Annotated in this window: 46 protein-coding genes, 1 tRNA gene and 1 riboswitch (1 of these 48 running past the window's edge); of the genes, 29 read left to right on the top strand and 18 right to left on the bottom strand. The window is 71.1% G+C overall.

Going from position 1 to position 57,671, the window contains the following annotated elements:
- Positions 1-1,342 carry the 5' portion of a PIG-L family deacetylase gene (locus ACWGR4_RS29630; RefSeq protein ID WP_452130167.1) on the bottom strand. The gene continues 20 nt to the left of window position 1, outside the view, so only the first 1,342 of its 1,362 coding nucleotides appear in the window; the start codon lies at positions 1,340-1,342; the stop codon falls past the left edge of the window.
- A gap of 690 nt (positions 1,343-2,032) precedes the next feature.
- On the opposite strand from ACWGR4_RS29630, the gene ACWGR4_RS29625 reads away from it, so the two are divergent.
- Entirely contained in the window at positions 2,033-4,066 is a 2,034-nt protein-coding gene (locus tag ACWGR4_RS29625; protein WP_452130166.1) for a hypothetical protein, read from the top strand.
- A gap of 102 nt (positions 4,067-4,168) precedes the next feature.
- Here the strand turns inward: ACWGR4_RS29625 and ACWGR4_RS29620 are convergent, their stop codons facing one another.
- The gene (locus ACWGR4_RS29620) at positions 4,169-4,564 is read right to left on the bottom strand and encodes a GtrA family protein (RefSeq protein ID WP_452133574.1); all 396 of its coding nucleotides are present in this window, start codon (positions 4,562-4,564) and stop codon (positions 4,169-4,171) included.
- Positions 4,565-4,783: 219 nt separating this feature from the next.
- Between ACWGR4_RS29620 and ACWGR4_RS29615 the strand changes: the two genes are divergently transcribed.
- Positions 4,784-6,277, top strand: a complete 1,494-nt coding sequence (locus tag ACWGR4_RS29615; RefSeq protein ID WP_452133575.1) for a DUF2142 domain-containing protein — start codon at positions 4,784-4,786, stop codon at positions 6,275-6,277.
- Positions 6,278-6,308: 31 nt separating this feature from the next.
- Here the strand turns inward: ACWGR4_RS29615 and ACWGR4_RS29610 are convergent, their stop codons facing one another.
- From ACWGR4_RS29610 to rfbB, 6 genes are all read right to left on the bottom strand, one after another.
- Positions 6,309-7,193, bottom strand: coding sequence for a glycosyltransferase family 2 protein (locus ACWGR4_RS29610; RefSeq protein WP_380008735.1), 885 nt, complete (start codon positions 7,191-7,193; stop codon positions 6,309-6,311).
- A gap of 171 nt (positions 7,194-7,364) precedes the next feature.
- Positions 7,365-8,699, bottom strand: a complete 1,335-nt coding sequence (locus ACWGR4_RS29605; RefSeq protein ID WP_380008732.1) for a lipopolysaccharide biosynthesis protein — start codon at positions 8,697-8,699, stop codon at positions 7,365-7,367.
- On the bottom strand, positions 8,696-9,397 hold the full coding sequence (locus ACWGR4_RS29600; protein WP_380008729.1) for a glycosyltransferase family 2 protein: 702 nt from the start codon (positions 9,395-9,397) through the stop codon (positions 8,696-8,698). The genes ACWGR4_RS29605 and ACWGR4_RS29600 overlap by 4 nt, the downstream gene beginning before the upstream one ends.
- Positions 9,390-9,788, bottom strand: coding sequence for a DUF2304 domain-containing protein (locus ACWGR4_RS29595; protein WP_078976024.1), 399 nt, complete (start codon positions 9,786-9,788; stop codon positions 9,390-9,392). The genes ACWGR4_RS29600 and ACWGR4_RS29595 overlap by 8 nt, the downstream gene beginning before the upstream one ends.
- Positions 9,789-9,806: 18 nt before the next feature.
- Positions 9,807-10,709: a dTDP-4-dehydrorhamnose reductase gene (rfbD, locus tag ACWGR4_RS29590; protein ID WP_452133576.1), complete on the bottom strand. Its 903-nt coding sequence runs from the start codon at positions 10,707-10,709 to the stop codon at positions 9,807-9,809.
- Complete coding sequence (gene rfbB, locus ACWGR4_RS29585; protein ID WP_380008722.1) at positions 10,706-11,689, bottom strand: dTDP-glucose 4,6-dehydratase; 984 nt, start codon at positions 11,687-11,689, stop codon at positions 10,706-10,708. Before rfbB ends, rfbD begins: the two co-directional genes overlap by 4 nt.
- Before the next feature lie 50 nt (positions 11,690-11,739).
- Here rfbB and rfbA point away from each other — a divergent pair, with 50 nt between their 5' ends.
- The 5 genes from rfbA to ACWGR4_RS29560 all read left to right on the top strand — a co-directional run bounded on the left by rfbA (position 11,740) and on the right by ACWGR4_RS29560 (position 18,797).
- Positions 11,740-12,636: a glucose-1-phosphate thymidylyltransferase RfbA gene (gene rfbA, locus ACWGR4_RS29580; RefSeq protein WP_380008715.1), complete on the top strand. Its 897-nt coding sequence runs from the start codon at positions 11,740-11,742 to the stop codon at positions 12,634-12,636.
- Positions 12,637-12,756: 120 nt separating this feature from the next.
- On the top strand, positions 12,757-13,365 hold the full coding sequence (gene rfbC, locus ACWGR4_RS29575; RefSeq protein WP_452133577.1) for a dTDP-4-dehydrorhamnose 3,5-epimerase: 609 nt from the start codon (positions 12,757-12,759) through the stop codon (positions 13,363-13,365).
- 269 nt (positions 13,366-13,634) lie between these two features.
- Complete coding sequence (locus ACWGR4_RS29570) at positions 13,635-15,587, top strand: cell wall-binding repeat-containing protein (RefSeq protein WP_380008709.1); 1,953 nt, start codon at positions 13,635-13,637, stop codon at positions 15,585-15,587.
- Between the two features lie 146 nt (positions 15,588-15,733).
- Positions 15,734-16,702, top strand: a complete 969-nt coding sequence (gene galE / locus ACWGR4_RS29565; RefSeq protein ID WP_380008706.1) for a UDP-glucose 4-epimerase GalE — start codon at positions 15,734-15,736, stop codon at positions 16,700-16,702.
- Positions 16,703-17,260: 558 nt separating this feature from the next.
- Positions 17,261-17,445, top strand: a riboswitch (cyclic di-AMP (ydaO/yuaA leader).
- Between the two features lie 2 nt (positions 17,446-17,447).
- Positions 17,448-18,797, top strand: a complete 1,350-nt coding sequence (locus ACWGR4_RS29560; RefSeq protein WP_452133578.1) for a transglycosylase family protein — start codon at positions 17,448-17,450, stop codon at positions 18,795-18,797.
- Between the two features lie 208 nt (positions 18,798-19,005).
- Here ACWGR4_RS29560 and ACWGR4_RS29555 read toward each other — a convergent pair whose 3' ends face one another.
- Together ACWGR4_RS29555 and ACWGR4_RS29550 are read right to left on the bottom strand one after the other, a co-directional pair.
- Complete coding sequence (locus ACWGR4_RS29555) at positions 19,006-21,033, bottom strand: PIG-L family deacetylase (protein ID WP_452132827.1); 2,028 nt, start codon at positions 21,031-21,033, stop codon at positions 19,006-19,008.
- A 153-nt stretch (positions 21,034-21,186) separates the two neighbouring features.
- Positions 21,187-22,377 (bottom strand): C40 family peptidase, encoded by a 1,191-nt coding sequence (locus ACWGR4_RS29550; RefSeq protein WP_380008697.1) that lies wholly within the window; start codon positions 22,375-22,377, stop codon positions 21,187-21,189.
- A gap of 235 nt (positions 22,378-22,612) precedes the next feature.
- Here ACWGR4_RS29550 and ACWGR4_RS29545 point away from each other — a divergent pair, with 235 nt between their 5' ends.
- The 6 genes from ACWGR4_RS29545 to ACWGR4_RS29520 all read left to right on the top strand — a co-directional run bounded on the left by ACWGR4_RS29545 (position 22,613) and on the right by ACWGR4_RS29520 (position 28,838).
- The gene (locus tag ACWGR4_RS29545; RefSeq protein WP_078979333.1) at positions 22,613-22,936 is read left to right on the top strand and encodes a hypothetical protein; all 324 of its coding nucleotides are present in this window, start codon (positions 22,613-22,615) and stop codon (positions 22,934-22,936) included.
- A gap of 316 nt (positions 22,937-23,252) precedes the next feature.
- Positions 23,253-24,065 (top strand): hypothetical protein, encoded by an 813-nt coding sequence (locus ACWGR4_RS29540; RefSeq protein WP_452132828.1) that lies wholly within the window; start codon positions 23,253-23,255, stop codon positions 24,063-24,065.
- Positions 24,055-25,392, top strand: a complete 1,338-nt coding sequence (locus ACWGR4_RS29535) for a hypothetical protein (protein WP_452132829.1) — start codon at positions 24,055-24,057, stop codon at positions 25,390-25,392. Before ACWGR4_RS29540 ends, ACWGR4_RS29535 begins: the two co-directional genes overlap by 11 nt.
- Entirely contained in the window at positions 25,392-26,903 is a 1,512-nt protein-coding gene (locus tag ACWGR4_RS29530) for an SCO6880 family protein (RefSeq protein WP_452132830.1), read from the top strand. Before ACWGR4_RS29535 ends, ACWGR4_RS29530 begins: the two co-directional genes overlap by 1 nt.
- A 66-nt stretch (positions 26,904-26,969) precedes the next feature.
- Positions 26,970-28,325, top strand: a complete 1,356-nt coding sequence (locus tag ACWGR4_RS29525) for an ATP-binding protein (protein ID WP_380008685.1) — start codon at positions 26,970-26,972, stop codon at positions 28,323-28,325.
- The gene (locus ACWGR4_RS29520) at positions 28,326-28,838 is read left to right on the top strand and encodes a hypothetical protein (protein ID WP_452132831.1); all 513 of its coding nucleotides are present in this window, start codon (positions 28,326-28,328) and stop codon (positions 28,836-28,838) included.
- A 963-nt stretch (positions 28,839-29,801) separates the two neighbouring features.
- On the opposite strand, the gene ACWGR4_RS29515 is transcribed toward ACWGR4_RS29520, so the two are convergent.
- The 3 genes from ACWGR4_RS29515 to ACWGR4_RS29505 form a co-directional block, all read right to left on the bottom strand.
- Positions 29,802-30,068, bottom strand: coding sequence for a hypothetical protein (locus tag ACWGR4_RS29515; RefSeq protein ID WP_380008679.1), 267 nt, complete (start codon positions 30,066-30,068; stop codon positions 29,802-29,804).
- A 102-nt stretch (positions 30,069-30,170) separates the two neighbouring features.
- A complete protein-coding gene (locus tag ACWGR4_RS29510) occupies positions 30,171-30,455 on the bottom strand; it encodes a hypothetical protein (RefSeq protein WP_126636505.1) in 285 nt (94 codons plus the stop codon).
- A gap of 48 nt (positions 30,456-30,503) precedes the next feature.
- The gene (locus tag ACWGR4_RS29505) at positions 30,504-31,058 is read right to left on the bottom strand and encodes a MarR family winged helix-turn-helix transcriptional regulator (protein ID WP_078976038.1); all 555 of its coding nucleotides are present in this window, start codon (positions 31,056-31,058) and stop codon (positions 30,504-30,506) included.
- A 428-nt stretch (positions 31,059-31,486) separates the two neighbouring features.
- On the opposite strand from ACWGR4_RS29505, the gene ACWGR4_RS29500 reads away from it, so the two are divergent.
- From ACWGR4_RS29500 to ACWGR4_RS29490, 3 genes are all read left to right on the top strand, one after another.
- A complete protein-coding gene (locus tag ACWGR4_RS29500; RefSeq protein WP_452132832.1) occupies positions 31,487-32,758 on the top strand; it encodes an MFS transporter in 1,272 nt (423 codons plus the stop codon).
- Between the two features lie 115 nt (positions 32,759-32,873).
- Positions 32,874-33,680 carry a DUF5753 domain-containing protein gene (locus ACWGR4_RS29495; RefSeq protein ID WP_452132833.1) on the top strand — a complete coding sequence of 269 codons (807 nt, stop codon included), beginning with the start codon at positions 32,874-32,876 and terminating at the stop codon, positions 33,678-33,680.
- A complete protein-coding gene (locus ACWGR4_RS29490; RefSeq protein WP_380008661.1) occupies positions 33,680-33,904 on the top strand; it encodes a DUF397 domain-containing protein in 225 nt (74 codons plus the stop codon). Before ACWGR4_RS29495 ends, ACWGR4_RS29490 begins: the two co-directional genes overlap by 1 nt.
- Here ACWGR4_RS29490 and cutA read toward each other — a convergent pair.
- Positions 33,892-34,338: a divalent-cation tolerance protein CutA gene (gene cutA, locus ACWGR4_RS29485; protein WP_452132834.1), complete on the bottom strand. Its 447-nt coding sequence runs from the start codon at positions 34,336-34,338 to the stop codon at positions 33,892-33,894. The two genes, ACWGR4_RS29490 and cutA, sit on opposite strands and share 13 nt — an antisense overlap.
- Before the next feature lie 282 nt (positions 34,339-34,620).
- Between cutA and ACWGR4_RS29480 the strand changes: the two genes are divergently transcribed.
- The 3 genes from ACWGR4_RS29480 (at position 34,621) to ACWGR4_RS29470 (ending at position 37,885) form a co-directional block, all read left to right on the top strand.
- Entirely contained in the window at positions 34,621-35,766 is a 1,146-nt protein-coding gene (locus tag ACWGR4_RS29480) for an acyl-CoA dehydrogenase family protein (RefSeq protein ID WP_452132835.1), read from the top strand.
- 69 nt (positions 35,767-35,835) lie between these two features.
- Positions 35,836-36,876, top strand: a complete 1,041-nt coding sequence (locus tag ACWGR4_RS29475; RefSeq protein ID WP_452132836.1) for a phosphotransferase family protein — start codon at positions 35,836-35,838, stop codon at positions 36,874-36,876.
- A 556-nt stretch (positions 36,877-37,432) separates the two neighbouring features.
- Positions 37,433-37,885: a universal stress protein gene (locus tag ACWGR4_RS29470; RefSeq protein WP_380008651.1), complete on the top strand. Its 453-nt coding sequence runs from the start codon at positions 37,433-37,435 to the stop codon at positions 37,883-37,885.
- A 108-nt stretch (positions 37,886-37,993) separates the two neighbouring features.
- Here the strand turns inward: ACWGR4_RS29470 and ACWGR4_RS29465 are convergent, their stop codons facing one another.
- Positions 37,994-38,737 carry a TetR/AcrR family transcriptional regulator gene (locus ACWGR4_RS29465; RefSeq protein WP_235618601.1) on the bottom strand — a complete coding sequence of 248 codons (744 nt, stop codon included), beginning with the start codon at positions 38,735-38,737 and terminating at the stop codon, positions 37,994-37,996.
- Between the two features lie 219 nt (positions 38,738-38,956).
- On the opposite strand from ACWGR4_RS29465, the gene ACWGR4_RS29460 reads away from it, so the two are divergent.
- Both ACWGR4_RS29460 and ACWGR4_RS29455 read left to right on the top strand, forming a co-directional pair.
- Positions 38,957-40,288 carry an NAD(P)/FAD-dependent oxidoreductase gene (locus ACWGR4_RS29460; RefSeq protein ID WP_380008648.1) on the top strand — a complete coding sequence of 444 codons (1,332 nt, stop codon included), beginning with the start codon at positions 38,957-38,959 and terminating at the stop codon, positions 40,286-40,288.
- A 223-nt stretch (positions 40,289-40,511) separates the two neighbouring features.
- A complete protein-coding gene (locus ACWGR4_RS29455) occupies positions 40,512-42,128 on the top strand; it encodes a SpoIIE family protein phosphatase (RefSeq protein WP_078976044.1) in 1,617 nt (538 codons plus the stop codon).
- Between the two features lie 591 nt (positions 42,129-42,719).
- On the opposite strand, the gene ACWGR4_RS29450 is transcribed toward ACWGR4_RS29455, so the two are convergent.
- Entirely contained in the window at positions 42,720-44,651 is a 1,932-nt protein-coding gene (locus ACWGR4_RS29450; RefSeq protein WP_452133563.1) for an asparagine synthase-related protein, read from the bottom strand.
- Positions 44,652-45,277: 626 nt separating this feature from the next.
- Here ACWGR4_RS29450 and ACWGR4_RS29445 point away from each other — a divergent pair.
- Entirely contained in the window at positions 45,278-46,624 is a 1,347-nt protein-coding gene (locus ACWGR4_RS29445; RefSeq protein WP_380009202.1) for an MFS transporter, read from the top strand.
- Between the two features lie 71 nt (positions 46,625-46,695).
- Here ACWGR4_RS29445 and ACWGR4_RS29440 read toward each other — a convergent pair.
- A tRNA-Met gene (locus ACWGR4_RS29440) sits at positions 46,696-46,769 on the bottom strand.
- A gap of 258 nt (positions 46,770-47,027) precedes the next feature.
- Here ACWGR4_RS29440 and ACWGR4_RS29435 point away from each other — a divergent pair.
- From ACWGR4_RS29435 to ACWGR4_RS29410, 6 genes are all read left to right on the top strand, one after another.
- On the top strand, positions 47,028-48,425 hold the full coding sequence (locus ACWGR4_RS29435; protein ID WP_452133564.1) for a cytochrome P450: 1,398 nt from the start codon (positions 47,028-47,030) through the stop codon (positions 48,423-48,425).
- An 87-nt stretch (positions 48,426-48,512) separates the two neighbouring features.
- Positions 48,513-49,730, top strand: coding sequence for an L-2-hydroxyglutarate oxidase (gene lhgO / locus ACWGR4_RS29430; protein ID WP_380003524.1), 1,218 nt, complete (start codon positions 48,513-48,515; stop codon positions 49,728-49,730).
- 52 nt (positions 49,731-49,782) lie between these two features.
- On the top strand, positions 49,783-52,080 hold the full coding sequence (locus ACWGR4_RS29425) for an FGLLP motif-containing membrane protein (protein WP_452133567.1): 2,298 nt from the start codon (positions 49,783-49,785) through the stop codon (positions 52,078-52,080).
- A 12-nt stretch (positions 52,081-52,092) separates the two neighbouring features.
- Entirely contained in the window at positions 52,093-52,836 is a 744-nt protein-coding gene (trmB, locus tag ACWGR4_RS29420; protein ID WP_380003519.1) for a tRNA (guanosine(46)-N7)-methyltransferase TrmB, read from the top strand.
- A gap of 139 nt (positions 52,837-52,975) precedes the next feature.
- Positions 52,976-54,736 (top strand): PrsW family glutamic-type intramembrane protease, encoded by a 1,761-nt coding sequence (locus tag ACWGR4_RS29415; protein ID WP_452133565.1) that lies wholly within the window; start codon positions 52,976-52,978, stop codon positions 54,734-54,736.
- An 88-nt stretch (positions 54,737-54,824) separates the two neighbouring features.
- Positions 54,825-55,313 (top strand): YcxB family protein, encoded by a 489-nt coding sequence (locus ACWGR4_RS29410; protein WP_380003516.1) that lies wholly within the window; start codon positions 54,825-54,827, stop codon positions 55,311-55,313.
- 221 nt (positions 55,314-55,534) lie between these two features.
- Here the strand turns inward: ACWGR4_RS29410 and ACWGR4_RS29405 are convergent, their stop codons facing one another.
- On the bottom strand, positions 55,535-57,172 hold the full coding sequence (locus ACWGR4_RS29405; protein WP_452133566.1) for an MFS transporter: 1,638 nt from the start codon (positions 57,170-57,172) through the stop codon (positions 55,535-55,537).
- Positions 57,173-57,324: 152 nt separating this feature from the next.
- Between ACWGR4_RS29405 and ACWGR4_RS29400 the strand changes: the two genes are divergently transcribed.
- Positions 57,325-57,528: a hypothetical protein gene (locus ACWGR4_RS29400; RefSeq protein ID WP_380003514.1), complete on the top strand. Its 204-nt coding sequence runs from the start codon at positions 57,325-57,327 to the stop codon at positions 57,526-57,528.
- The last annotated feature ends 143 nt before the right edge of the window (positions 57,529-57,671 follow it).

Here is a 57,671-nt window from a genome sequence, read left to right as displayed (position 1 = left end):
ATTTCTGCAACGGACTCTTGTCGCTCGGCGCCTGGACCACGTCCGCGCCGCCCTGTCGGGAAGCGGTCAACGCCATACCGGAATGCGCGAAGAGAAGTTCGAATCCATCGGCGACATCACCGTGTACGCGCAGCGCCTGGGCGGCGTCGAGACTGCGTTCCACCAGGCGCGCCGGGTGATTGGCCTCCTTATCCGAATCGGGCATCCCGACGATCAGCTCCCCGCCGATCGGCGCCAGTCCCCAGCCGAACCTGATACCGAGCAGTTTGAAGACATTGCCCGGGGTCGACTTGGCCGGTGTCAGGGTCAACGGCGCGTTCTTCCCGTCGGCCCGTACGGCGAGTTCGAGCCGGGTCGCACGATTGACGATGCGAAAGCCGGTTCCGACATAGGGTCGACCGGCAACCTTTTCCCGGCGATCGGGCACGGGCAGCGGAATGACGAGATCCCCGCGCCATGCGTCGTTCACCTGGTAGGTCTTTCGCAGCCATGGTCCGTACACTTTGCTGCGCTTGGCGTCCGGGTCGTATTCGGTATACGTCCGAAACGCCTTCGACTTCGCCTCGATCCCGGCCGGCGTGAGGTTCGCGGGCTCCGACTCGATGGTGTAGTCGCGGAAATAGTGGACGGGCGTGGGCACGGTGTCCTGCTCGAGCGCGTACATCACCATCCGCGACACGGCCACGTGGTCCTGGTGGAAGCCGCCCTCGGGCTCGGGCCTGCCGTGCAGGTCGGCGAGCGGGTCCAGGGTGTTGACCCGGTCGGGCCGGACCTCGTCGCGCACCGCGCGCAGGAACGCCACCAGCGCGTCCCGATTGAATTCCTGGACCGGAAACGTGTCCCCGGGACGGGTCTTGATCTGCATGTTCTCGGAATACAGTCCCCACATGCGCTTCGCGCCGAGCGGAGTCTTCATGAAACCGTCCGGGATCCGGGTCTCCAGCATCGAGACCCGGTCGCCGAGCGTCCACAAAGTGGCCTGTACGCCGCCGTGCTCGTAGGGCTGCTTCTTCCACTGCCCCGGCTTCATGCCCAACGCGTCGGCATAGACCCGGCGCAGGCCGGTCTCCCGATCCTGCATGAACTTCGGATAATTCGAATAATCCGAGGCCATGAAATAGATGGTGCGCACCGCGGCGCCGGCCCGCAGGTTGTCCAGGAGTTCGGGGCTCAGGAAAAGCAGGTCGTCGTCGTGATGGGCGACGACATTGAGCACCCGCTCCGCCGAGGAGGCAGGCGGCGGGGACGCCGGATGCGACGCGCCCTCATCGTCGTCCCGAAAGAATTCATAGGCGCCGCCCACACCCACGACGGCGACCAGGCCGCATCCCGAGGCGAGCACCGCCCTGCGCGAAACCGACGGCCGGGAATCCGAGTTTGTTCCCATATGAGAGAATTGTCGACCCTTCTCAATAGATCCCGTCGGGGCGTCGGTGAGTGTTCCTTCGCACACGCAGGCGGATCATGGATACCACGATCCGGCGAAAGGATTCGATTCACGCGACGTGCATCGGATCCATGGGCGCCGGCCACCTTCCGGACAGGCGATCGCGCTATTGTATGTGGCGCCCGACGGCGGCCGACTCCGTCCCCCGATGGTTCGGTTCCCCATGCCTGTCGGCCAAACGGATTTACCGACATCCGGTCGACTTCGAAGATCGCGGATGTCGCGAGAGACCATCCGGGGCGAACCCGACGATTCCGTCCGGTAAACAGGGAGAACAATCCCCATGCCAGGGTCGATCCGCGCGGGCGCACCGGCCCGCACGCGCTCGGGTCCGGGCGATCGCACTCGGGTGCACCACGCCGAATCCGCGCCGGACGCGGACGGCGAAGTCGACGACCTCCTGCGCCGGATTCGTCCAACCGGTCGATTCGCGTGCCCGCTCCCGCCCGTCGGCCGACCGTTCGACTCCTCCGACGATTCCATAGGATCCGCATTGAGCCCAGGTATCGGAAGCCCGCCCTCACGCCCCGGCGCCGGCATGGCGGCGACCGCGACGACGCACGGAATCAGCGAGAGAGAGCCCTCATGAGCAGCACCTTGAAAACGGACACGGAGGAGCGGCCGACCGAGCCCGTGCCGACTCCGCGTGCCGGCCGGCCGCCGAATTCCAAAGCCGTGCCGATGTTCGCGGGGCTCTTCGTGGGCGCCTGGGCACTGCCCGCGCTGTTCCATGTGGCCCGCCTCGACTGGTTGTCGCTGTTGCTGCTGTTCCTGAGCACCGCGTCGCTGGTGCGCGCGGGGGTCGCGCTGTTCGACCGGCTGATGATCGCGGCGCTGTTGCTGATGGGCGAATTCATCGTCGCGGGGCTGCTGTTCTCGGTCTGGCCGTGGGGCCTGAACCCGTTCGCGATGTCGGGCACCCTCCTGTCGGTAACGCTCGTGGTGGCCCTGGTCACCGGCCGCCGGCCGGTGCTGCCGCGCCGCGCGGCCTGGACCGACCTGATCGCCCCCGGCGCGGCCCTGTACGCCATGTACGAGCTGTACAAGCCGCTCTCGGGCAAGTCGCTGACCCAGCGCCTGGCCATCACCGTGATGACCGAGGACAAGCCCAGCCACTTCTCCCTGTTCGACGCGATCCACCGGGTCGGCGGTTACACCTACTTCCACGCCGACAAGGCGAGCACCTCGATGGACCCGGAGATGGCCCGGGTCTACCCGCCGGGAACCCACTTCCTGTACACGGTGCTCGACACGTTCCTGCGCTCGACCACCGACGCCGGCACCGGCCCCGCCGCGTACAACCGGTACTTCCTCTACACCATCCTCGGCTACGGCTTCCTGGTCCTGGCCCTGGTCTGGGCGGCCCGCTGGATCGCCGGACCCAACCTCGCCGGCTGGCGCATCGCACTGGTGTGCTCGACGGTCGGCGGGCTCGCGGCGACCGGGCAGATGATCAGCGTGTTCACCCTCGGCCACGACTCCGCCGCGCTCGGCGTGGCCGTGCTGGTGATGACGGTGGCGGTGTTGGTGCGGCCCGCCGGGAAGGTGCGCGAACAGGTTCTCGTCGCCGCGGCGGGACTGATCACCCTGGCCTTCGTCTACAACCTGTTCGTGGTGCTCGCCGCCTGCGCGGTCCTGGCCGCCGCGGTCGTCTACTGGTCGCGCATCCGCGAGGCCCTGCTGTTCACCTCGATCGTCGCGGCGATCACCGGCGTGATCGTGCTGATCCCGATCATCGGCCCGCAGCTCACCGGCTTCAGCCAGACCAAGCAGCTCCAGGCGGCCGGCGGCATCTACCCGATGAGCCGCAACCTCGTCATCGTGTGTGTCGTGCTCGTGATCGCCTCCCTGCTCACCCGCGCCGGCCGGCGGTCGCCGGTGTGGCGCGCGATGTCGGCGCAGATCGTGCTCGCCGCGGTCGGTGTGGCCGCGTTCGGCGCCTACCAGGTGCACACCCTCGGGGAGACCTCGTACTACTACGAGAAGGCCGTCCAGGGCCTGTACGGCCTCGGTCTGGTCGGCATCGGGGCGATCGGCCTGCTGCTGCGGCCCAACCTCGCGCCGATCCCCGCCCCGCCCCGGCTGCGTCCGCTCGCCCGCATGGTGCCGATCCTCGCCGCGGTCCTGGCCGGCGTCACGCTCGCGGGCGCCGTGCAGTTCGGCAAGATCAACGCCCGGGCCAACGCCACTGCCCCGGACACGCCCTACTCCGCCGCCTGGGCACACGGGGTCTACCGCCACGACATCGGCGTGGTCGCCCGCAAACTGCAGTCCCAGGGACTGCTGGCCAAGGGCCCCTCGACGCTCTACCTGTTCACCGACAGCAGCACCGACAACTGGCGGGTCACCTTCCTCGACTCGATCCTGCGGCGCGAGCTCGGCGGACAGATCAAGACCGTCTTCGGCATCCAGTGGTTGCGCGGACTCGCCTCGTACAACGAACTCAACGCTCGCGAACGCGTGGACACCCTCAAGGAGTTGGAGAAGGTGATCGCCGACAGCCCCAAGCCGCTGCGTGTGGTGGTCACCAGCCCCTGGCTCGCCAGGGATCTGCGCCAGTTCGCCGCGAGCGACCCGAAGCTCGGCCTGCAGGTGGTGCTGATCGAGCCCGTCGAGTAGTCGATTCACGCCGACCGCCACGACCACGAAGCCGGCCACCGACGGATGTCGGTGGCCGGCTTCGGACGCGGACTCGGCCCCCGGACCCGGGGGCGGCGGCGCTCAGGCCACCGGCACGTCCTGCGGCTTGCCGCGGAAGACCCACATGCGGTACGCGAAGTAGTTGACCACGGCGTTGAAGACGACCGTGACCAGCTTCGCCACCATGTAGAACACGCCCATCCAGGCCAACACGCTCACGAAGATCACCGTGATCGCCCAGTTGACCCCGGCCAGGATGAGGTAGCGCACCATCTGGCCGCCGACCGGGGACACCGTGCTGCCGAAGGACCAGAAGCGGTTCATCGTGAAGTTGACCGCGAAGGAGGTCGCGGTGGCCAGGAACGTGGCCGCCGGCAGCCAAAGGCCCCATATCCCGTGCAGGAGATACAGCAGCCCCATGTCGATCACGACACTCGCGGCGCCCGAGACCAGGAACCGAGGAAGACTATGGGTCAACAGAGCGGCCCACCGGCTCTGCGGCTCAGGGATGTTGCCCTCGGTGGAACGCTCGGTAGCTGTCACGAAGCCAGAGTATAGAGACCTCTACGCCCGTCGAAACTCCGCCCGCAGACCAACAGGTAAGGTCTTGCCGTGACAACCGATGCCGCCCCGGTGCACACCCCGGGACCGACGCAGGACCCCCACCACGAACGAAGGTCGACCGTCTCCCGGCGCTTGTCGGGACCCGTCCGGCATTGGCTGCTCGCCTTCGTGGGCTTCCTTCTCCTGGGCAGCGCCTGGGCGCTGGCCGCACCGTACGACGGCACCCCGGACGAGATGCAGCACATCATCCGGGCGGCGGGGGTCGCGCAGGGCGAGTTCGCCCCCACTCCCACCGACGCCGACACCGGCACCGGCGCCTTCCAGAACGTACCGCGCAGCCTGGTCCGCAAGAACTGCTGGGCATTCAAGGAGGAGCAGCCCGCCTCCTGCGCCCGGGAGCCCGGCGGCGACAAGAGCCTGGAGCGCACCGCGACGCGGGCCGGCCGCTACAACCCGGTCTACTACGCCGCGGTCGGCTGGCCGCTGCGGGTGTCGCCGGACTGGACCGGCATCCTGCTCGCCCGACTGATCAGCACCACGATGGTCGCGGCACTGCTGGCCACCGCCGCCTACAGCGTCGTGCACTGGACCCGGCACCGACTGCTGCTCGCGGGCGTGCTGGCGGCCACCACCCCGATGACCCTGCACCTGTCGGGCGCGATCAACCCCAACGCGCTCGAAATCGCGGCGGGCACCGCGCTGTTCTGCGCGCTGGTGCCACTGCTCCTGGAACCGGGCGCGAAGCTGCGGCGATCGGCGCTGGTGGTGGCCGGGATCTCGGGGGTGATCCTGTGCACGCTGCGGTCGGTGGGCCCGCTGTGGCTGGTGGTGGCGCTGGCCGCCCTGGTGATCCCGACCCGCCGCACGCTGCTGAACTCGCTGCGCCGCTCGAAGCCCGCCCTGTGGGCCGGCGGCGCGATCGTACTCGCCGCCGTCGCCGGTGCCGCGTGGACGGTGGGGATGAAGGCGAGCCAGCTCGGCAGCGTGGGCGACCACACCCACATCACCTTCCGCCAGGCGGTGCGCTTCGAGATCGTCGGACGATCGGGCGACTACCTCAAGGAGATGGTGGGCGTCACCTCGTGGCTGGACATGTCCGCGCCGCAACCGGCCTACACGGTGTGGTACATGGTGCTGGGCGTGCTGGTGGTCGCCGGCGTCGCGTTCGGCTCCTGGACCGATCGCTGGCGGATGTTCGTCCTGGTGGCCGTGGTCTTCGGCTTCCCCACGCTGACCGACGCGATGGGCGTGAACAAGTACGGCTTCGTGGCGCAGGGCCGCTACATGCTGCCGATCGCCGTCGGGGTCCCGATCCTGGCCGCGTTCGCGCTCTCGCGCCGCGAGGTGTTCGGGGCCCGGCGCGACGCCACGCTGATCCGGACCTTCGCGATCGTGCTGATGCCGCTCCAGTTGGTGTTCCTGTGGTTCACCATGATCCGGTGGCAGCACGGCTGGACGAGCACCCCGCGCGGGATGACCCTGAACGCGTTCGCGGGCCCGTGGCATCCGCAGGTCGGCTCGGTGGTACCGGTGGTGTTCGCGCTCCTCGGCTGCGCCGCGATGATCGCCTACTGCTGGACGGTCACCCGGGACCGGAACCTGCCCCGCGAGGTCGCGGCCGGCTGAACGGCCGCGACCCGCAAGCGAGTTCGGCCCGTCACGCGGTGTGGCGGGCCGAACCGAAGGTGTGCCGGGCCAACTTGCGCACACCCTCGCGGTTACCGCTGCGCACCATCATCGGCATCATCGTGAGCGCGTGCAGCCGGGACGACATGTGCTTGCGGGCGACCCGGGCCGCCTCGTGCCAGCCGTGCCGCTCCATGCGCTCCGCGACGTCCAGGAAGAAGCCCCGCTCCTCGACGAACCGGCGCCCGTCGAACGCCTGGAGGGCCGACTCGCTGACCGCGTGCCGGCGATACTGGAAGCAGACCGCGTCGGTCGCCACCAGGTCCTCGCCGCGCTGCAACAGGTCCAGGACCAGCGCGAGATCCTGGATCACGTGCAGGTCCTCGCGGAAGTTGATCGCCTTGACCGCCTCGGTGCGCCAGCACACCGACGGGAAGTAGAGCCAGTTGCCGCGCAGCAGGCTGACCGCCAGGCGTTCGCCGCCCAGGCGCCGGCTGCCCTCGATCTTCGGCGCGTACAACCGCCGCTTGGTCTGGTCGACCAGGGTCTTGGTGGGCAACCCCCGGCCGTCGATCACCTGTACGCCGGGCTGGACCATGCCCGCCTCGGGGTAGCGCCGCAGCACGTCACGGATGGTGGCGATGTAGTTCGGCAGGAAGACGTCGTCACAGCCCATCATGACCATGTGGTCCTGCTCGGCGAGCTCCACGCACTTGCGGAAGTTGCCGGTGACGCCGAGGTTCTTCTCGTTGCGCAGGTAGACGATCCGGTCGTCGTCGAGCGCGGCGAACCATTCCGGCACGCCCTTCTCCCGACCGTCGTCCACCACGGTCAGCCGCCAGTTGCGGTCGGTCTGCGCGAGCACGCTGCGCACCGCGTGCTGCATCAGCCCCACGTCGCCGTAGTACGGCATCATCACGTCGATCGTGTGGACCTGCCGTTCGTCGGCCCCTCCCTCGAGTGTCGTCTCGGCGAGACGGACGGTTTCAGAAGGGCCATCGGCGCACTCGCGCACCCTGAACTCCCGGCTATCGATCCCAACGGGCACGAGACGTCCTCGTAGGCCACCCACACGACGCGATCGATCCTACTCACCCCGCGGCGCGCCCCCGACGGGGTTCGCCACCGCCCGCACCGGCGACGCGGTACGCGCCGGCGCCGGAAAGCGCCGAGCGCCGGACCGCAACATCAGCGCCATCAGCAGGGCGGTGGCGGCGGTGGCCGCGGCGAAGGCGATCTCCACCCGGACCCGGATGTCCCCGGGCAGGCAGGTGATCGCCACCAGCACCGCGGTGCCACCGATCCAGGCGACGAGTTGGGCCCGATGGCGGTTCATCGCCATCACGCCCTGGCCCAGCACCATGGCCAGCATGTAACACAGCGTGCCCGCCGAGAACCACGCGAAGTCCAGCGGGCCCAGGACGTCCTTCGGGGCGTTGAAGAACACCCGGATGATCCACGGGCCGAGCACCGTGGCGCCCAGCCCACCGGCCACGCCCAGCGCGCTCACCACGAGGCAGGCCCGGGTGATCAGTCCGCGGAACGCGCCACGATCGCCGTCGGTGAAGGTCCGGGACAGGCCCGGCAACAACGACGCCTGGAGCGAGCCGAAGACGAACAGCGGCACCCGGGCCAGGATCAGCGCGCTGAGCAGCGCGGTGACCAGCGCGGTCTGCTCGGGTTCGAGCAGCTTGACGCTGAGCACCGCGGTGTTGACCATCAGCTGCGCGAGCAGCGTCGAGACGATCAGCAGGCCGAGGCCGCGGTACAACTCCCGCCACGCGAGCACCGCGCCGGGCCGGGCGGCACGCAGCACCGGCCGCAGCGTGGCCAGCGTGGCCAGGATCGGGGCGACGGTCAGGATCAGCGAGAACAGCAGCGGCGAGTGGCTGCCGGCCGCGCCGAGCGCGATCGCGAATACGATCCGCAGCCCGCCGTCCAGGGCCAGCTGCGTGCCGTAGGCGGTGAACGCGCCGTGTCCGGCGAGCACGCCGCGGGTGACCGAGACCACGGCCAGACCGACGAACGCGCCGCCCAGCGCCACCAGCAGCTGCCGGTCGCCGTCGAAGAGCCGGTCGGCCATCGGGCCGGACGCGGCGGCGAGCAGCACCAGCACGGCGAGCAACAGCCCGCCGGCCAGCACGGCGCCGCGCCGCAGTACCGGCGCGGTGCCCGAGCCCTCGGCGGCCCGGGCGGCGACGATCCTGGTGATCTCCTGTTCGACCGGGAAGAACAGGCCGAGCCCGATCGAGAAGATGATGGTCCACAACACCGAGACCCCGGACATGTCGTCCGGGTTCAGCGAGTGGCCCGCGATCGCCAGATGTACATAGGAAGCGCCACCGAGGACGACCATGCCGGCGCCCACGAGGAGGGTGCCCTGGGGCAGCGCGCGGATCGCCCGCAGCAGCAGCGTCTTCATCGGCGGGCGATCGCCAACAGCAGGGTGATGAACGCGCGGCCGAGGTAGATCATCGCCTTGGCGGGGGAATGGCTGGGCGTGCCGGCCTGGCGGGCCCGCATCGCCACCGGGACCTGCATCACCTTGTGCTTGAGGCGGATCACCCGGACCGTGGTCTCGACCGTGTCGCCCAGGTACTCGACCGGATACCACTCGGCGAACAGCCGAATGATGTCGCGGTTGCAGGCGCGAAAGCCCGACGTGGTGTCGGTGAGCTTGGTCTTGGCCATCCGCGACAACACGCCCGAGAGCATGACCATGGTCCACTTGCGCGGGCCGCGTACGGTGTAGTCGCCCTCGCCGGCGAAGCGCGCGCCGATGACCAGCGACGCCTCGTCGAGGTGATCCACCAGCTTGGGGACGTAGCGGGGGTCGTGCTGACCGTCCGCGTCGATCTGGATCGCCACGTCGTAGTCGTTCTCGTACGCGTAGCGGTAGCCCAGCCGCATCGCGCCGCCGACGCCGAGGTTGTACGGCAGTCGGGACACCGTGGCGCCGGCCGCGCGGGCGACCTTCGCGGTGTCGTCGGTCGAGCCGTCGTCGACGACGAGGAGGTCGACCTCGGGCAGCTCGCCGCGGACCTCGCGGATCACGTCCGCGATCGACGCGGACTCGTTCCACGCGGGGATGATGATCAGGACCCGCTTGTTGTTAATCATTTGCGCGTTCCCGCTCGGCCGACTCGGTACGGATGAGGGCGATGGCTGCCGTGCGTTCCTGCTCGGCCAGTTGGGTCCGGATCAGGGCCACCTCTTCGGCGAGCGAACGGGTTTCCTCCTCCAACCGACTCGATTCCCAACTCAGGTGAATACACACGAGGAGCAGGAAGACGAAGCCGAGGAAGAGGACGAGGCTGACACCCGATCGCACACCCGCGGTGGTGGCCACCGAGTCGAGCATCTTCGGGAACGCGCCGAGCGGTACCACGATCAAGCCGACGACGAGCCACAACACCGCGTACTTTTCACGCAGTTGGCGTCGCCTCAGCAGTTCAAGGATGACGACGACCACCAGCAAGCCGGCAATCGCGGTGACAATCGTAAGTTTCATGACACGCTCGATTTTTGATCAGTCGGGCCGCAGGGCGACGAACCCCGGGCGATCCAATGCCTGTGCAAGCATGTCCCGCCAGTCGGCCATGGGCGACAGTCCGGCATCGGCCCACCGGTCGTGGGCGAGCACACTGTAGGAAGGACGCTTGGCGGGGCGCGTGAAGTTCTCGGATGTTGTCGGACGAACGCGGTCGGCGTCCAGCCCCGCCCCGGCGAATGTGGCCCGCGCGAGGTCGTACCAGGTCGCCTGCCCCGAAGCCGTGCCGTGATAGATCCCCGCCGGCGCGCGGCCGGACAGCGCGGCCTCGCCGAGACGGACCACCCGCTCCGCCAGCGCGGCCGACCAGGTCGGCTGACCGAGTTGATCGTCGACGACGTCCAGGGTGTCGCGGTCGGCCGCCAGTGTCAGCATGGTGGAGACGAAATTCCGCCCGTGTTCGCCGTACAGCCACGCGGTGCGGACGATGTAGCCGTCGGTGGGCAACACGTCTGCGACGAGTCGCTCGCCGACCAGCTTGCCCCGTCCGTACGCGTTCAGCGGTGCGGTGGGCGCGTCCTCGGGATACGGCGCGGTGCCGTCGCCGCCGAAGACGTAGTCGGTGGAGATCTGGATCAGCCGTGCGCCGTGTACGGCGCAGGCCCGGGCCAGGTGACCCACCGCGGTGCCGTTGACCTCGGTCGCGGCCGACTCGGCCGTCTCCGCGCCGTCCACATCGGTCCACGCCGCGGCGTTGACGACGATGTCGTGTCCGGCCGTCGCGGCCAGGACCGCGGCGGCGTCGGTGATATCGAGGTCCTTGCGGGCGACGGCGGTGACCACCGCGCCGGGGACCTCGTCCAGGACGGCGAGCAGATCGCGTCCGAGCATTCCGTGTGCTCCGGTGACGAGCCAGCGCCGGCCGTCCACCGAGGTGGTCAAAGCGCCGCCTTGAGCTGCAGTGGCTCCCACCACGCACGGTTGTCGCGGTACCACGCGACGGTCGATTCGAGACCTTCTTCAAAGGACACGCGTGGAGTGTAGCCAAGCTCGTCGCGCAGCTTGTCGATGCTCAGCGAGTAGCGCCGATCGTGGCCCTTGCGGTCCTCGACGTGGTCGACGCTGTCCCAGTCCGCGCCGCACGCGGCGAGCAGACGGCCCGTCAGTTCCTTGTTGGTGACCTCGGTGCCACCACCGATGTGGTAGACCTCGCCGGCGCGCCCGGAGCGCATCACCAGGTCGATGCCCCGGCAGTGGTCCGAGACGTGCAGCCAGTCCCGGATGTTGCCGCCGTCGCCGTACAGCGGCACCCGCTTGCCGTCGAGCAGGTTCGTCACGAACAGCGGGATCATCTTCTCCGGGAACTGGAAGTGACCATAGTTGTTCGAGCAGCGCGTCACCACGACGTCCATGCCATGGGTGCGGTGGTACGCCAGAGCCAGCAGGTCGGACGCGGCCTTGCTGGCCGAGTACGGGGAGTTGGGCGCCAGCGGCCAGTCCTCGGTCCACGAGCCGACCTCGATCGAGCCGTAGACCTCGTCGGTCGAGACGTGCACGAAGCGGCCGACGCCGTGCTTGCGGGCAGCGTCCAGCAACACCTGGGTGCCCAGCACGTTGGTGACGACGAACGGTCCCGAGCCCGCGATCGAGCGGTCGACGTGCGACTCGGCGGCGAAGTGCACCACGACGTCGTGTCCGGGCATCAGCTGGTCCACCAGGTCGGCGTCGCAGATGTCGCCCTCGACGAACGTGTAGAGCGGGTCGGCGGCCACGGACGCCAGATTTGCCACGTTGCCCGAGTAGGTGAGCTTGTCCAGGATGGTCACCCGGGGTTTGTCCTGCGAGGTTGCGTCACCGGACAACAGATTTCGAACGAACTCGGAGCCGATGAATCCGGCTCCACCGGTGATCAGGATCCTCATGGACACGGGAGTCTACCGATCCCCGAACGCGCAGAGCCTATGGTGTTCGCATGCGCGGCATCCTTCTCGCGGGCGGCACCGGCTCCCGACTCTGGCCCATCACCCAAGCGGTATCGAAGCAACTGATGCCGGTCTTCGACAAGCCGATGATCTACTATCCGCTGTCGACGTTGATCATGGCCGGCATCCGTGAGGTGCTGGTCATCACGACCCCCGAGGACCAACCCCAGTTCCGCCGCCTGCTCGGTGACGGCTCGCGAATCGGCATGCGGCTCGAATACGTCGAGCAGGCCAGCCCCGACGGCATCGCCCAGGCGTTCCTGCTGGGCGAGGAGTTCATCGGCGGCGAGCCGGTGGCGCTGATCCTGGGCGACAACATCTTCCACGGCGTGGGCCTGGGCCGGCAGCTGCGCCAGGGGGTGGACCCGGTCGGCGGTCGGGTCTTCGCCTACCCGGTCGCCGACCCCAAGGCGTACGGCGTGGTCGAGTTCGACGCCGAGGGTGTGGTCCGCTCGATCGAGGAGAAGCCCACCCAGCCGAAGTCGCGCTACGCGGTGCCCGGGTTGTACTTCTACGACGCGCGGGTGGTCGAGATCGCCAAGACGCTCAAGCCGAGCGATCGCGGCGAGCTGGAGATCACCGGCGTCAACGCGGCCTACCTGGAGCGCGGCGAGCTGATGGTGAGCGTGCTGGACCGGGGCACCGCGTGGCTGGACACCGGCACCTTCTCCTCGCTGGTGCACGCGGCGGAGTTCGTCCGGGTCATCGAGGAGCGGCAGGGGCTCAAGATCGGCTGCATCGAGGAGGCGGCCTGGCGGGCCGGCTTCATCGACGACGCGCAGTTGGCCGCGCTCGCGCAACCGCTGCTCAAGAGCGGCTACGGCAAGTATCTGATCGACCTGCTCGCCTACGGCGGCGGCATCGCGCCGCTGCCGGACCCCGCCTGAGGCACCGGCGCTCGGCTCGGTTCGACGCGGGTCGCCGACGACCACGGCATTGCCTTCATGCTCCACATGTCAACCCATCCGGACCCGGCCGCCCGGGTCCGCCGGACAAGGACACGACAGATGAAGTTCCGCCCCCTCTCGATCGAGGGCGCCTGGGAGATCAACTTCCGGCAACACGGGGACCCTCGCGGCATGTTCATGGAGTGGTACCGCTTCGATCTGCTGTCCGAGGAGGTGGGACACCCCCTCCGGCTCGCGCAGGCCAACATGTCGGTGTCGGCGCGCGACGTGGTGCGCGGGATCCACTTCGCGGACGTGCCCCCGGGGCAGGCGAAGTACGTGACCTGCGTGCGCGGCGCGGTCCTGGACGTGGTGGTCGACCTGCGCGTGGGCTCGCCGACGTTCGGCACCTGGGAGGGCGTCCGGCTGGACGACACCGAGCGGCAGGCGGTGTACATCTCCGAGGGCCTGGGACACGGCTTCTGCGCGTTGACCGACGACGCGACGCTCAGCTACCTGTGCTCGGAGACCTACGCGCCCACGCGTGAGCACGCTGTGCACCCGCTCGACCCGGACCTGGCCATCGCCTGGCCGACGGTGGGCGCCGCGCAATTGTCCGAGCGGGATCTGGCCGCGCCCACGCTGGCCGAGGCACTGCGCGACGGGTTGCTGCCCGACTACGAGCAATGCCGCCGATTCACCGAGTCGTTGGGCGAGGTTTCCCCGTAGTCGCCCTCCCGGTGGGAGCGCGCAGAGGTGGGCGTCGGGGCCCCGTCTAAACGTCTGGTGGGTGTCGTCGCGCGGCGATAGTGTCTGCGCGACGACGACCCGATGCCGCGGGGGGGTACCCGGCCCGGATTCGTCGTTCCATCGTTGGTGATCCGACTCGACCACACCACGCGCGGAACTCGTGTCCCCGCCGGAAGTACCCGCGTGGAGATGTCGGATCACCCTCCTCGGGAGGACCTTTTTTGAAGATCCGCACGCTCCGCGGTTCCATGGCACTGCTGTCGGCGAGCGCGCTCGCCGGCGGCATGCTGGTGGCGCTGGTACCGACGTCCGCCCAGGCCGCGCTCAGCGGTGGGGACGGCGTCATCGCCGGCACCACGACATCCACGAATCACCTCGAGGCCCGTCGGGTCGACGGCACCTCGGTCGATCTCGGGCTCGGTGACGGCCTGTTCCCGTCATACTCGCCCGACGGCAGTCACGTGACGTTCGTCCGAGGCGACCGGCTCCAGGTCGCCCGGGTCGGTGGGGCCCACCCGATCGAACTCACCGGGGCCTCCGTCCAGCAGGTCGTGATGCCTCGGTTCTCGCCCGACGGGCGCTACATCCACTTCACCGCGTCCCTCAACGGCTCCGCGCCCAAGGCGTATCGGGTGCTCTCGGACGGCAACGGCACCCCGGTGCCGGCGTTCGAGGGGCAGGCCTCCTGCGACCGCTACGTGTCGGCGAACTCGCAGTGGATGTACGTCTTCCAGCGCGGGTGCGGCACGGACACCTCGGTCTGGTCGTACAACGCGACGAACGGCGCGACCGCCAAGATCGCCGACGACGCGGGCGCCCCCGACATCTCACCCGACGGCAAGACGGTCGTCTTCGTCCGCGTCGTGGCCAACACGGGCCGGTTGTACAGCGTCGACACGACCGGTGGTCAGCCCAAGCAGCTCAGCGCCGACACCGACGCCTCCGTCTCGCTGCCCAGCTTCTCCCCGTCGGGTACCAGGATCGCCTACGGCAAGGGCAGCGACACCTGGGTGATGGACAAGAACGGCGACAACGCGAAGCGGGTCGCCGCGAACTTCTGGCAGGCCTCGTGGCAGCCCCTGCGCAAGGAGGGCGTCTATCGGGTCTGGGGCGACACCGCCCACGACACCGCGATCGCCAACTCGAAGTTCAAGTGGGCCTCGGTCGGCGACACCTCCTCGGGGCTGCGGCAGGCCGACTCGGCGGTCATCAGCCGGACGGACTACTTCTACGACGGCCTGTCCGGCGCTGCCCTCGCGGGCGCCAAGAACGGTCCGCTGCTGCTCGGCAGTTGGGGCGGACCGGGCAGTCTGTACGAGGAGCTGACGCGCACCCTGCGTCCCGGCTCCAACGTCTACATCCTCGGCGGGATCAACGCGCTGAGCACCAACTACGAGGACGATCTGCGGCAGTGGGGCTTCACGCCCAAGCGGCTTGCCGGTGCCACCATGTACGACACCGGGATCGCGATCGCCCGCGAGACCAACCCGGCCCCGAAGAACGTGTTCGTGGTCACCGGTGAGGACTACTACGACGGCCTCTCGGCGGGTGCCGCGGCCGGCGGCACCAAGGACAGCGTGGTCGTCTACAGCGCGGGCGACAACATGCCCGCCGTGACCGAGTCCTACCTGAACGCGATCAACCCCGCCACCACGAACGTGATCACCGTCGGCGGGCCGGCCGACCGCGCGCTGCTGTCGGCGAACCTGCCGTCCTGGCCGGACGGCGCGGAGTACTACGCGGTCGCCGGGAACACCGCGGCCGACACCGCGGCCAAGCTCGGCCGGTTCTGGTTCGCCGCCCCGCGCACCGTGGGTCTGGCCACCACCATGACCTGGCAGGACGCCCTCACCGGCGGCGCGATGATGGCCGGGCTCGGCCCCATCCTGCTCACCGACGAGGACAGCCTGGCTCCGGCCAGCTCCTGGTACCTCTACGACAACGGCGCCTCGCTCTCCTCCGTGGTCCTGGTCGGCGGCGAGTCGGCGCTCAACGCGCCGATCGTGGACCAGGCCGGCAACCAGATCGGGCTCCCCGGTCAGTACACCTACGTACCGATGTACAACGGCGTCGAGCCGCCCGCGGGCAAGGCGCTGCGCGCCGCGCCGGCGGACAAGCCCGGCAGCCCGGCCGTGAACGGCCCGGCGAGCGGCACCGGTCCGCAGGCCGGTTCGGACGTCGAGCGGCACACCAAGCGCTGACCGCACGACACCACGGCAACACCGCGACACACCGAGGGCCCTCGGCGGGACACGACATGTCCCGTCGGGGGCCCTCGGCCCGTCCCGGCGGCGGTGAGGCACGGGCGAAACGCCCCCGAAGCGGTCCATCCGGTTAGGGTCTCGACATGAAGTGGCTTGTCACCGGCGGTGCCGGATACATCGGAACGCATGTCGTACGCGGGCTCGTCGCGGCCGGGGACGAGGTCGTCGTGGTCGACGACCTCTCCTCCGGGGTCCGCGAGCTGGTGCCGGACACGATCCCGGTGGTGATCGGCTCCGTGCTGGACCGGGCGCTGCTCGACGAGCTGTTCGGCGCGCACATCTTCGACGGCGTGGTGCACATCGCGGGCAAGAAGCGGGTGCCCGAGTCGGTCGCGCGTCCCCTCTACTACTACGAGGAGAACGTGGAGGGTCTGCGCACGCTGCTCGCGGCGATGGTCGCGGCCGAGGTGCCCCGGATCGTGTTCTCCTCCAGCGCCGCCGTGTACGGCATGCCCGACGTGGACCTGGTCGACGAGGACACCCCGTGTCTGCCGATCAACCCGTACGGCGAGAGCAAGCTGGTCGGCGAGTGGCTGATCGCGGCCACCGCGCGGGCGCACGGGATCTCCTACGCCTGCCTGCGCTACTTCAACGTCGCGGGCGCCGGCGCGCCGGAGCTCGCGGACGCGGGTGTGTCCAACCTCGTGCCGATGGTGCTGGAGAAGTTGACGGCCGGCCGCGCACCGGTGATCTACGGGGACGACTACGACACCCCCGACGGCACCTGTGTGCGCGACTTCATCCACGTGGTGGACCTGGCCGAGGCGCACGTGGCCGCCGCCCGCCGGCTCGCCGCCGACCCGGACACCCGCCTGGTGCTCAACGTCGGCCGCGGTCGGGGCACCTCGGTCCGCGAGATGGTCGAACTCATCCGCGAGGTCACCGGTTTGCGCGAGTTCGCGCCCCAGACGCTGCCCCGGCGCGCCGGCGACCCGGCCCGGGTGGTCGCGAGCGCCGAGCGGATCGCGGCCGAACTGGGCTGGAAGGCTCGCCTGGACGTCTCCGACATGGTGGAGAGCGCGTGGACCGGGTGGCGGGCGCGGCGCGGGTGACGGGCGCGGGACGCGCCACGTGGTGAACGCCGGGCCGGCCGAACGTGTGCCGCGCATCCTGTGCTCCCGAATCACCCCGAGTGCTTTCGTGTGCTCCGAACGCCTCGATGCGACGCCGGCCGGCGAGTCGGCGTCGCGGGGAGTGCGTGGGGTGAAGTGCGCCGGGATGAATCGGACTTGGGGCTTTTGTCCTGTGGGCCGAATCACTCCGGCTCCGGGTGCAGACGGGTGCGCCGATGGGTAACGGCGCGATTCCGGGCCCGAGACGCGCGATGCGCCTGTGACGAACGGGACTTCGGTGATCATTCCCGGGTGATCCATATGAGGCTCGATCAAGGTTCCTTGTCACCCGATCCGGCCGAATCCACCACGGAACGCCAACTACGGTCCTTTCCGTAAGGGATCATCTACATTGCGCTCAACCGCAAAACGGATAATCGGCTTCTATCCGACACAGACTTGTGATCTTCGGCGGGGCCTGCTTAGCGTTCGATCCGTCCGTATCCCACACGGACCCCGATCGCCGGTACGCCGAATCCTGTCGCCGGCCGTTCGGGAGGCTGACGAGCACCACACGACAGGAGCGGGGGAACCACAGGTGAACCGCCGCACACGGCACCGATCGAGACGGTCGGCGGCCGTGAACGGCTTGGGGTGAAGCCACGTTCTTCGGGACGTGGCCGGGCTATCGATCTCCGGCCCGAATCCGACAGCTCACCTCGTAGGCGTGGGAGAGGATCCAGCCATGCTGTCCGGAACCGGGCGTCATCGCCGTCGCAGCACCAGCAGGACCACGCGTCTGATCGCCGCGGCCGGCGTCGCCGGTGTCGGCGTCGCCATGCCGATCATCGGGGCGGGCACGGCTCAGGCCGCGTCCGTGAGCACCTGGGACAAGGTCGCCCAGTGCGAGAGCACGGGCAACTGGAAGATCAACACCGGTAATGGCTTCTACGGCGGCCTCCAGTTCACCCAGAGCACCTGGAACGAGTTCGGCGGCTCGCAGTACGCCGCCCGCGCCGACCAGGCGACCAAGAGCCAGCAGATCGCGATCGCCGAGAAGGTGCTCAAGAGCCAGGGCCCCGGCGCCTGGCCGGTCTGCTCGGTCAAGGCGGGCCTGACCCGCGGCGGTGCCGCTCCGGACCTCGACACGGGCTCGGCGGGCGGCAAGACCGCGCCGAAGACGGCCCCGAAGACGGAGAGCGCCAAGCCGGCGCCGAAGACCGAGACCGCCAAGCCGAAGATCGAGGTCAAGAGCGAGGCGCCGAAGACCGAGGCGCCCAAGGACGAGACTCCCAAGACCGAGGCGCCCAAGGCCGCGACGACCGCCAAGACGGACGCGGCCGGCGACTCCTACGTCGTGGTCGCCGGCGACACGCTGTCGCAGATCGCGAACGCCCGGAACGTGCCCGGCGGTTGGCCGAAGCTGTACGAGGCCAACAAGAGCGTGGTCGGCGAGAACCCGGACCTGATCTTCCCGGGCCAGCAGCTGAAGGTCGACGGCAAGGCCGCGCCGGCCGCCGAGACCAAGACCGAAACCAAGGACGAGCCCAAGGCCGAGGCGCCGAAGGCGGAGACGCCCAAGGCCGAGGCCAAGACCGAGGTCAAGCCGGCCGCCGCGCCGAAGACCACGGTCAAGACCGAGAGCACCAAGGCCGACTCCCCGGCCAAGGGCTCCGAGCAGGCCTCCGGTTCGTATGTCGCCCCGGTCTCCGGCGCCACCTTGACCGCGAGCTTCGGCTCGGGCGGGTCGCGCTGGTCCAGCGGCCACCACACCGGCCAGGACTTCGCCGTCTCGACCGGCACCACGGTGCGCGCGGTCACCTCCGGCACGGTCGTCTCGGCCGGCTGGGGCGGCGCGTACGGCAACGAGGTCGTGATCCGGCACGCGGACGGCAAGTACACCCAGTACGCGCACCTGTCCTCGATCTCGGTCAAGGCCGGGATGAAGGTGCAGACCGGCCAGAAGATCGCGCTCTCCGGCGCGACCGGCAACGTCACCGGCCCGCACCTGCACTTCGAGGTCCGCACCACGCCGAACTACGGCTCCGCGGTCAACCCGATGACGTGGCTGCGCAGCCACGGCGTGAACGTCTGATCCACCACACTCCCGCGCCGAACGGCGGGCGTCCCCTTCGGGGGGCGCCCGCCGTTCGCGTGTGCGGGCCGCGCGGGCGCGGGGCGGGCGGCGGCGGGGGCAGGGGGACGCGCGGGGCGGGTGGATGGCAGTCCCGGGGCGTAGGACGACTCCGGCGCCGAGGTTCGGGTGCCGGGGGTTCAGGCGCGGGGGTTGGGGTGCCGGGGGTTCAGGGCAGGCGGGCCGTGTGAAGGGTGGCGGTCGGGTCGAGCCACAGGGCGAGCGGTCGGCCCGCGCCGTCGAGGGTGGTGGTCGGGCCGTTCGGGGTCGGGCGGTCGTCGAGCACGAGCGGCGTGGGGGTCGCGCCGAGCACCACCGGGCGGCCCTCGGCGTCCCGGGTCGAGGTGAGCAGCGTGCCGTCGGGGCGGGGCAGTTGCCACAGCGGCTCGTAGCCGGCCCCGGCCGTGCGCGTGGCCGTGGGCACCCACGTGTCGGGACCGGCCTCGGTCGTGCCCGCGATCTCCGCCGTCCCGGCCCGCCGGTAGCCGACCGTGACCCGGCCGTCGGCGCCCACCGACGCGGCGGGCGGCCCGACCGGGTGATCCGCCGCGATCGTGCGCGGCGGGCCGGGCCGGTCGCCGACCACGTCCCAGGCGCGGATGCCCTCGCGGGCCGTGCCGAACACGGTGACCCGGCCGTCGGGGCGGGTGACCGCGGTCGGGCCCTCGACGATCTCGGCGCCGCCGAGGTCGCGCCACGGCGACCACACCGTGCTCCCGGCGGGCAGGTACCGCGTGCCGATGCCCTTGGCCCGATCGCGCGCGAACAGGTGCAGCCCGCCCGCGCCGTCGGCTTGCACCACCGGTGGGCCCAGGCCCGTCGCGCCGCCGTCCGGGCCACCCAGGTCCTGCCAAGGGCCCAGGTCGCCGCCGGGCGCCGACTCGATCGCGGTGACGATCGCGAGCCGGTCCCGATCGGCCCGGTCCGCGCCGCCGATCCGCAGCGCGAACACCCGGATCCGCCCGTCCGCCGTGCGCACCACCGCCGGGGCCGGGGCGAGTTCGCCGTCGCCGGGGGCGCCGAGGTCGCGCGCGGCGGACCAGACGCCCGTGCCGTCCTCGGCCCAGCGGGTGATCCGGCCGCCGAGCACCGACCAGGCGCTCGATCGGCCGTCCGCGCCGAGCACGGGCCTGGGGCCCGGGTCGGGGAAGCGGTAGGTGGTGCTCTGCGGCCAGTTGCTGCGGGACGCGGTGTCGCGCACCTTGAGGTCGCCGCAGTCCGCCCGGCCCGGGCAGTGGTGCTCGCGGTCGGTCCAGCCGTAGACCCGGGTGATCATGTCCTTGCGCTCGCGGGCGGCCGGCTCCAGGTTGTGCGGCCAACGCTCGTTGTAGTAGCCGCGATACGCGATCGCCGCGGCGGCCCCGGCGGGCCGGTCGGTGTTGTAGCGGCGCAGCGCCTCCCAGGTGAACCGCGCGGCGGCGGTGTGGTCCTGATGGTCGGAGACGCCGTGGTTGTCGGCGTGCGCCGGGTGCTTGTCGTCGTGCTTTTGGCGATCGGGGTCCGGGTCGAGCGTGCGCACCACGGTCGGCGCCTGGGCCCGCATCAGGTCGGTCAGGGACCCGATCAGCCCGTCGCGGGTGTACGCGTACGGTCCGCCCGCCGGCTCGTCGAGCGGGGCCAGCGTGTCGAGTTCGCGCTCCTGTCCGTTCCACAGGGTGCGCAGCCGCCCGTTCGCGCCGATGCCCTCCTCCTTGCGGGTGTTGAGGAACACCAGCTTGATGTTGGGCGCGTCGACGAGGCGGTCGAATTCGGCGTGCGCGCCGTCGCGCAGGCGGATGCTGTGGCGTTCCCAGCGCGCCGCGCGGTCCCCGAGCGCCATGAACGCGTAGGCGGCGCGCGAGCCGTTGTTGCGCGCCGCCGCGTACGCCCGCACATCCGGACGGCTCCCGGGGCCGTTGCGGCCGTCGGCCTCCCCCGCGGTGAGGAAGACGGTCACGTTGTCCGTGCCGGCGCGCACCGCGTGGTCGATGTCGGGGTTCATGAAGTACAGGTCGTCGTCCTGGTGGGCCACCACCTGCATCACCGCACCGCCGACACCGGGCGCCGGGGCCAACGCCTCGATCCCGATCGGCAGGGTCGGCGCGTACCGGGTCGGCGATCCGTAGGGGCCGGTCAGCTGTACCACCGCGGCGGTGAACGCGGCGGCCAGCACGGCGGCCACGGCGGTGAACCTGCCGGTGCCGGGGATCATCGCCATCTCGGCCGGGCCTTTCTGCCGTCGGGGCCCGTCCCGCGCAGCTCGGCGGATCGGGTCGCGTCGTCTGCCCCAGGGCGGACCGGCCCCATCATCGCCGCTCGCCCGTCCCCGGCCGCACCCGGCTCGACCGCGCGGCGCGGCGAGCCCCGCCCGTCAGCGCGCGCGGGTGTCGCCCGCGGTCGCCTCGCGCGGCCGGTCGGCGGCGGGCAGTCGCGGCTGCGTCCGGGCGCCGGCCGCGCTCCCCGCCTTGCCCGCGCCCGTCGAACTCGCGTTCCCGGTCGTGGTCTTGCCCGGGTCGGCGGCCGGGCTGCCCGCGCCCGAGTCGTTGTTCGCCGAGCCGGGGCTGCGGTCGGGCAGCGACTTGGCACCCTCGGGGGTGACCCGGGTCGCGCCGATGTAGTCGGGCTTGTCTATCGGGCCGAACTTGATCACCGTGCCGGTGTACGGCGCGTGGATCATCTGGCCGTTGCCGACGTACATCCCCACGTGGTGGATGCTGCGCGGGTCGCGCAGGTCGGTGGCGAAGAACACCAGGTCGCCCGGCAGGAGTTGGTCGCGCGAGGGGTGCCGGCCGGCGTTCCACTGGTCGTTGGCCACCCGGGGCAGCGTGATGCCCACCGTCTCGTAGGCGGCCTGGGTCAGCCCCGAGCAGTCGAACCGGCCGCCGTCGGCGGCGGTGCCCTCGCCGCCCCACAGGTAGGGCGTGCCGAGCTTGGTCTGCGCCCAGTTGACCGCGCCGGCGGCGAGCGCCATCGGCTGCAGCGGCGTCTGGACCACGCCGAAACTCTGTTCCAGGGCCCGGATGTTCTTCACGTAGTCCTGGGTCTGCGTGTACGGCGGGATGCCCTTGTACTGCATCACCCGGTACGCGCCCGCGTTGTACGCGGCGAGCATGTTGTTGGTGCGATCCCCCGGCACGGAGGCGACGTACTTGGCGAGCGAGCAGTCGTAGCGCGCGGCGGCCGGGATGGCGTCGGCCGGATCCCACGGGCTCGCCTGGCCGTCACCGTTGCCGTCGGTGGCCCACTCCGGCCAGGTGGTGGGCATGAACTGGGCGATGCCCTGGGCCCCGACGTTGCTGACCGCCTTCGGGTCGAAGCCGCTCTCCTGGTACAGCTGCGCGGCGAGCAGCGCCGGCGAGATCTCCGGGCACAACCGCCCCCACTTGTCTATCGAGGACGCGTACGCGGCCGGCACCGTGCCGGGGGCGAGCGCCATCGTGCCACCGGCGCCGGTCTGGCTGCCGGAGGCGGACTGCATCGCGCCGACCCCCACCGTGAGCAGGCCGACCAGACCGAAGGGAATCGCGAATACGATGCCACCGGCGACCCAGGCTTTGCGCATCGCGGATACCCCCCGATTCTCCGCGGCCGGGCGGGGCCGCGACGGACACTCCGAAGCTCATTGTGCGCGCCGTGATTGCTCTGCGCAATCACCCGTGATACACACAGTGAGCAGACACACTTGCCGAGGTGGTAGCCCGATCGGCTTCCCCACAGCACAATAAACGAACGACCCACTCCTGCCGTCGAATGTGACGACAGGCAACCAAAGCCCGACCTCGGGGGCGGTGAAAAACGTGTTTCTTGCAGAAGGCAAAGGCAACGGCGGCAACGGCGACATCAATACGATCATCGGCGGGATAGCTCCGAACTGGGGCCCGTTCGCAAGGCTGGGCGGCGAGGCCCGGATCATGGTCGAGGTGATCATGGCCGTGGCGCTGCTGCTGTGCCTGGCGATCGCGATCTGGGGCGCGGCGAAGCAGCGCATAGGAGCGACCGCGATGCGCGACACGTTCAGCGCGGAGCAGGGCAAGGGCCTCATCATCGCCGGTCTGACCGGCGTGTTCATCATCGGATCGCTCGGGACGCTGTTCACGATTGTGTACGGAATGGCGATCTAGACCGGTTCGCACCCTGCCGTCCCCAAGGTGGCGAATCCCGTGGTGTTTCATCCCGGGCGCGGCGCACTTCGGCGCGTCGTGCGCCCCGAAAACGGAATGCCCCATTCCGCATTCGGGGCACAGCAGCAATTCCGGTTCCTTTCCCGGACAATCGAGCCTGTGTTCACGCAACAGCGCGGTGCCACCGGTATGACCGCCCATCTGGGAAGATCGTTCCGGCTGCAACCGAACCCCGCGGCGCTCGGCCGTCGGGGACTGTGTTGTGCGCGCAGGTCGTCCGCAACGTCCGGCCTGCCGCGGTAAGGGGGGACAGGCCATGAGCGACGAGGAACCCGCCACGCGTACCCGCCTGCCCAGACCCACCACCTCACCGGAGGGTCCGGAGCCCAGGCGCAACCCCATACTGTCCGGGATCGGCGTCGTGGTGGTGATCGCCGTGGTCATCCTGTCCCTGCTCTTCGCCGCGAATCGCTCCGACGACGGCGACAAGGGCGGCGCGGACGACACCGCGAAAAGTTCCTCCGCCGCGCCCGAAGCCCCGGCGGGCGGACCGCCGTTGTCCGCCGCGCAGGTGCCGGAACGCACCGAGTCGGGTGTGCCCGTCGGCTATCCGCAGACCGCCGAGGGCGCCCAGTCCGCCGCGGCCAACTTCGTTGTCGCTTACGGTTCGGCGCGGATGTTCCGCGCCCAGCCGCGCACGGCGATCATCACCACCATCACCGATCCGGCCGTGCGCGACGGCCTGCTTGCCCGGACCGACCAGGTGTTCCGGGCGCAGACCACCGTGTTCGGCCTCCAGCCCGACGGCACCGCGCCCAAGGGGCGCACGTTCGTCTGCCGGGCCGTGCCGATGGGTACCAAGTCCATTGCCTACACCCCCGCTTCGGCCACCGTCGAGGTGTGGAGTGTGGGCGTGGTGGGGTTGGCGGGGGCCGACTCCACGAAGCCCGTGGCCGAGGCGTGGAACACCACGACCATGCGCCTGTCGTGGGTGAACGGGGACTGGAAACTGACCGAGTTCAGCCAGAAGGAGGGTCCGACGCCGGTGGCCGGACTGCAGGATCCGTCCGGCGCCAACGACATCGCCAAGGCCGACGGGGAGTTCGGGGAATTGCGCCATGCACGCTGACCGGGAACGCCGCAGCCTTCGCACCCGATTCCTGACCGCAGGCGGGGTGTTCGCCACCCTCCAGGCCCTCCTCGTGCTCGGCGCCACCCGCGTGTGGGCCGACCCCACACCCGGCGCCACCGCCTCTCCCGGCGCCTCTCCCGGCGCCTCCACGAGCCCCAGCGCGCCGGCGAGCAAGCCGGAGTGCGACCTGCTCACCGGCCCCGCCAAGGACATCTGCAACAACGGCGGCCCGGGCGCGCCGGGTTCGGGCCCGCTCGGCACGGTCACCGACCCGCTCGGCTCGATCGCCAAGGGCTGCGCCGACGCGGCCACCTGGATCATCGACAAGCTGGCCGGGGCGGTCAACGACACCACCCAGGTCGACTTCACCAACCCGGGCTTCCTGCGCCAGTACGCGGTGGTGTTCGCCGCGTCCACCTTCCTGACCCTGATCCTGTGGATCCTGGCGGTGGCCAAGCGCGCCGTGCGCGGCGTCCCGATAGGCACCGCGATCAGCGAGGCGATCGGCTACCTGTGGCTGGCGGTGATCGCCTCCGCGTTCACCCCGCTGGTGCTGTACCTGGCCGTCTCGATGACCGACGCGATCACCGCGGCCATCGCAACCGGCACCCAACAGGACACCAACAAGTTCCTCGGCGGCTTCTCCAAGGCCCTCGATCCGGCGAGCGATCTCGGCGGCGGCCCGGTCATGCTGATCTTCGTGTCGCTGCTGTCGATGGCGGCGGCGGCCGTGTTGTGGGTCGAACTCCTGGTCCGCGCCGCGATGTTGTACGTCGGCGCGATCCTGGGCACCGCGGTGTACTCGGGCCTGGTGGACAAGGCGATGTGGCACCACGTGCGGCGCTGGGCCGGGATCATGATCGCGGTGCTGCTGGCCAAGCCGGTGATCGTGATAGTCCTCGGCCTGGCCACCGCGGTCTCCACGGGCGGCAAGGACGACGCGTTCTCCGCGGTGCTCTCGGGCCTGGCGATCCTGTTCCTCTCCATTTTCGCAAGTGTGCTCATCTACCGGTTCGTGCCCAGCATCGGCGACGACATGGCCGCGCTGCACAGCAGTCGCAAGGCGATGCAGTCGTCCGGACCGGCCTCGGCGGTCAACGGACCGGCCACGTACGTGAAGCAGGGCATCCAGGCACACGCCTCGCGCGGATCGACCGGTTCCGGCGCAGGCTCTGCCCCGGTGACCGCGAACGCCGTATCGTCGGGCATTGCGGCCCATGGCACCAGGGGCGGGGGATCGGGCGGCGCTCCGGCTCCGACGCCGACCCAACCGCCCACGGCCAGTCCCGCGGCAACGCCTCACGCGAGGAACGGTAAAGAGTAATGACAACGCAACCGGTCGCCCGACGCCGGACCTTCCTGATCGGCAAGGCCAAACCCACCGCGGTCATCGGCAAGAACCGCGAGCCCGGCGAGATCTTCCTGATCATCGCGGCCGGCGGCCTCGCGCTGCTCTGGGGCCTGGTGGTGCCGATCCTGGTGCTGCGCATCGCGGGTCTGGTCGGCTTCCCGTTGCTCGCCTTCGCCGCGGTGTACATGCCGTACAAGAAGCGCACGTTCTACCGATGGTGGGAGATCAACCGGACGTACAAGCGCACCCTCAAGCGGGGCGCGAAGTATCGTTCGGCGGTCACCGAGGCGGGCACCAAGCTGACGGGTCAGGGCGTCGCGGTGGGCGCACCGCCCGGGGTCGGCCGGGTGGCCTGGGCGAGTGTGCCGTTCGGTCCCGACGATCTGACCGTGCTGATGCACCTGGAGCGGCGTACCGTCACCGCCGCGATCGAGATCGAGGGCCCGGGCGTGGGGCTGCGCGACTCGGAGGACCAGGAGGCGCTGGTCGAGCGGTTCGGCACGCTGCTCAAGCACGTGGCCAACGGCGACGGCTTCGTCACCCGCCTCCAGGTGCTGGCCCGCACGCTGCCGGCCGACCCCGACGCGCACGCCAAGGACGTGGCCCGGCGCGGCGATCACCGGGCGCCGGCGTGGGTGCAGGACTCGTACGAGCAGTTGCAGTCGATGGTGTCCACCTCCTCCGAGCAGCACCGCGCCTACCTGATCGCGTGCATGCACTACACGCGCGAGCTGGCCGCCGAGGCGAACGTGATGGGCAAGGGCGACAAGGGCATCGGCGTGGTGATGGCGCGCGAACTCACCGACGTGTGCGCCCGGTTGACCGAGGCCGACATCCGGGTGCGGCAGCCGCTGAACGAGGCCAGGCTGGCCTCGCTGATCCACTCGATGTACGACCCCGAGCACCAGATCGACGCGTTCGAGGGCATGCAGGCGCGCTACGCGTGGCCCGCCGAGTTGGACGCGACGCATCCGAACTACCTGGAGGCCAAGACCCGCGAGTCGGACTCGGCCGAACCGTGGTGCCACGCCACGGCTTGGATCAAGGAATGGCCGCTGACCCCGGTCGGGGTCAACTTCCTCGCCCCGCTGCTGGTGCACACCCCCGATGTGATCCGTACGGTCGCGGTGACGATGGACCTGGAGCCGACCGACGTCGCGATCGAGCGCATGCTCACCGAGAAGACCAACGACGACGCCGACGCGGCGCGCGCGGCCAAGATGAACCGGGTGGTCGACCCGCGCGACATGGCCCACACGGGCCGGGTCGACCAGCGCGGCGAGGACCTGGCGGGGGGCGCGGCGGGGGTGAACATCGTCGGCTACATCACGGTGTCCTCGCGCAATCCGGACCAGCTCTCCCGGGACAAGCGCACGATCCGGGCCTCGGCGGGCAAGTGTTTCCTCAAGCTGGAGTGGTGCGACCGCGAGCAACACCGCGCGTTCGTCAACACGCTGCCGTTCGCGACGGGTATCCGCAAGTGAGCGCGGGCGGTTCGGCCGCGGCGAGTGCGGGCGGTTCGGCCGCCCGGGACGGGAAGGGGTGAGCGCATGCCGGGTCTGATCTCCACGTTGACCCAGGGCTTCTCGGGCATGATCTTCGGCCGGGGCGAGACCCAGCGCCTGCCGGTGCGCACGTCCACCGGCCAGGCCCAGGCGATCTACCTGCCGACCGCCGCGCCCGGGCTCGGCGACTCGGGCGTGATCATCGGGCGCGAGGTGTACTCGGGCAAGGGCTACATCTACGACCCGTTCCAGCTGTACGGCCAGCAACTGCCCGCACCGCACTGGTTGGTGCTCGGCGAGTCGGGCAACGGCAAGTCGGCCCTGGAGAAGACGTACGTACTGCGCCAGTTGCGCTTTCGCGACCGCCAGGTGGTGGTCCTGGACGCCCAGGGCGAGGACGGCGTCGGCGAGTGGAACCTGATCGCCGAGGCGCTGGGGGTCAAGCCGATCCGGCTCGACCCGAACGACCTCTCCGGCGACGCGGTGCGGCTGAACCCGCTGGACCCGGCGATCGCGGTGACCGGCCAGCTGGCCCTGCTGCGCACGATCATCGAGGTGGCGATGGGCCACGCGCTCCAGGAGCGGGCGGGCTACGCGCTCAAGGCCGCGCACACGCACGTGATGCGCACCGTGTCGGGACGCCAGCCGATTCTCCCGGACATCGTCGAGGCGCTGCGCAATCCGACGCCGGAGTCGTGCGAGTTGCTCAGCCTGGACGTCAAGGACGTCCGCGTCTGGGGCCTCGACGTGGCACTCGTGCTCGACCGCCTCACCGACGGCGACCTCAAGGGCATGTTCGAGGGCCCGACCACGGACGGCATCGACCTCGACTCGCCACTGATCATCTTCGACCTGTCGCACATCGACCGGAACTCGATCGCGATGCCGATCCTGATGGCGATCGTGGGGGTGTGGCTGGAGCACACCTGGATCCGGCCGGACCGGGTCAAGCGCATCTTCCTGGTGGAAGAGGCCTGGCACATCATCAACAGCCCGTTCGTGGCCCAACTCTTCCAGCGCCTGCTCAAGTTCGGCCGACGACTGGGCCTGTCCTTCGTGGCGGTCGTGCACCACCTCTCCGACGTGGTCGACGGGGCGGCGGCCAAGGAGGCGTCGGCGATCCTGAAGATGGCCTCGACCCGCACCGTCTACATGCAGAAGGCGGACGAGGCGCGCGCCACGGGCAAGGTGCTCGGCCTGCCCAGATGGGCGGTGGAGATCATCCCGACGCTGACCCCGGGCATCGCGGTCTGGGACGTGAACGGCAACGTACAGGTGGTCAAGCACCTGATCACCGACACCGAACGCCCGATGGTCTACACGGACCGGGCGATGACCGAGGACGCGGTGGAGGAACGAGTGCGGGCCGAGGCGGCGTTGGCCGACGATCCGGCGGCGTAGATGGCGGGGTCGGGACGGCTGCCGGTGCCGCGCGAGCCCACCCCGGGGCGGGTACCGTCGCGGGGCGTACCGGACGGCCTGCTCCTCGCGGGGCTGCTGCTGCTCGTGGCCGGCACCACGGTGATATGGCTGTCCACGGGGCTGGCCGCGCTCGGATCCGGCAAGGACTGGCCGGACCGGGTCACGTACCACGGCTCGGCGCTGGCGGTACACCCGCTCTTCACCCACCCGGACGACCTCGCCCAAGCCTGGCCGGACACCCCACCGGGCCAACTCCCCTCCCCCACCGCATTCTGGGTGGCATTCGGCCTGCTGTGGCTGCTCCTGCTGACCGCGGCGGCGTGGGTATTGCGGTGGTGGCTACGCCGATTGCAACGGCGAGCAGAGGCACCGGCAGCCGCAAGGACGGAGAGGGCGGCGGATCCAACCCCCACGCAGCCCGCCAACACCCCACCAGAATCCCCGAATTCCCCCACCCCAAAGCGGAATCACCAGCTCCCGAACGGGGAATGATGCACCCGCGCGCCCCACACGGGAAGCGCCCTTATTCGTGGCCGGGCCTGGTCGCCGCGTGGCCGTAGGGTCACCCGACGATCGGCCCGACCCACCATGCTCGCGGCCACATGGCCCCGTCGACGACTCCGGCGAGCCGCCCCCTCGGCCCCCGCCGGTTGGCCTCAAACGCCGGCCGGGCTGAGGGGTAGGTCCCGTTCACGTTTCGACGTGCGCCCGTCTTCGCCCACGTCGGTTGGCCTCAAACGCCGGCCGGGCTGAAGGGCTAGATCCTGTCGGCGCGCGCCCGTTCTCACCTGCGCCGGTTGGCCTCAAACGCCGGCCGCGCTGAAGGGTGGGTTTCGTCCGCGTTTCGGTGTGCGCCCGTTCTCGCCTGCGTCGATTGGCCTCAAACGCCGGCCGGGCTGGAGTTGGTCCCGTCCACGTTTGGCTTGTGCCCGGCCTCGCTCACACCGGCCGGGCCGAGGCTCGCGGCCGATCTCGCTTACTCCGGGTGGCTTCAAACGCCGTTGGGCTGGGCTTGGTGCCGTTCGTGTTTCGGGGCCGGCGCTTAAGGCCACCCGACGGGAGCGAGGACGAACGCACGCCGAAACGCGGAGGCACCCCATCCCAGCCCGGCCGGCGTTTGAGGCCACCCCACGGGAACAAAAACGGGCGCACGCCCAAGCGCGGACGGGACCCAACCCTCCAGCCCGGCCGGCGCTTGAGGCCAACCGACGCAGGCGAGAACGGGCGCACCCCAAAACGCGGACGGCACCTAGCCCTTCAGCCCGGCCGGCGCTTGAGGCCAACCCACCCCTCAGCCCGGCCGGCGTTTGAGGCCAACCGACGCAGGCGAAGACAGGCGCACGCCGAAACGCGGACGGCACCTACGCTCCAGCCCGGCCGGCGCTTGAGGCCAACCGACGGGGCCCGCCCAAGGGCCCGGCGAAGACCCCTCAGGGCCATGCGGCCACGAGCATGTCAGTCCGTCCATGTCATGCATTCCTCGCACCGATACGCCCGTGGGCCGGACTTGTACTCGACCTTGTCGGACTTTCGGTAGTACTTGCACGCCCGGTTCTTGCACACCACCGGATGCCCGTCGACCGCGTCCAAGGGCAACGGCGCCGTCTCATATGTGCAAGGCGTCGGGGGCAACTTCTTGTAGTAACCCCCCGTCGCCGGCAGCGCCGTCGGGTCGAACGGGGCGTACGCGGCCCCGTCGGACACACCCTCGGATACGGCCATCCACACGCCTCCCGTGACTCCCCGCGCCTCAACGTGTCCTGGGGACGCTAGCCGAGAAACCGCCCCGGTACGGGGCCTTCGGGAGGGTTCACCCCGAAGGGTTCACGCCCGCTCGGGCCGGATCCAGTCCAACAGCCGCGCCGCGTGCGCCCGCACCGGACACGGCGAGGGCACCCCGCACACACAGGTCCCCTCCCCCGTGGGCCGATGCCGCCCCAGGGTCCGGGCAACCACCAGCCGGTAGTCCAGCAGCGCGTCCTCGGCCGACCGCGCACCACGAGGCCGCGGCGCGCGCAACACCCGCGGTGCCGGTCGCGGCAACCCCGCCGGCAGCGGGCGGTCCAGCCGCTCGATGTCCGTACGCTGCCTCGGAATACGCACTCGCATCTGCCCAGGTCCTCTTCTCGTCCGCCGGCCCGCCGCAGGCGAACCGCATCACTCCGTGTCGAGCCGCCCGCCGGCGTCCGGCTGGGATTCCTCGACCCGCGCCAGCATCCCGCGCAACCCCGCGGCCAGCGCGTGCCGCTCGGCCGGGCCCAGGTCCTGGAGCAGACCCGCCTCGAAGACCGCGGCCTCGCGGACCACCCGCAGCCACACGTCGCGCCCCGTACCGGTCAGCTCGACGATCACCCGCACCCGGTTCTGCTCGTCGCGGGTCCGGGTGACCAACTCCTCGGCGACCATCCGGTCCAGCCGGTGGGTCATCGCCGCGGGGGTCAGCCCGAGCCGACGGGCCAGGTCGCCGGGGCTGAGCCGGTAGGGCCGGCCGACCAGGACCAGGGCCTTGAGCACCTCCCACTCGGCGTTGGTGATGCCGAGGGCGGTGAGCTGGCGACCGTAGGCCACGCTCATCCGGCGGTTGAGTTTGGACAGTGCCGCCACGATCGTCTCGACCTGCGGATCCACCTCGGGGAATTCGCGCTGGAAGACGGCGAGGTATTCCTCGATGTCGCCTTCGTCCGGCGTTGCCTGCTCGGCCCCCTCTGTCATGCGGGGAAGTATCCCACCTCCGCACCCCCGGTCCGTCGCGCGCGGACCCGGTCGGCGGTAGGCGCTCGGGTCCACGCGGTCGGCGCTCGGCGGAGGTTGCCGGCGCCGGGCAGTCCCCGGTAATGCATTGGACGCGAACGCTATAGATCCGTATAGTTTAGCTCTGAAGTCTTCAGGCTTGAGGACTCGGACCATCGGATCAGGCACGGCGGCACCGCCGGCGCGGGCCCGGGACACCCCCGGCTGCCCCCGGCGCGCCCGCCTCGACGCGGACCAGGCGATCCCCCTCGCCGGACACGGGCATGCCCCCGTGCCGGCACGGGCCGGATCGGTTGCCCCGTCACGCCCCCGTACCGCCGAGACCCGCCTGCGGGCCGATCCCCGCGGGCCGGAACGGCCGGGCCGCGCGACCGACAGTCGGGAGGTGTGTGGTGGCAACCCGGGGCGCTCTGCGTCGAATCCAGCTCGGTAACGCGCTCAGCGCGTTCGGCAGCGGCTTCACGGTGCCGTTCCTGTTCGTATACGTGACGCGGGTGCGAGACCTGTCCGCCGGTCAGGCCGGACTGATGTTCAGCGTGCTCGCCGTCGCCGCGCTGTGCGTGCTCCCGATGGTCGGTCCGGCGATCGACCGGCGCGGTCCGCGTCCGGTGCTCGCGGTCGGCGCGATGGTCGCCGCGCTCGGCTCGCTCACCCTTGGCCTGGCGCGCACCGGCGTGTTCGTCATGCTCGGCGCCGCGCTGCTCGGTGCGGGTATCGCCGCGATCCAGCCCGCCCTGGCCACGATGATCGTGCGGCTGACGACGGCGCCGACCCGCGCCCGGGCGTTCGCGCTGCAGTTCACCTTCAACAACCTGGGCCTGGGCATCGGCGGGTTGATCGGCGGCCTGATCGTCGACGAGTCGCGGCCCGCCAGCTTCACCCTGCTGTTCGCCATCGAGACCGCGATGTTCCTGGTCCTCGGCGCGGTGTGCGGCACGGTCCGGCTGCCCGCGGTCCCGCCGATGCCGGCCGGCACCACGCCGGGCGCGGGCTTTCGGCATCTGCTGCGCAACCGGGCGATGGTTCGGCTGTGCGTGGTGAGCGCGGTGATCTTCTTCACCTGCTATGGCCAGTTCGAGTCGGGCCTGACCGCCTTCGCGACGGAGGTCAGCCGGATCTCGCCGCGCATGCTGGGCGTGGCGCTCGCGGCCAACACCGCGGTGATCGTGCTCGGCCAGCTGACCGTACTGCGCATCACCCAGCGCCGCCGCCGCAGCACGGTGATCGCGGCGACCGGCCTGGTCTGGCTGCTCGCGTGGATCGTGACGGCGGTGTCGGGCCTGGTACACGACAATTCGGTCGCCGCCGCGAGCACGATCGTGGTCACCTTCGCACTGCTGGGTGTGGGCGAGTCGCTGCTGGCGCCGACCCTCGGCCCGATGGTCGCCGACCTGGCCCCGGCGCACCTGCTGGGCCAGTACAACGCGGCCCAGTCGCTGGTGAAGCAACTGGCCATGGCGGCGGGCCCGGCCTTCGCGGGCGTGATGGTCGGCGCGGGCCTGTACGCCCCGTACCTGGGCGTGTTGATGGCCTGCTCGATCCTGATCACGGTCCTGGCGCTGCGCATGCGCCACAGCCTCAACCCGACCCAGAACGGCACGGTGGTCGCGGAGTCGACAATCACCCGTCAGTCGGCCACCCCGCAGGCGCTGACGGCGTAGCCGGGCCCGCCGCGCTCCCGTCCCCCGTCCCGGGATCGGGATCGCGGCGGCCCTCGCTCCGCCACCGTCCGGGCGGCGCGTAAACGGGTCGTCCGGTCCATCCGACGGGGCCGACGTGCGCGGCCTCGTCGGCCCGGTCGCCTGTCGGGGTGAGCCGTGTCCGGAGGCCGTTCGGCGTGAGGTGGCCCTCGCGTCGCAGGATCATCCGTACGTAGCCGGCGGAGAACCCGACGGTGCGGGCGATGGCGTCGACGGGTACGCCGTCGCGGTGAGCACGGGCGACCGCGAGCTGCTCGACCTTCTCGTGCAAAAGCGCATCCGCCACTGGTGGCAGGAGTTCGCGAACGACGTCAACGCGAACCTGGCCGAGGTGATCGCTCTGGAGGACGACGCCGAAGAGGAGTGGGAGTATCACCCGAACCTGATCCCGGGACTTCTCCAGACCAAGAACTACGCGAGTGCAATCATCACGACCGGCTTCAACGCCTATGGCGTCGATCAGGTGGAAGCGTTGGTCACCGTCCGGGAAATGCGACAGCGCCTCCTCCGCGACGAAGAACCACTGACGTACCACGCGATCACCACCGAGGCTGCCTTGCATTTCGACATCGGCGGGCCAAGCGTCATGCGGGAGCAGATGCATCACCTGATCGCGGAAATGGCCCTGCCGAACGTCACGTTCCAGATCTGCCCGTTCTCGGCCGGACGGATGGCGATCCAGGCAGCAGGCTTCACCATCCTGAAGTTCGAGGACACCGACGATCCCGACGCTGCTTGGATGGAGGGTGTCGGCGGTATGATTTCACTTGACTCGAAACGCGAACTCCGCTTGTGCAACAGGCTGTTCAGCAAGATCGCAGCAGCCGCGTTGACGCCGGACGAGACCGCCGCGCTACTACGGGAACGAGCAAAGAGTCTGTGATGGACAAGAACGAGCTATACGAAGCCGACTTGACGAATGCCGTCTGGATCAAGGCAAGCGCTTCCGACCAGAACGGCACCTGCGTCGAACTCGCGGGTGTGGCTGGAGGGGTCGCAATGCGTGACTCCAAGAACCCCGACCTCCCCGCGCTGCGCTACACGCGCGACGAGCTCGCGGCCTTCATCGCCGGTGCCAAGGCCGGGGAGTTCGATCACCTGATCTGAGAGCCGCGCGTCCGCGTCTCGATCACCCGACGAATCCAATGGGTGATCGAGACACCGAAGACGCATCGCCCGGCCGGTCCGCCCGGCTCCGTGCGGAACTTCGGGACTTCTGGCGGGGCTTGGTTTCGTCGGTCAGCCATGCCAGATACGCCGCCGATCCGGCGGTGATGGGCAGCTGAATTACCTCGGGCGTGTCGTACGTGTGCGCGCCCCAGGATGTAGTCCCGGATGTCCTCGAAGCGGTCGGCCGGCGCCTTGAACCACACTTGATATTCGGGGTCGTCCTGCACCCGCCCGTCCCACCGGTAGACGCTGCGGATCGGCCCGACGATCTGCGCACAAGCCGCCACCCGCGCCTCCACGCCGCCACGTGCGAGCGCTTCCGCCGCCTCGCTGCCGTCCGTCGTGGTGATCACGACCATGTAGTCCGTCACATGCCCCTCGCGGCGGCCCGCGAATGTCGCAACCGCGTCGGTGTCGGTCCTGCCATCAGAGTATGTCTCCGCATCGCGACCTGTCCGGGTGCCGGGCGGCGAGGACCGACGCCGTACGCCTGTGGCGGTGGGGTTCGGCTGTTCCCGGGACAGGCCCCCTCGGGCCCGAAGGGTTGATCCCCCTTGCCGGCGCGCCTAGCATGCGTGCACGTGGAACCTACCGACCGGTAGGAATGTTCGAACCGGCGTGGTCCGTCGCGGGACCGCAGGGGGAGTGGACACATGAGGGACCGGCACCTCGAACCCGAGCACATCGCGTTTCGGGAGAGCGTTCGGGAGTTTTTTCAGCGCGAAGTCGTGCCCTTCCACGATCAGTGGGAGAAGGACGGGATCGTCGACCGGTCGCTCTGGCTGAAGGCCGGCAAGCAGGGGCTGCTCGGGATCGATGTGGACGAGCGCTTCGGCGGCGGCGGGGTGGCCGATTTCCGCTACCTGGCCATCGCGTCCGAGGAACTGACCCGGGTGGGCGCCTCGGGGGTGGGCTTCGGGCTGCACAACGAGGTGGTCGCGCCGTACCTGATCGACCTCGCCACCGAGGAGCAGAAGCAGCGCTGGCTCCCGGGCTTTTGCTCGGGCGAGATCATCACCGCGATCGCGATGACCGAACCCGGCGCGGGCAGCGACCTCCAAGGGGTGCGCACCACCGCGATCCGCGACGGCGACCACTACATCCTCAACGGCGCCAAGACCTTCATCACCAACGGCATCCACGCCGACCTGGTGGTCGTGGTCGCCAAGACCGACCCCTCGGCCAAGGGCAGCAAGGGCATCAGTCTGATCGTGGTCGAACGGGGCATGCCCGGCTTCGAACGCGGGCGCAACCTCGACAAGATCGGGATGAAGGCGCAGGACACCGCCGAGTTGTTCTTCTCCGACGTCCGGGTCCCGGCGGCCAACCTGCTCGGCGAGGAGAACCGCGGCTTCTACCACCTGATGCACAACCTGCCCCAGGAGCGGTTGGGCATCGCGTGCAGCGCGGTGGCGGGCGCCGAACGGGTGTTCGCGCATACCCTCGAATACGTCAAGACCCGTACCGCGTTCGGCCGCACGATCGGCTCGTTCCAGAACACTCGGTTCGAACTCGCCGAGATGGACACCGAGTTGGATATCGCTCGGACCTATCTCGACGACTGCATCATGAAGCACATCGCCGGCGAACTGGACGCCGTGGCGGCCTCGAAGGCCAAGTGGTGGACCACCGCGCTGCAGAGCCGGGTGGTCGACCGCTGCCTCCAACTGCACGGCGGCTACGGCTACATGCTCGAATACCCGGTCGCCAAGGCGTTCGTCGACACCCGCGTGCAGTCGATCTACGGCGGGACCAACGAGATCATGAAGGAGATCATCGGTCGCTCGCTCGGCATCTGACCCGACGCGGCCGCCGGCCGAACCACCTCGCCCTTGCCCCCGACCAGCACCGAAGCGGAGAGTCCCACCATGCCGCAGAGTTCCCCGTCCGAGGCGCTGCGCCCCGAGGCGATCACGACCTGGCTCGCGGAGCGTACGGCCGTGCGACCGCCGCTCGACTTCGAGTTGGTGCTGGGCGGGCGGTCGAACCTGACCTACGTGGTCGCCGACGCCGACGCGCGCCGGTGGGTGTTGCGACGACCTCCGCTCGGGCATGTGCTGGCCACGGCCCACGACATGGGCCGCGAGTACCGGATCCTGGCCGCGCTCGGGGCGGGGCGCACCGATGTGCCGGTGCCGCCGGTGCTCGGGTACTGCGCGGACGACGCGGTCAACGGCGCGCCGTTCTTCGTGATGGACTTCGTCGACGGGCACGTGATCCGCAGCGTCGAGGACGCGAACCGGCTGCTCACCCCGCAGGCCCGCCGGCGGGCGGGGGAACAACTGGCGGACGTGCTGGCCGCGATCCACGTGGTGGACGTGGACGCGGTGGGCCTGGGCGAACTGGGCCGCCGCGAGGACTACATCGGCCGCCAACTGCGGCGCTGGCAGCGCCAGTGGGAGGCCACCCGGGTGCCCGGGATGGACACGATCGACGAGGTGCACCGGTCGCTCGCGGCGTCCGTACCGGAGCAGCAGGGCGCGACGATCGTGCACGGCGACTTCCGGCTGGACAACGTGATTCTGGGTCCCGACGGCACCGTGCGCGCGGTCCTGGACTGGGAGTTGTGCACGCTCGGCGACCCGCTCGCCGACGTCGGCACCACGCTCATGTACTGGGTCGAGGCGGGCGAGGACGGCACGCTGCTGCCGGCGGACGGCACCGCGAGCGAGGGGTTCGTCGACCGGGCCGCGTTCGCCGCGCGCTATGCGGCGGCCACCGGTCGGGACCTGAGCCACATCCGCTGGTACCAGGCGTTCGCGTGCTGGCGGCTGGCCTGCATCCTCGCCGGCGTGCTCGACCGCTACACGGCCGGCGCGATGGGCGACCAGGACACATCCGGCCGCTTCACCCCCGACGGCCTGCGGGCCCTGGCGGAGCGGGCGAAGGAGATCCTGGCCGCCGCCTGACCCGCCGGGGACCGGGCATTGGGCGCCTGAGCCCGCCGAACACCGAGCGCCGAGCGCCGAGCCTGCCGACGGCCGGGCCCGCCGGCCCTGTGGCCACCCGGCGCCCGAAGCGGTCGACGCCCGAGCCTGCCGGCGTCATGGTTGCCTGACGCCCGAGTCGGTCGGCCCCGGTTGCCCGAGCCGCGCCCCCGACGAAGCACGCTCGAACCGCTGACGCCCGAGCCTGCTGCCGGCGCCCGCACCACGCAACGCCCGCACCACCCCACGCCCGAGCCGCTCGATGCCTGGGCCTGCCGGCGTCAAGGCCACCCGCGCCCGCGCTCGCGCCGGCCCGCCCTCCCGCGCCGAAACGACGTCCGCCCGAGCCGCCCGGCGCCGTGGCCACCCGCGCCCGCGCCGGTTCGCGCTCTGCCCACCGCTTGCGCCGCGTCGACGTGTGGGTGTGTCCGCCCGGCGCGCCCCGCCGTCCGGGTGGCATTCCGGTGTGGAAGTGAGCACGCGACGTCCCGGTGGTATTGGGCCCTCCACATCCGGTTCCGGTGGACGAGGAGGGCCCATGACCGACGCTGAGCCGAAGGGCGTCGTGGTCGGCGTCGACGGATCGGAACCGTCCCGGCGGGCGCTGGACTGGGCGATGACCGAGGCCGAACTGCGCGAGTTGCCGCTCTACGTGGTGACCGCGCAGCCCGCGACGCCCGGCTACGTGGTGATCGCGCCCGGCCCGCACTACCAGGAGGACCTGGAACGGACGCTCACCGAACTGCGGACCCGGACCGAGGCCACGGTCGGCGAGGTGAACGGCGAGCGCGAACACACGTTTCGCGGCCACACGGTGGTCCAGGTCCACGCGGGTACGGCGACCGAGGTACTGCTCGGCATGTCCGAACGCCACGAACTGGTCGTGGTGGGCTCGCGCGGCTCCGGCGGATTCGCCCGCCTGCTGCTCGGCTCGGTCAGCACGGCGGTGGTACACCATGCCGCGTGCCCGGTCCTCGTGGTGCGCGGCTGAGGCTCTGTACGGTCGGTGGTGGTGGCGACGGTTTGCGGCGGCGCCGGCGCCGGCGCCGAGTGACGGTCCGGTCCGGACCACGAGGCGCCCGGACTCCGAGGCTCCGCCTCAACTCAGGAACAACGTGTCCAACTCGTCCTGCGTGAACGGTTTCCCGGGCAGCGGCGAGGAATGTCCCGCGTGCAGCCCGTCGAGCAGGATCTCCAGATAACGACCGGCGATGGTCAACCGTTGTGGATGCGGCAGCCCCGACGGAGGCAACAGACACGACATCATCAGCGAGATGTCGGCGTCGGACACATCGGCCCGAAGCAGGCCGCCGGCCTTGGCCCGGTCGACCAACATGCCCACCGCGTCGTTGAGTTCGGCGCGCGAGGTGCTCATTTCCTCGGTGACCGGGACCCGCCCGCTGAGCGCGGGGAACAATCGGCCGGCACCCGAGCCGACCGCGCGACGTAAGTAGCGGGCCAGGGCGGACCACGCGTCGGGTTCCTCGTCCAGGGCGTTGACCGCCTCGGCCGTCAGCCGGTTGGTCTCGGCGATCATGATCCGCTGGACCAGTGCCTCCTTGCCGGTGAAGCGGCGGTAGATGGTGCCCACCCCCACGCCGGCGCGGCGGGCTATCTCCTCCATCGGAGCGTCGTAGCCCAACTCGCCGAACACCTCACGGGCGGCGCGCAGCACCTGCTCCAGATTGCGCCGGGCGTCGGTGCGCAGCTGTGGTGACGGCTCGGCCGGCCTGCTGCGCTGCGGCTTGCGTGCCGATGGAATCGTCGTTGTGTGCCGACCTCCGATGCCGTCGGCTCCGGTGTCCTGCATCTTGGTGGTCCGCGTGCGCGAAGCGCCGCTCATAGCGTCTCCCCCGGAAGGCAAGTGTGTCGATTCCCCCACCAGACCCCGCTTTGCCCAGGGCGTCGAGACTACCCGAACCGACCCCGGCCCAGAAGCGGAATCCGACAGCACGGTTGTGAAGATATCGCTGAACGCTGACGTCTCGTCACCACCAGTACGGACGGTGGAAAGCCGTCGAACACCTGGATGCGTCCCCCGGAAAGGGGCAGAGTGGGACGCATGACGACCTCGACTCGGCCCGAGCGCATCCTGATCGTCGGCGGCGGCTATGTCGGCCTGTACACCGCTCTGCGCCTGCAACGAAAACTCAAAACGGGAGAGGCGACGGTGACCGTCGTCGAACCGCAGTCCTACATGACCTACCAGCCCTTCCTCCCGGAGGCCGCGGCCGGCGCCATCTCGCCGCGACACGTGGTCGTCCCCCTCCGGTCGGTGCTGCCCAAGTGCCGGATCGTCACCGGGACCGTCGAGCACGTCGACCACGCGAACAAGACCGCGACCGTCGAACTGCTCGGCGGGGAGACCTACGCCGAGCCCTACGACCTGCTCGTGGTCGCGCCCGGCTCGGTGGCGCGCACGCTGCCCATCCCCGGTCTGGCCGAGTGGGGCATCGGCTTCAAGACCGTGGAGGAGGCCATCGCGCTGCGCAACCACGTGCTGGAGCAGTTGGACACCGCCTCCTCGACCCGCGACCCGTCGATCCGCGACCACGCGCTGACGTTCGTCTTCGTCGGCGGCGGCTACGCGGGCGTCGAGGCGCTGGCGGAGTTGGAGGACATGGCGCGCTACGCCTGCCGCTACTACCACAACATCACCCCCGCGGACATGCGCTGGATCCTGGTCGAGGCATCTCCCCGGATCCTGCCGGAAGTCGGCGAGGACATGGGCCGGTACACGGTTGCCGAATTGCGCCGACGCGGCATCGACGTACGCCTGAACACCCGCCTGGAGTCGGCGGTGAACCGGCACGTGGTGCTCTCCGACGGCACCGAACTCGACGCGAGCACGCTGGTGTGGACCGCGGGCGTCAAGCCCAGTCCGATGTTGCTCTCCACCGATCTGCCGCTGGACGACAAGGGCCGGCTCCGGGCCCGGGCGACGCTGGAGGTGGACGGTGTACCGGGGGTGTGGACCGCCGGGGACTGCGCGGCGGTGCCCGACCTGACCAAGCCGGGTGAGGAGTTCACCGGGCCCAGCGCGCAGCACGCGGTGCGCCAGGCGCGGGTGTTGGCCGACAACATCGTGGCCAGGCTGCGCCGCCAACCGCAGCGGCAGTATCGGCACAAGTACGCCGGCTCGGTCGCGTCCCTCGGTCTGCACAAGGGTGTCGCGCAGGTCTACGGGATCAAGACCAAGGGCCTGCCGGCCTGGTTCATGCACCGCACCTACCACCTCAGCCGGGTGCCCACGGTGAACCGCAAGATGCGCATCATGGCGGAATGGACACTGTCCCTGATGTTCCGGCGCGAGATCGTCTCGCTGGGGTCGATCGAGCACCCGCGCGCCGAATTCGAGTACGCCACCCGAGGCGACCGCAGGCGCACCGGGTAGGCACGTGCGACCGCGCGGCTCGTAGGCTGCCGTGTTGTCCGAGGGTTGAGTGTGTCGCGACCGGGTCCCGTACATTGCCACAGCGCACTGCTGCGGTACCCCGAACGGGGGCCCGGTCACGGGACGTGATTCCCTCACGGCCGACTTTCGCCCACACTGGGGATGTCACCTGCGGTATATCTCCATGCGCTTTGCGTGAACGAACTCTCCAGGAAGCGAGCGGTTGAACATCACTCGGTGGGGCGCCCGGCTGGCCGGTGACCGGCGGCGCTCGGTGCCGGCGGCACGCAGCCAGGAATCGAACGACACCTTCCCGCTGCGCGACGTGCTGGCCCACGCGCCCGCGCTGATCGCGGTCACTCGGGGGTCGAACCACGAGCTGTGTTACGTCAACGACGCCTACCGGGCGGTCTTCGGCGCACGCAGGTCGGGGGTGCCGGCGCGGGACGCGCTGCCCGAACTCGCCGAGCACGGGCTGCTGACCCTGATGGACCAGGTCTATCGGACCGGGCGCGGGCGTACGGTGCGGGCGCGACGGGTGGATCACCGCGGCGAGACGTACCCGGGCATGCCGGAGAGCGAGCGCAGGCACGGCTACTACACGTTCGTCTGCACGCCGGTGCGCCCCGAGGCGGCCGGGCGGGGCGGGGACACGCGCGGTGTGCTGGTGTTCGCGGTCGACGTCACCGACCAGGTCCAGGCCACCGACCGGTTGCGGGAGAGCGAGCGGCGACACCGGCAGGCCGCGGTCACCCTGCAGCGGAGCCTGCTGCCGCAGCGGTTGGAGAACCCCGACGACCTGATCGTGGCCGCGAAGTATCTGCCCGGCGGCACCGACGCGGCGGTGGGCGGCGACTGGTACGACGTGATCACCCTGGGCGCGGGGCGTACCGCGCTGGTGATCGGCGACGTAATGGGCCGCGGGGTGCGGGCGGCGGCGGTGATGGGGCAACTGCGCACGGCGGTGCGGGCGTACGCGCGGCTGGATCTGCCGCCGCACGAGATCCTGCAGCTGCTGGACGAGACCGCGATGGAGATCGACGCCACCCAGATCGCCACCTGCGCGTATGCGGTCTACGACCCGGGCGAGGGCGTGCTGACCTACTCCACGGCGGGCCATCTGCCGCCGCTGGTGCGCGACGGTGACGACGTGATCCACAAGCTCGACGACGCCAACGGGCCGCCGCTGGGCACCGGGGCGAGTTGGCCGCACACCTCGGGACGGATCACCCTGGATCCGGGCTCGACGGTGGTGTTGTACACCGACGGTCTGGTCGAGCGTCGCGGCGAGGACCTGGACGAGGGCATCGACACGCTCGGCGCCGCGCTGCTGTCCTCGGTGGGCGAGCCGGAGGCGGTGCGCGACCACCTGATCGCGCACATGCAGTTGCCCGAGGAGCACGACGACGACATGGCCATGCTGGTGCTGCAGCTGCCGCGGCGGGAGGGGGCGCAGGCGCGGCTGTTCCGGACCGCGTCGCTCGACCTGCTCGGGGGCAGTGAGGTGGCCGCTCGGGGGCGGGCGTTCACGTCCGGGGTGCTGGCGAGTTGGCAGGTGGGCGAGGAGCTGCGCGAGCTGGGGGTGTTGGCGGTGAGCGAGTTCGTGGCGAATGCGCTCACGCATGGCGCGGCCCCGATGCGGTTGCGCCTTCGGCGCACGGATCGGCGGTTGATCGTCGAGGTGTCCGACGCGGACGACCACGTGCCGCGGCGGCGGCGGGCGGCGGCCGATGACGAGAGCGGGCGGGGCGTGGCGATCGTGGCGACGATCGCGAAGTCGTGGGGGAGTCGGTTGACGGACGAGGGCAAGACGGTCTGGTGCGAGTTCCCGTTGGGTTGACCGGGGTTTGGCCTCATGCGCCGGCCGGGCTGCTTCGCCTCAAACGCCGGCGAGGCTCTTTGGCCTCAAACGCCGGCACGGCTGCTTGGCCTCAAGCGCCGGCCCGGCTGGTTCGCCTCAAACGCCGGCGAGGCTGATTTGTGCTCGCCTGGTGACGCGGTTGGGGTGCCTCGCGCTGTCGGTGGGTTCGGGCGGACTCCGGTGATGGCCGGCCTGGGGCGCCTCCTGTGCTGGGCGGGCTGCCTGGTGGCTGGGACGGAGCCGGACTGCGCTCCGCCACTCTGGTCCCGACAGCCCGGCCGGCGTATGAGGCCAAGCAGCCCCGCCGGCGCTTGAGGCGAAACAGCCCGGCCGGCGCATGAGGCCACCCAGCCTCGCCGGCGCTTGAGGCGAAACAGCCCGGCCGGCGCATGAGGCCAAGCAGCCCGGCCGGCGCATGAGGCCAAGCAGCCCGGCCGGCGCTTGAGGCCAAGCAGCCTCGCCGGCGCTTGAGGCGAAACAGCCCGGCCGGCGCATGAGGCCACCCAGCCTCGCCGGCGTTTGAGGCGAAACAGCCCGGCCGGCCTCAAGCGCCGGCCGGGCCCGATGGCGTTACGCCACGGCGGCGGCGATTCGGATGCCTGGGGCGGAGCTGGGCGTGGCGTCCCAGCGCATTACTCGGCCCTCCCAGACGCCGCGCAGCCATAGTTCGGCCGAGACGATGTCGGCCAGTGGGCCCAGGGGCAGGTCGGGGCGTACGGCCTGGTCGCCCTTGGCGAGGCTGGGGCCGCCGATGGCCAGGTCGAGGGCGTTTCGGACTTCGACCGGGTTCAGTACGCCCAGTTCGCCGAGCAGCGGGTCGGCGAACAGCTCCCGCAGCGTGCGTGCGTTGATCCGCAGTCCGCGTCGTTCGGCCTCGGTGTAGTCGGCCCGGTGCACGGTGCCGAGCGCGTGCGGGGGGATCAGCCCATGTACGGCCGCGGTGAGCAGCGCCCTGGGGCCGTCGTCCCGATCCCGCGCCCAGGCCGGCAGGGCGAGTCCGGCGCGCACCACGGCGGTGTCCAGGTACGGCGCTTGGACCCGCACCCCGACCCGCTCGGCGAGTTGCTGGTAGGCCCGTTGCCGTTCGGCCGCCCGGCGGACCGCGACCCATGCGGCGCGGTCCCCCGGACGGCCGTGGACAGCCGGATCCGCGGCGACTACGGATCCGGCCGAGACCACCGACTCGGCCGCGAGCCGACGCAGCGATACGGCGAGGCGGTGGCGCATCTCCGGCGTCGTCCAGACCGCCGTGGGGGCCGCGGAGCACCACGCGATGGCGGCGGCCGGCCCCGTGTCCACCCGACCCGAGCCCGCGAACACCTCGGCGAGCCGGTCGAGTGCCTGGGGGAAGGTGGTGCGGGCGACCCGACTCGCGGTACTCGCCAACTCGAAGCCGCTCATCCCCAGGTTGCGCCCCCAGGTGCGGGCGTGCCGGGCGGTGGTGACCCGGCGGCGGTCCATCGCGAGGTCGGCCAGGTAGGCGAGCGGGGTGCCCAGTACGGCGTCGCCGCCGTAGCCGGTGATGTGCATGTCGATGCCGGCGTCGCGAACGGCCTCCAGGGTGCGGCCGGTTCGGGCCATCCCGATCAGCGAGAAGCCGGGCTCGTCGGGCATCACCGTGCCGTCGAGCACGTCGGCGAGGCCGGTGTAGGGCAGGTGGTCCACCCCGCCCGGGATCACCAGGTGGCGCAGCCGCGCCGAGCGGGCCACGATGTCGGCCGCCGAGGCCGGGTCGCCGGGGGCGCACGGCTCGGCCCAGGTGACCGCGACCAGGTCGCGCGCGGTGCCCTTGGTGAGCGAGCGCGCGCCGAGCAGCGCGAGCACCGCGGAGTCGCGCCCGCCGGACAAATCGGCGCCCGGCCGCTCGGATTTGGCCACGCGCCGACCCACCGCGTCGGTGAGCGCGCGCCCGAGCGCGTCGGCCGCGCCGGGGAAGTCCAGGGGAGAGCGGTGTTGTTCGTAGAGCCGCACCCGGGGCACGCCGTGGGTGAGTTCGAGCGCATGGCCTGGTTCCAGCCGGCTCACGCCGGTGAACATCGAGCGCCCGGCCACCAGTTCGGGCACATCGGGGCAGGCGAGGCGGGCCGCGAACGCCTCGGTGTCCAGGCCCGCCCGGGTCAGGTCGGCGAGCGGGAGCGCGTGCGAGGCGTAGACCACGCCGTCGCCGGGGTCGGCGTGGAACACCTGGCGGACACCGGCGAGATCGCCCAGCACCACGGTACGCCGACCGTTGCGCAGCACCACGTGGTAGCTGCCCGCCCAGCCGGTCAGGTGCCGCAGCGCCCCACCGCGGGCCACCGCGAGGCCGACCTCGAGTTCGGCGTCGGTGGCGCCGCAGACGCCGAGCACGGCCATCTGCAACCTGCCCCGACTGACCACCCGCACCTCGTCGGCGGGCCAATTGCCCACCAGCCACAGCGGATCGGAGCCATCCCACAGCGTCCTGGCCCCGGTCGGCCGGGCCACGCTCGGGCTCTCGGACGTCCCTGCGAACCAGCGCATCTCGACCCCCTTCGGGTAAACGGCACCGCGCAAACCCACCATGGATGCCGGCCGTACAGGTTCCGACGGTTCCATGGAACCAAGGTTAGGCAAGCCTGAGTAGAGCGCATTCGACGGCGCACGGGGACACGCACCCGGCGCATGGTTCCTTTTGACCGTGCCTGCGTACTGACGTGTCGTCAAGTACGGTCTGTCAATGATTGACCCCACGGCTTGGTGATTGCTTGGCCGAGGGTTGCCCCGCGGGCGGCCCGGAGGGCCGGGTCGGGGGCAACACCTCGGACGACTCCCCGGATTGGCGAATATCTCCCTTACCGAGGGTGGCCGGTCCGGTTACGCTGAGGCGGACGGAGGGTTGCCTTTGGGGGCAAACTATGCGCGGCAGTCCCAAGCAGGATCAGTCGGGGCGTTCGGGCTCCGGCGTCGAGGACCGGGAGGTCCCGGATCCGGGGGTGGTAGGCGGAGGCGTCGGGGCCGGGGCCGACGACTCCTTCGGCGATTCCCCGGCGGGCGTCGGCGTGAGACCCCTCCTCGATTCCCCGGCGTCGCGACCCGCGACCTCCGACCCCGTCGACGCCCGTCCCCGGGTCTCGCGCGAGCGCGGGCCCAACGGCCGACTCGGCGACCTGCTCGGCGTCGCCGGGGTCAGCAACGCCGGACTCGCCCGTCGGGTCAACGACCTGGGCGCCCGGCGCGGCCTGTCCCTCCGCTACGACAAGACCTCCGTGGCCCGCTGGGTCGGCAAGGGCATGACTCCGCAGGGCCCGGTGCCGCACCTGATCGCGGCCGTGCTCGCGGAGCGGCTCGGCCGCCCGGTGCCGCTGGAGGAGATCGGCCTCGACGACAGTCGGCCGGTGGATCCCGATCTCGGCCTGGCCTTCCCACGCGATGTCGGGGAGGCAGTTCGCACCGCCACCGACCTGTGGAGGCACGACCACGTGAATCGACGCGAGTTGCTGGCCGGGACGTTCGCCGTCACCGCCTACGGCACCCCCATGGCCCGGTGGTTGATCACCCCGGCCGACGCCCGCGCCGAGCATCGCGGAAGTGGCCCGCACGTCGGACACAGCGACGTGACCAAGCTGCGCGAGGCGGCCGAGGAGGCCCGCCGCTGGGACAGCAAGTACGGGGGCGGCGACTGGCGGGCGTCGATGGTGCCGGAGTGCCTGCGCTGCGATGCCACGCCGCTGCTGCGCGGGAGCTACCACGACGACGTGGGCCGTCGGCTGTTCGGCGCGACGGCCGAACTGTCCCGGCTGGCGGGGTGGATGGCCTTCGACACCGGGCAGCACGAGGTGGCGCAGCGCTACTACATCCAGGCGCTGCGGCTGGCCCGGGCGGCGGCCGACGTGCCGCTGGGCGGGTACGTCCTGGCCTCGATGAGCCTGCAGGCCACGTATCGCGGCAACCCCGACATCGCGGTCGACCTGGCCCAGGCGGCCATCGAGCGCAACAAGGGCATCGCGACCTCGCGGGTGACCGGTTTCCTGCACCTGGTCGAGGCCCGCGCGCACGCTCGCGGGGGTGACGCGGCCGGGTGCGGTCGGGCGCTGAACGCGGCCGAGGCGCATCTGGAGCGGGCCCGCTCCGGCGACGACGACCCGGAGTGGATCGACTTCTTCACCTGGGACCGGCTGTGTGCCGACGGCGCCGAGTGTTACCGCGACCTCGGCGTGCCCGAGCGCACCCGGCACTTCACCGTGCAGGCGCTGGCCGGGCTGCGCGGCGAGGCGTACCAGCGCTCGCACGGGTTGCGGCTCGCGGTGGGCGCCCAGGCCGAGCTGCGCGCGGGCGAGGTCGAGGCGGCGTGCGCGGCGGGCCGGCAGGCGCTGGAGATCGCCGACCGCGTGCACTCGTCCCGCAACGCGGCCTACCTCAACAACCTGCTGGTCGGCCTCAAGCCCTACGCCGACGTCCGAGCGGTCAAGGACTTCACCGACCGCGCCCGCTTGGTCGCCGGCATCACCGCCTGACCCGACGGTGGCGGATCCGTTCCCAAAAACGCCGCAGGCCCGACATTTTCATGTCGGGCCTGCGATCCAAGTAGCGGGGACAGGATTTGAACCTGCGACCTCTGGGTTATGAGCCCAGCGAGCTACCGAGCTGCTCCACCCCGCGTCGGTGAACCCAACTGTACGCCATCGCGGACGCGCCCGTGACCAATATCCGCGACGCCCGGCCCGGCCGGCCGCGCACGGCCGCCGCCGAGCACCGACTCCCTTGCGGGAAAAGGCCGTTCCCGCCCGATTCGACCCGGTGGCAATCCGCGGCGGGCACGATATGGTTCCGGGCCGTAGAAGGCGGGTCGCCTACCGGGGGCGGGCCGATGTGCGCCGGCGACAGCCGCGGCAGCGGCGGAGCGGGGTGTGTCCCGAGATGACCGAGAGATCCGGTTGCCCGTACGTGGCCCTGTCCGGCCCACGCTTCGAGACCGACCCGGCCGGGCTGTACCGCGAGTTGCGCGAACAACACGGCGCGGTGGCGCCGGTCGTGCTGGAGGGCGGCGTGCGGGCGTGGCTGGTCCTGGGCTATGCCGAGGCGCTGGCCGTGCTGCGCGACCCGGAGCTGTTCTCGCACGACTCGCGGTTGTGGCGCGACCGGATCAAGGGTCTGGTCCCGGCCGACTGGCCGCCGGCGTCGATGGTCGAGTATCGCCCGTCGATCCTGTGCACCGACGGGGCCGAGCACCGCCGGCACAGCACGGCGGTCGCGCACAGCCTCGGCCGCATCGACCGGCGGGCCTTTCGCGGCGAGATCGAGCACATGGCCGACTCGCTGATCGACACGTTCGTCGCCCGGGGCGAGGCCGATCTGCTCACGGAGTACGCGCAGCGGTTGCCGCTGCTGGCGATGGGCCGGTTGATCGGCCTGTCCGCCTTGGAGGGACCGCACCTGGTCCGGGTGATCAACGGACTCTTCGACGGCGGCCCGGACGCGCCCGAACATCAGCGGGTCCTGCTGCGCATGCTGACCGACCTGGTCGAGGCCAGGCGCGTCACGCCGGGCGCGGACATCGCGTCCTGGCTGATCGAGCACCCCTCCGGGCTGACCGACGCCGAGGTGATCGAGGACCTGCTCGTGATCACCCCGACCGAGCCCACCGTCAACTGGATCGGCAACGCGCTGCGCATCCTGCTGACCGACCACGCGCTGCACGCGTCCCTCACCGGCGGTCGGCGGACCACCGACGAGGCGCTCGACGAGGTGTTGTGGCTGGACCCGCCGATGCAGAACGTGGCGGGCCGCTGGGCGACCGAGGACACCCTGCTCGGCCGCACCGCGATCCGCGCCGGCGACTTCCTGGTCCTGGGCCTGGCGGGCGCCAACGCCGATCCCGCCGTGCGTCCGCCCGGCACCGAGCTGACCGGCAACCGGGCACACCTGGCCTGGGGCGGCGGCCCGCACACGTGTCCGTTCCAGGGGCCCGCGCGGCTGATCGCGCAGACCGCGGTGGACACCCTCCTGGACCGGCTGCCCGACATCCGCCTGGCCGTCCCGCCGCGCAAGCTGACCTGGCAGGCGTCGCCGTGGATCCGCGGCCTGACCGCGCTGCCGGTCGTCTTCACCCCGGATCAGCCCGTACACGGCGGCACCCCCTGGCCGGAGCCGGCCGCCGCCACGCCACCCAGGCTCGACCCGCCGCCGTCCCCGGCCCCCGCCGAGCCGACCCCCCAGCCCGCGCCCCAGCCCGCGCCACCCGCGGACCCGCCCCCGGCCGCCCCGACCACCTCCACCGCGTGGTGGAGCCCGTCCCGCTGGCTCCGCAACCGCTGACCCCCACCCCGCGCCCACCCCCGAGTCCCCACATCCGCCCGCCCGCCGGCCGGCGACCGTCTAGGGTCGAAGGCCGGAGGTGTGCTGATGACGTTGACCTACGACGTGGTGGTGATCGGCGGCGGAATCGTCGGGCTCGCCACCGCCTACGCGCTCACCGAACAGGACCCGGGGCGCACCGTCGCGGTCGTCGAGAAGGAGACCTCGTGGGCGGCCCACCAAACGGGCCGCAACTCGGGCGTGATCCACTCCGGCCTGTACTACCGCCCCGGCAGCCTCAAGGCCCGCTTCGCCGTCGAGGGCGCCCGGCGGATGGTCGACTTCTGCATCCGGCACAGCATCGCGCACGACGTCCCGGGCAAGCTCGTGGTCGCCACGAGCGTGCATGAACTCCCGCGCCTGCGCACCCTGTTCGAGCGCGGCCTGGCCAACGGTGTGCCGGTCGCCGAGCTGACCACCGAGCAGGTCCGCGAACACGAACCGCACGTGTTGTCCGTCGGCGGCCTGCACGTGGCCTCCACCGGCATCGTCGACTACTTCGACGTGTGCCGGACCCTGGTCCGCCTGCTGCACGACCGCGGCGTCTCGCTGCGCACCGGCGCGGAGGTGGTCGACCTCGCCGTACACGCCGACGAGGTGGTCGTGCAGACCCGCCTCGGCGAGCTGCGCGGCCGGGTCCTGGTCAACTGCGCGGGGCTGTACAGCGACCGGATCGCCGCACTCGCCGGCGACCCGCCGCCGGTCCGGATCGTGCCCTTCCGCGGTGAATACCACGAACTGGTGCCCTCCCGGCGCGGCCTGGTGCGCGGCCTGGTCTACCCCGTGCCCGATCCCGCCTTCCCGTTCCTGGGCGTACACCTGACCCGGGGCATACACGGCGACGTGCACGTCGGGCCGAACGCGGTCCTGGCACTGCGCCGCGAGGGCTACTCGTGGGCCCGGATCGCGCCGGGCGAGCTGGCCGCGACGCTCGCCTACCCGGGCATGTGGCACATCGCCCGCCGGCACTGGCGCTACGGCGCGGGCGAGTTGCTGCGCTCGGTGGCCAAGCCGGCGATGGTGCGCGAGGTACAGCGGCTGCTGCCCGAGGTGACCTCGGCCGACCTGGTCCGGGCGCCCGCCGGGGTGCGCGCCCAGGCGGTGCGGCCCGACGGCGAGCTGGTCGACGACTTCCTGATCACCGGCGGCCGGCGCACGATCCACGTGCTGAACGCGCCCTCCCCGGCGGCCACCGCCTCGTTGCCGATCGGCGACGAAATCGCGAAGCGTGTCGCGGAACGGCTGGGCGAACTCGCCAAACGGTAGTCGCCCGTGGATCATGGTCGCCGGCCTGCCGATCGGGGGAACCGCCTTGGCCGTGAGACCCGTCGTCCTGCGCGCACTGCTCGCGGGCGTCGTACTGCTGTTGTGCGCACCGCTGTTCGGCGGAGCGACGCCCGCCCGCGCGGACACCCCGGGGGCGCGGTTGACCGTGTCCCCCGGCGGGCCGCTGCGGCCGGGCGACGTGGTGACGATCCGGGGCACCGGACACACCGGCTGCCCCACCGGGCGGATCGACCTGATCGGCTTCGACGCGCGGCTGCGCACGAACGTCGAGGGCGCCGACCGTTTGATCGCGGCGGACGTACCGCTGGACCCCGACCACGGCTTCACCGTGCGCTTCACCCTCGACCCGCCGATCTACCTCGGCAACCAGGGCTTCCGGACGTTGTGCACGAACCGGGGCGCGGAGCCGTTCCTCCCGCCGATGGCGCAGACCACGTTCGAGTATCCCGCGAGCGAGCAGGGCAACCCGAACGGCTTCCCCAAGCCGGGTCCGCCGCCCGCGAACCTGGCGAGCCGGCGCTTGGTGGTGGACCCGGCCGATGCCGGGCCCGACCGGCTGGTCACCATCTGGACCGACCTGCGCTGCGGCGCGGCCACCGCCAACCACAATGGCGCACTCCGGTGGGACGGCCGCTTCGTCACCACGTTCTACGCCCCCGCCGAGCCGACCGAGACCCGGGCACTGCGGGTGCACCTCCCGCAGACGCCCACCCGGGGCACCCACCGGCTCTCGGTGGCCTGCCTCTCCGACGACGCCCGGTTCGGCGTGGTGGACGCCGGCGTGACGCTCGACGCCCAAGTGACCTTCGCCCCCGCCACGTTCACCCTGTCCGCCCCGCGCGCCGGTGGCGACCGGATCCGGGCGAGCGGGGCCGGGTTCACCGGCTGCGCCGCCCCGATCGACGGCGCGCCGGCCGAGGTGGCGCTGCGGCGCGGCGACCGGGTCGTGGCCCGGGTACCCGTCGGCGCCGATGGGCGGATCGACGCCGAGCTGACCCTGCCCGCCGACCTGCCGGAGGGGCCGACCGAACTGACGGCCGGTTGCGCCGCCGAACGGCTGGACGGCACGGTGCGCTTCGCGTTCACCGTGCTCCCGGGCGCCCGCACGGCGGATGCCCTCGCGCCACGCCCCGCCGACCGCGCCGACTCCGCCCTCGACCTGCCCTCCCCCGGCGACCTGCTCGACCACCCCGGCCCGCTGGTGGTGGCCGGCGCCGGCACCGCGCTCGCCCTGCCGCTGGTGGGGTTCGCCGCCGAACTCTTCAACAAGACGATCGAGGAGAACCGGCTGCGGATCCGCCGCCGACTGCGCCCGGGCGCGGCCCGACCGCGCTCGATGCCGCGTGCGCCTCGGCTCCAGGTGCTCGTCTTCCTCGTGTTGTCCGCGCTGTGCACGGTCGCGGTCGAGCCGACGGTCGGCTTCGACCGGGCCACGTACGCGCTCGCGCTGTCCATGCTGATCGCCGTCCCGCTGACCGTGCTCGCCTACTCGGGGCCGGCCGAGCTGTACCGTCGCCGGCTCTCCCGCATCCGCGCCTTCCCGCAGCTGATCCCCGGCGCGCTGGTGGTCGCGGTGCTGCTCGGGGTGGTGTCGCGGACCGCGCATCTGGTGCCGGGTTACGTGTACGGCCTGTTCCTGGCCTTCACCCACGCCGGGCTGCGGCAACTGCCCGCCCGCGAGGAGGGTCGGGCCACCGCGCTCGGCGCGTGGGCACTGGCCGGGCTCGGGGCGGCGGCGTGGGTGTCGCGGATCCCGGTCGAACATGTGCTGGCCGGCGACGACTCCCCGGCCTTCGGCTGGGTACTGGCGGAGAACGTGCTCACCCAGATCTACATCGCCGCGATGATCGGCCTGGTCTTCGGCCTGCTGCCGATCACCTGGCTGGACGGGCAGTTGATCTGGCGGTGGAATCGGTGGGCCTGGGCGGCGGTGTACGCGGTCGCGGTGTTCCTGTTCCTGCTCACCCTGCTCGACCCGACCGGGGTCACCACCGGCGCGACGCGGCAGATGTGGACGCGGGCGGTGTGGGTGTTCGGCGCGTTCTGCCTCGTCTCGGTCGGCTTCTGGGCGGTGTTCCGGCTGCGCCCGGCGCCGCCGCCCGGACCGCCGGGGCCGTGGGGGACGCCGCCCGGGCCGTGGGGGACGCAGTCGGGCTCGGGAGTGCCCGGGCCGGTTTCCGGAGTACCCGGGCCGGTTTCGGGAGCGCCCGGGCCGGCGACCGCGCCGGGATCGGGTGTACCCCGGCCGGCGACCGCCCCGCCGCCGATGCCGAACGTGCCGCCGACCGTCGGTCGCTCGTCCCCGCCACCGCCGAATCCCGGTCTGTAAAATCCTGGTCTTATGTCCCCTCTTCCCGTAACCCCTCTGCCCGGCGCCTCGACCGTCCCGGACGTCGCGTCGATCGATCCGGCGGAGCGCCACATGGCGACGGTGCGCAGCTTCACCCCGCGTCGCGGCCGGGTCACCCTCGCCCAGCGGGACGCGCTGGACCGGCTGTGGGCGCGGTGGGGCTTCGACGTCGCGGACCGTCGGCTCGACCTCGGCGAGCTGTTCGGCGACGACCGGCCGGTCGTGCTGGAGGTCGGCTTCGGGATGGGCGAGACCACGGCGGCGATGGCCGAGGCCGATCCGGACACCAACGTGCTGGCGATCGACGTGCACACCCCGGGACAGGGCAGCCTGCTGCACGACGCCGAGCGCCGCGGGCTGACGAACATACGGGTCGCCAACGGCGATGCCATCGAACTGCTCCGGGACATGTTGCCGCCCGCCTGTCTGGCCGGCATCCGGATCTTCTTCTCCGACCCGTGGCCCAAGACCCGCCACCACAAGCGGCGGCTGATCCAGCCCTCGTTCGCGGCGCTGGCCGCCTCCCGGCTGGTCCCGGGCGGGATCCTGCACTGCGCGACCGACTGGGCGCCCTACGCGGAATGGATGCTCGACGTGCTCACCGCCGAGCCCGAACTGGTCAACACCGTCGAGGGATACGCGCCCAGACCGAAGTGGCGGCCGGTCACCCGCTTCGAGCAGCAGGGGCTGGCCAAGGGCCATCGCGTCGCGGATCTGCTCTTCCGCCGGCGCTGAGCCGAGGGTCGGTTTTCCCCGGGTCCGCGCCGGCGCGGCCGGCGGCGGGCCGATCCGGGCAGGGTCACCCATACCGACCACGTCACAGCCGACCGAGAGAGGCGCGCCGCAGCCCCGCGCGGCGTTATCGTCACCCCATATGGACGCATCGCAAGGACCCGACACGCCGGCCGGTCCCGTCCCCGCGGACCCCGCCGCGTACGAGTTCGCCCTGTACGAACCCGGACCCGCGGAGAAGTCGTGGCCGCGCCGGCTCGTGGCGAACCAGACCGCGCGAATAACCGCGCTCGTCCTGGCGTTGCTCGGCTGCGCGATCACCATCGCGGTGATGCTCGGCGACACCATCGGCGCCCAGGGCCTCCTGGTCGGCGCGTTGCTGGCGCTGGTACCCACCCCGCTGGTGGTGAGCGCGATCGTGTGGCTGGGTCGGGTCCGGCCGCTGCCCTGGAAGAGCCTGCTCTTCGCGTTCGCGTGGGGCTCGTGCGCGGGCGCCCTGGTCGCGCTGCTGGCGAACAGCTGGTCGTTCGACAAGCTGATGGACCTCAAGGGCCAGGAGGACGCCGAACTGCTCGGGCTGACCATCGTGGCGCCGGTGGTCGAGGAGTGCGTCAAGGGGCTCGCGGTCGTGCTCCTGTTCGTGACCGTACGGCGGGAGTTCCGCGGCGTGCTGGACGGGCTGATCCCGGCCGCGATCAGCGCCGCGGGCTTCGCGTTCACCGAGAACGTCCTCTATTTCGGCCGCGAGTTCGCGGCGAGCGAGGACAACGGCGACGGCCTGGGCACCACGTGGGGCATATTCATCGCCCGGGGCATCATGTCGCCGTTCGCGCATCCGCTGTTCACCTCGATGATCGGACTCGGCTTCGGCCTGGCGGTCCTGGCCCGCTCGCGGCCCGCGCGGATCCTGCTCCCGCTCGCCGGGTACGTGTGCGCGGTCGGGCTGCACGCGTCCTGGAACGGCTCGGCCACCCAGGGACTGGCGTTCCTCGGGGTGTACTTCCTGGTGATGATGCCGATCCTCGGCGCGCTGATCTGGTACACGGTGGTCGTGCGGCGGGACCAGTTGCGTGCGGTCGAGGACGAGTTGCCGGGCTATGTCGCGGCGGGCTGGTTCCGGCCGCACGAGCCGCTGCTGCTGTCCTCGATGGCGGACCGCTCGCGCGCGCTGCGCACCGCGCGGACCACGCTGGGGCCGGAGGGCGTCGCGCGGCTGCGCGCCTATCAGGCCGATGCCACGCTGCTCGCCGAGTTGCGGCGGCGTGCGGGTCGGTCGCGGCGCGGTCCGGCGCCGGAGTACCCCGGGCAGGAACGGGAGTTGCTGGAACGGGTGTGGGCCGCCAAGCCGGCCGTCGCGCGGGTGATCGACCACACGATGCCGTCGCCGAGGTGGCGCTACGTCAAGCCGCCGCCGGGAATGCCGCCGTGGGCGATGCCCTACGGCGGGCCGGGCGGTTGGGGCGCGCCGGGGTGGGGCCCGCCGGGGACGATGCCGTACGGAACGCAGCCGGGGACGGCACCCTACGGCCCGCCGACCGGCATGGCGCCCTACGGAGCCCCGACCGGTGTCGCCCCGTACGGCCCGCCGCCCGGTGTGAACCCCTTCGGCGCGCCGCCGCCCGGGTGGATGCCGCCGGCCCGGCATCCGGCCGCGCATCCCGCATGGGGTCCCGTACCGCCGAGCGGCCCGCCGCCGTGGGGCCCGCCCCGGCACGCGGCCAACGGCGCCCGGGCCGACCTTCCCGCGCAGTCGACCGCGCCGTGGGGCTCGCCGCCCCCGCCACAGGTGAACGGCGGCGTCCCCGCCCCGGTCGAACCGCTGGGCCCACCGACCTGGTACGCCCGCCCCGGCGACTCCCCGAAACCGCCCGCCGACCCGACCCCGCCCGCGGGAGCCGGCTAGGCCCTGTCCGAGCGCGCCGGACACGGCCCGGCCCCACCGACTCGCAGCCGTAATCGGGGCGGGCCGACCCCCGTGCGACCATGACCGGGTGCATATCTCGACCACCTACATCCCCACCGAGGCCGACATCGCGGAGGGCGTGCTCGCCTTCCGCCGCGGCCTCTTTCGCGGACTGCTCGGCGCCGGGGCGGTGCTCTCGGCCCTCGGGGTGGTGCTGGTGACCCAGGCCCTGCTGACCGGCACCACGGTGTTGTGGCCGTCGGCCTTCGTGGGCTTCGGCGTCGCGATGTTGGCGCTGCGGTTCTGGGCGCCGATCCAGGCCGCCCGGCAGAACAAGCACATGCACGGCGTGCCCTGCGAGGTCACGCTGACCGACGAGGAATTCGTCACCACGCTCGGCGGCACCCGCAGCGAGACCCCGTGGAGCGCCTTCCGCAAGATCCGCCGCGTGGACACCCAGTGGATCTTCGAGTTCGGTCCCACCCAAGCGGTGACCATTCCGAGGCGGGTCTTTACCGACGCGGAAAACCTCGAACTGGAGACGTTTATCCACAGCCGGGGCCGGGCAGCGCGCTGATCTTCCACAAGGAAGATCCACATCCTGTGGAAAACCTGTGCGCAAAGGCATTCGGCGCACCGAGGCCGCTCGAAATGGCGAGAAACAATGCCGATTCGACCTGATCGGGCGCGTTTATCCGATTGCGTGCACACCAATGGCTTTCGTTCATCGGGCATTTCCCGCATCAACCACAAAGGCGACCTCTCGCGAGGTCGCCTTCGGGTCCTACCGGTGGTCCATCAGCGGCTGCCGACCGCCTCGGCTACGTGCGTCGGGACGACGGTGGCGCCTTCGGTGGTCTTGACGATCGTCGTGCCCTCGACCTGCTCCGCCTGCTCGGTCGGGTCCGCCTGCTCGGCCTGCTCCGGCACCGGCACCCCCCGCAGCAGCCAGGTCGCGCCGAGCGCCGCCAGCGTCAGCAGCACCGCGCCGCCGAGGGTGGCGTACTGCATACCGTGCGTGAAGGCGTCCCGTGCGGTGTCGAGCAGGTGCTCCCCCGCCCCGCCGGAGACCCGCTCGGCGGTCGCGCTCGCCGCCGCCAGCGTGTCGTTCGCCGCGTGCACCGCGTCGGCCGGCACCCCGTCGAACGTCGCGTCGCGCATGTCCCGCCCGTACACCGCGTCGGCGATGCTGCCCAGGACCGCGATGCCCAGCGCCCCGCCCAACTCGCTGCCGGTCTCCGAGGTCGCCCCCGCCGCACCGGCCCGCTCCGGCGGCGCCGAGGTCAGCACCATCTCGGCGGTCAGCGTGGTCGCGATCAGCACCCCGGAGGCGACCAGACCGGCGCCGACCAGGACCACGACCAACGGCGTACCCGGACGGGCCTGGCTCATCACCACGAAGCCGGCCACCGACAGGAGCAGGCCACCGCAGATCAGGAACCCGGGCCGGACCTTCTTGGCCAGGATCCCGGAGACGGTGAGCGCGACCGTGATCCCGGGCATCACCGTGAGCGACCACAGCGCCGCCGTCAACGGCCGCATGCCGAGCACGAGTTGCATGTACTGGGTGTTGAACAGGGCCGAACCCATCAGTGCGACGGCGGCGATCACGTTGACCGCGATCGAGGCGCTGTACGCCCGGTTGCGGAACAGCGCGAGGTCGATCAGCGGGTCGGCGACGGTGCGCTGCCGACGCACGAAGAGGTATCCGACGACCAGCCCGACCACAATGCTCGCCAGGTACTGCGGCGCCGCACCCTCGGCCGCCGTCTCCTTGATCCCGTAGATCACCGCGAGCACCGACACCAGCGAGAGCCCGGCGCTGAGCAGGTCGAGCCGGCCGGCCGCGGCGTCCTTGAACTCCGGGAGCAGGAACGGACCGACCGCGAGCAGCAGCACCATCGCCGGCACGTTGAGCAGGAACGCCGAACCCCACCAGAAGTGGTCGAGCAGCAGGCCACCGGCCACCGGGCCCAGCGTGGCGCCGGTGGTCAGCGCGGCGGTCCAGATCGCGATCGCGGTCCGCCGCTGGGCCGGGTCGTGGAAGAGGTTGCGGATCAGCGCCAGCGTGGAGGGCATCAGCGTCGCACCGGCCACCCCGAGCAGCGCCCGGGTGGCGATCAGCATCTCGGGGCTGTTCGCGAAGGCCGCGGCCACCGAGGCGGCGCCGAACGCCGCCGCGCCGATCAGCAACAGTCGGCGGCGGCCGATCCGGTCGCCGAGCGCGCCCATCGTGATCAGCAGGCCGGCCAGCAGGAAGCCGTAGATGTCCATCATCCAGAGCTGCTGTGGAGCGGTCGGCTCCAGGTCCTCGCTGATGAACGGAAGCGCGAAGTACAGCACGCCCATGTCCATCGACACGAGCAGGAGCGGGAGGAGCAGGACCGTCAGGGCGATCCATTCCTTACGGCCGGCCTTGGCTGCGGTGGAGGTCATGACAGGAACAGTACAAGCGTCTAAGACGCTTGTCTATGACGCTTGTATAAAAAGTTGTCGGCCGGCCACCGGGGGGTTCCCGCCCCGCCCGCAGCGGGTACCCGGATGCCGTGCGGGGGCACCGACTCCACTCCCGAACGAAGGACGGCGACATGAGTGACGAGCGCATTCCCGTGGACGAGATCCCGGAGGGCGACCGACCGAGGATGGACCTGCGCAGCGGCGCCGAAACGCCCGTGGACCCCGAGGACCTGGTCCTGGCGGAGGGCAAGGACCTGACCGAGAAAAACATCGAAGAGGCCCGCCGCAAGCTCGCCGAACTGGGCCCGGCCGCAGTGGAACGCGTAGTCCCCTGACCCCACCCCCGCAGCCCACAACCGAAACTCCAGTCGTGTTGGGCCGCAAGGCGGGGGGGGCGAGCGGGCCGGCCGCGGCGCCCCCCGGCGGGGGGCCATTGAGAACGGGGGGGCGAGGAAAAAAAAACAGGCGCCGGCGGCGC

Source organism: Embleya sp. NPDC055664 (genome assembly GCF_053618075.1).
This window is presented reverse-complemented; position numbering and strand designations above follow the sequence as displayed.

Excerpts from the sequence above, each read along its gene's own strand:
- ACWGR4_RS29550 (WP_380008697.1), bottom strand. The coding sequence starts at position 22,377 with ATGCGCAAAGCCTGGGTCGCCGGTGGCATCGTATTCGCGATTCCCTTC.
- ACWGR4_RS29435 (WP_452133564.1), top strand. The coding sequence starts at position 47,028 with ATGACCGAGAGATCCGGTTGCCCGTACGTGGCCCTGTCCGGCCCACGC.
- ACWGR4_RS29540 (WP_452132828.1), top strand. The coding sequence starts at position 23,253 with ATGAGCGACGAGGAACCCGCCACGCGTACCCGCCTGCCCAGACCCACC.
- ACWGR4_RS29505 (WP_078976038.1), bottom strand. The coding sequence starts at position 31,058 with ATGACAGAGGGGGCCGAGCAGGCAACGCCGGACGAAGGCGACATCGAG.
- ACWGR4_RS29405 (WP_452133566.1), bottom strand. The coding sequence starts at position 57,172 with ATGACCTCCACCGCAGCCAAGGCCGGCCGTAAGGAATGGATCGCCCTG.
- ACWGR4_RS29480 (WP_452132835.1), top strand. The coding sequence starts at position 34,621 with ATGAGGGACCGGCACCTCGAACCCGAGCACATCGCGTTTCGGGAGAGC.
- ACWGR4_RS29625 (WP_452130166.1), top strand. The coding sequence starts at position 2,033 with ATGAGCAGCACCTTGAAAACGGACACGGAGGAGCGGCCGACCGAGCCC.
- ACWGR4_RS29465 (WP_235618601.1), bottom strand. The coding sequence starts at position 38,737 with ATGAGCGGCGCTTCGCGCACGCGGACCACCAAGATGCAGGACACCGGA.
- rfbC (WP_452133577.1), top strand. The coding sequence starts at position 12,757 with ATGAAGTTCCGCCCCCTCTCGATCGAGGGCGCCTGGGAGATCAACTTC.
- ACWGR4_RS29520 (WP_452132831.1), top strand. The coding sequence starts at position 28,326 with ATGGCGGGGTCGGGACGGCTGCCGGTGCCGCGCGAGCCCACCCCGGGG.
- ACWGR4_RS29450 (WP_452133563.1), bottom strand. The coding sequence starts at position 44,651 with ATGCGCTGGTTCGCAGGGACGTCCGAGAGCCCGAGCGTGGCCCGGCCG.
- ACWGR4_RS29400 (WP_380003514.1), top strand. The coding sequence starts at position 57,325 with ATGAGTGACGAGCGCATTCCCGTGGACGAGATCCCGGAGGGCGACCGA.
- ACWGR4_RS29600 (WP_380008729.1), bottom strand. The coding sequence starts at position 9,397 with ATGATTAACAACAAGCGGGTCCTGATCATCATCCCCGCGTGGAACGAG.
- trmB (WP_380003519.1), top strand. The coding sequence starts at position 52,093 with ATGTCCCCTCTTCCCGTAACCCCTCTGCCCGGCGCCTCGACCGTCCCG.
- rfbB (WP_380008722.1), bottom strand. The coding sequence starts at position 11,689 with ATGAGGATCCTGATCACCGGTGGAGCCGGATTCATCGGCTCCGAGTTC.
- ACWGR4_RS29415 (WP_452133565.1), top strand. The coding sequence starts at position 52,976 with ATGGACGCATCGCAAGGACCCGACACGCCGGCCGGTCCCGTCCCCGCG.
- ACWGR4_RS29530 (WP_452132830.1), top strand. The coding sequence starts at position 25,392 with ATGACAACGCAACCGGTCGCCCGACGCCGGACCTTCCTGATCGGCAAG.
- galE (WP_380008706.1), top strand. The coding sequence starts at position 15,734 with ATGAAGTGGCTTGTCACCGGCGGTGCCGGATACATCGGAACGCATGTC.
- ACWGR4_RS29605 (WP_380008732.1), bottom strand. The coding sequence starts at position 8,699 with ATGAAGACGCTGCTGCTGCGGGCGATCCGCGCGCTGCCCCAGGGCACC.
- ACWGR4_RS29515 (WP_380008679.1), bottom strand. The coding sequence starts at position 30,068 with ATGGCCGTATCCGAGGGTGTGTCCGACGGGGCCGCGTACGCCCCGTTC.
- ACWGR4_RS29560 (WP_452133578.1), top strand. The coding sequence starts at position 17,448 with ATGCTGTCCGGAACCGGGCGTCATCGCCGTCGCAGCACCAGCAGGACC.
- ACWGR4_RS29470 (WP_380008651.1), top strand. The coding sequence starts at position 37,433 with ATGACCGACGCTGAGCCGAAGGGCGTCGTGGTCGGCGTCGACGGATCG.
- ACWGR4_RS29460 (WP_380008648.1), top strand. The coding sequence starts at position 38,957 with ATGACGACCTCGACTCGGCCCGAGCGCATCCTGATCGTCGGCGGCGGC.
- ACWGR4_RS29595 (WP_078976024.1), bottom strand. The coding sequence starts at position 9,788 with ATGAAACTTACGATTGTCACCGCGATTGCCGGCTTGCTGGTGGTCGTC.
- ACWGR4_RS29535 (WP_452132829.1), top strand. The coding sequence starts at position 24,055 with ATGCACGCTGACCGGGAACGCCGCAGCCTTCGCACCCGATTCCTGACC.
- ACWGR4_RS29525 (WP_380008685.1), top strand. The coding sequence starts at position 26,970 with ATGCCGGGTCTGATCTCCACGTTGACCCAGGGCTTCTCGGGCATGATC.
- ACWGR4_RS29475 (WP_452132836.1), top strand. The coding sequence starts at position 35,836 with ATGCCGCAGAGTTCCCCGTCCGAGGCGCTGCGCCCCGAGGCGATCACG.
- ACWGR4_RS29555 (WP_452132827.1), bottom strand. The coding sequence starts at position 21,033 with ATGGCGATGATCCCCGGCACCGGCAGGTTCACCGCCGTGGCCGCCGTG.
- ACWGR4_RS29570 (WP_380008709.1), top strand. The coding sequence starts at position 13,635 with ATGGCACTGCTGTCGGCGAGCGCGCTCGCCGGCGGCATGCTGGTGGCG.
- ACWGR4_RS29610 (WP_380008735.1), bottom strand. The coding sequence starts at position 7,193 with ATGATGCCGTACTACGGCGACGTGGGGCTGATGCAGCACGCGGTGCGC.
- rfbA (WP_380008715.1), top strand. The coding sequence starts at position 11,740 with ATGCGCGGCATCCTTCTCGCGGGCGGCACCGGCTCCCGACTCTGGCCC.
- ACWGR4_RS29510 (WP_126636505.1), bottom strand. The coding sequence starts at position 30,455 with ATGCGAGTGCGTATTCCGAGGCAGCGTACGGACATCGAGCGGCTGGAC.
- ACWGR4_RS29490 (WP_380008661.1), top strand. The coding sequence starts at position 33,680 with ATGGACAAGAACGAGCTATACGAAGCCGACTTGACGAATGCCGTCTGG.
- lhgO (WP_380003524.1), top strand. The coding sequence starts at position 48,513 with ATGACGTTGACCTACGACGTGGTGGTGATCGGCGGCGGAATCGTCGGG.